This window comes from uncultured Aliiroseovarius sp. (genome assembly GCF_947492455.1).
Classification (GTDB): Bacteria; Pseudomonadota; Alphaproteobacteria; order Rhodobacterales; family Rhodobacteraceae; genus Aliiroseovarius.
In genome coordinates this window covers 230,687-285,217 of the sequence record NZ_CANLNB010000002.1, presented here as the reverse complement: position 1 = coordinate 285,217, position 54,531 = coordinate 230,687, and the positions used below count along the sequence as shown (strand labels likewise).

Annotated in this window: 61 protein-coding genes and 1 tRNA gene (1 of these 62 running past the window's edge); 30 read left to right on the top strand and 32 right to left on the bottom strand. The window is 58.7% G+C overall.

What is annotated here, in order from left to right:
* Positions 1–77: 77 nt before the first annotated feature.
* Complete coding sequence (gene ctrA, locus Q0677_RS04840) at positions 78–791, top strand: response regulator transcription factor CtrA (RefSeq protein WP_282064920.1); 714 nt, start codon at positions 78–80, stop codon at positions 789–791.
* Between the two features lie 66 nt (positions 792–857).
* Here the strand turns inward: ctrA and Q0677_RS04835 are convergent, their stop codons facing one another.
* Together Q0677_RS04835 and Q0677_RS04830 are read right to left on the bottom strand one after the other, a co-directional pair.
* Entirely contained in the window at positions 858–1,769 is a 912-nt protein-coding gene (locus Q0677_RS04835) for a pseudouridine-5'-phosphate glycosidase (protein WP_298906509.1), read from the bottom strand.
* Positions 1,766–2,653: a PfkB family carbohydrate kinase gene (locus Q0677_RS04830; protein ID WP_298906506.1), complete on the bottom strand. Its 888-nt coding sequence runs from the start codon at positions 2,651–2,653 to the stop codon at positions 1,766–1,768. Before Q0677_RS04830 ends, Q0677_RS04835 begins: the two co-directional genes overlap by 4 nt.
* Positions 2,654–2,875: 222 nt before the next feature.
* Between Q0677_RS04830 and rpsB the strand changes: the two genes are divergently transcribed.
* The gene (gene rpsB, locus Q0677_RS04825) at positions 2,876–3,649 is read left to right on the top strand and encodes a 30S ribosomal protein S2 (protein WP_298906504.1); all 774 of its coding nucleotides are present in this window, start codon (positions 2,876–2,878) and stop codon (positions 3,647–3,649) included.
* A gap of 102 nt (positions 3,650–3,751) precedes the next feature.
* Entirely contained in the window at positions 3,752–4,627 is an 876-nt protein-coding gene (gene tsf / locus Q0677_RS04820; protein ID WP_298906503.1) for a translation elongation factor Ts, read from the top strand.
* A 444-nt stretch (positions 4,628–5,071) separates the two neighbouring features.
* Here tsf and Q0677_RS04815 read toward each other — a convergent pair whose 3' ends face one another.
* From Q0677_RS04815 to katG, 3 genes are all read right to left on the bottom strand, one after another.
* A complete protein-coding gene (locus Q0677_RS04815) occupies positions 5,072–5,818 on the bottom strand; it encodes a LuxR family transcriptional regulator (protein ID WP_298906500.1) in 747 nt (248 codons plus the stop codon).
* A complete protein-coding gene (gene aroQ, locus Q0677_RS04810; RefSeq protein ID WP_298906498.1) occupies positions 5,818–6,258 on the bottom strand; it encodes a type II 3-dehydroquinate dehydratase in 441 nt (146 codons plus the stop codon). Before aroQ ends, Q0677_RS04815 begins: the two co-directional genes overlap by 1 nt.
* Positions 6,259–6,651: 393 nt before the next feature.
* A complete protein-coding gene (gene katG, locus Q0677_RS04805; protein ID WP_298906495.1) occupies positions 6,652–8,832 on the bottom strand; it encodes a catalase/peroxidase HPI in 2,181 nt (726 codons plus the stop codon).
* Between the two features lie 122 nt (positions 8,833–8,954).
* On the opposite strand from katG, the gene Q0677_RS04800 reads away from it, so the two are divergent.
* On the top strand, positions 8,955–9,845 hold the full coding sequence (locus Q0677_RS04800) for a LysR substrate-binding domain-containing protein (protein WP_298906492.1): 891 nt from the start codon (positions 8,955–8,957) through the stop codon (positions 9,843–9,845).
* A gap of 3 nt (positions 9,846–9,848) precedes the next feature.
* Here Q0677_RS04800 and rseP read toward each other — a convergent pair whose 3' ends face one another.
* The 6 genes from rseP to pyrH all read right to left on the bottom strand — a co-directional run bounded on the left by rseP (position 9,849) and on the right by pyrH (position 15,549).
* Complete coding sequence (gene rseP, locus Q0677_RS04795; RefSeq protein WP_298906490.1) at positions 9,849–11,189, bottom strand: RIP metalloprotease RseP; 1,341 nt, start codon at positions 11,187–11,189, stop codon at positions 9,849–9,851.
* 42 nt (positions 11,190–11,231) lie between these two features.
* Positions 11,232–12,419 carry a 1-deoxy-D-xylulose-5-phosphate reductoisomerase gene (gene dxr, locus Q0677_RS04790; RefSeq protein ID WP_298906485.1) on the bottom strand — a complete coding sequence of 396 codons (1,188 nt, stop codon included), beginning with the start codon at positions 12,417–12,419 and terminating at the stop codon, positions 11,232–11,234.
* Between the two features lie 9 nt (positions 12,420–12,428).
* Positions 12,429–13,238, bottom strand: a complete 810-nt coding sequence (locus tag Q0677_RS04785; RefSeq protein WP_298906482.1) for a phosphatidate cytidylyltransferase — start codon at positions 13,236–13,238, stop codon at positions 12,429–12,431.
* A gap of 59 nt (positions 13,239–13,297) precedes the next feature.
* Positions 13,298–14,038 carry an isoprenyl transferase gene (locus Q0677_RS04780; protein WP_298907494.1) on the bottom strand — a complete coding sequence of 247 codons (741 nt, stop codon included), beginning with the start codon at positions 14,036–14,038 and terminating at the stop codon, positions 13,298–13,300.
* Between the two features lie 45 nt (positions 14,039–14,083).
* Positions 14,084–14,647: a ribosome recycling factor gene (frr, locus tag Q0677_RS04775; RefSeq protein WP_298906480.1), complete on the bottom strand. Its 564-nt coding sequence runs from the start codon at positions 14,645–14,647 to the stop codon at positions 14,084–14,086.
* A gap of 149 nt (positions 14,648–14,796) precedes the next feature.
* Positions 14,797–15,549: a UMP kinase gene (pyrH, locus tag Q0677_RS04770; RefSeq protein ID WP_247090989.1), complete on the bottom strand. Its 753-nt coding sequence runs from the start codon at positions 15,547–15,549 to the stop codon at positions 14,797–14,799.
* A gap of 114 nt (positions 15,550–15,663) precedes the next feature.
* Between pyrH and miaA the strand changes: the two genes are divergently transcribed.
* The 4 genes from miaA (at position 15,664) to Q0677_RS04750 (ending at position 18,574) form a co-directional block, all read left to right on the top strand.
* Positions 15,664–16,572 carry a tRNA (adenosine(37)-N6)-dimethylallyltransferase MiaA gene (gene miaA, locus Q0677_RS04765; RefSeq protein WP_298906477.1) on the top strand — a complete coding sequence of 303 codons (909 nt, stop codon included), beginning with the start codon at positions 15,664–15,666 and terminating at the stop codon, positions 16,570–16,572.
* A 149-nt stretch (positions 16,573–16,721) separates the two neighbouring features.
* Positions 16,722–17,528, top strand: coding sequence for an AraC family transcriptional regulator (locus Q0677_RS04760; protein ID WP_298906474.1), 807 nt, complete (start codon positions 16,722–16,724; stop codon positions 17,526–17,528).
* 94 nt (positions 17,529–17,622) lie between these two features.
* Complete coding sequence (locus tag Q0677_RS04755) at positions 17,623–18,168, top strand: VOC family protein (RefSeq protein ID WP_298906471.1); 546 nt, start codon at positions 17,623–17,625, stop codon at positions 18,166–18,168.
* Between the two features lie 52 nt (positions 18,169–18,220).
* The gene (locus tag Q0677_RS04750; RefSeq protein WP_298906468.1) at positions 18,221–18,574 is read left to right on the top strand and encodes an antibiotic biosynthesis monooxygenase; all 354 of its coding nucleotides are present in this window, start codon (positions 18,221–18,223) and stop codon (positions 18,572–18,574) included.
* On the opposite strand, the gene Q0677_RS04745 is transcribed toward Q0677_RS04750, so the two are convergent.
* Positions 18,571–19,101, bottom strand: coding sequence for a lytic transglycosylase domain-containing protein (locus Q0677_RS04745; RefSeq protein WP_298907491.1), 531 nt, complete (start codon positions 19,099–19,101; stop codon positions 18,571–18,573). The genes Q0677_RS04750 and Q0677_RS04745 overlap by 4 nt on opposite strands.
* Positions 19,102–19,359: 258 nt before the next feature.
* On the opposite strand from Q0677_RS04745, the gene ssb reads away from it, so the two are divergent.
* Positions 19,360–19,869 carry a single-stranded DNA-binding protein gene (gene ssb, locus Q0677_RS04740; protein WP_282064904.1) on the top strand — a complete coding sequence of 170 codons (510 nt, stop codon included), beginning with the start codon at positions 19,360–19,362 and terminating at the stop codon, positions 19,867–19,869.
* Between the two features lie 36 nt (positions 19,870–19,905).
* Complete coding sequence (locus Q0677_RS04735) at positions 19,906–20,976, top strand: site-2 protease family protein (RefSeq protein ID WP_298906467.1); 1,071 nt, start codon at positions 19,906–19,908, stop codon at positions 20,974–20,976.
* Between the two features lie 8 nt (positions 20,977–20,984).
* Here the strand turns inward: Q0677_RS04735 and aroB are convergent, their stop codons facing one another.
* Both aroB and Q0677_RS04725 read right to left on the bottom strand, forming a co-directional pair.
* The gene (gene aroB / locus Q0677_RS04730) at positions 20,985–22,094 is read right to left on the bottom strand and encodes a 3-dehydroquinate synthase (RefSeq protein ID WP_298906464.1); all 1,110 of its coding nucleotides are present in this window, start codon (positions 22,092–22,094) and stop codon (positions 20,985–20,987) included.
* Positions 22,091–22,642 (bottom strand): shikimate kinase, encoded by a 552-nt coding sequence (locus Q0677_RS04725; protein ID WP_298906463.1) that lies wholly within the window; start codon positions 22,640–22,642, stop codon positions 22,091–22,093. The genes aroB and Q0677_RS04725 overlap by 4 nt, the downstream gene beginning before the upstream one ends.
* Positions 22,643–22,758: 116 nt before the next feature.
* On the opposite strand from Q0677_RS04725, the gene Q0677_RS04720 reads away from it, so the two are divergent.
* Genes Q0677_RS04720 through Q0677_RS04705 form a run of 4 tightly spaced genes read left to right on the top strand, consistent with a single transcriptional unit; the run spans position 22,759 to position 25,773 of the window.
* Entirely contained in the window at positions 22,759–22,896 is a 138-nt protein-coding gene (locus tag Q0677_RS04720; protein ID WP_298906460.1) for a hypothetical protein, read from the top strand.
* The gene (locus Q0677_RS04715; RefSeq protein WP_298906456.1) at positions 22,886–24,472 is read left to right on the top strand and encodes a hypothetical protein; all 1,587 of its coding nucleotides are present in this window, start codon (positions 22,886–22,888) and stop codon (positions 24,470–24,472) included. Before Q0677_RS04720 ends, Q0677_RS04715 begins: the two co-directional genes overlap by 11 nt.
* Positions 24,469–25,407, top strand: coding sequence for a site-specific tyrosine recombinase XerD (locus tag Q0677_RS04710; RefSeq protein ID WP_298906453.1), 939 nt, complete (start codon positions 24,469–24,471; stop codon positions 25,405–25,407). Before Q0677_RS04715 ends, Q0677_RS04710 begins: the two co-directional genes overlap by 4 nt.
* Positions 25,408–25,410: 3 nt before the next feature.
* Positions 25,411–25,773 (top strand): DUF1304 domain-containing protein, encoded by a 363-nt coding sequence (locus Q0677_RS04705; protein WP_298906450.1) that lies wholly within the window; start codon positions 25,411–25,413, stop codon positions 25,771–25,773.
* On the opposite strand, the gene Q0677_RS04700 is transcribed toward Q0677_RS04705, so the two are convergent.
* Positions 25,774–26,223, bottom strand: coding sequence for a type II toxin-antitoxin system RatA family toxin (locus tag Q0677_RS04700; RefSeq protein WP_298906447.1), 450 nt, complete (start codon positions 26,221–26,223; stop codon positions 25,774–25,776). It abuts the gene before it with no gap.
* Between the two features lie 69 nt (positions 26,224–26,292).
* Between Q0677_RS04700 and hpt the strand changes: the two genes are divergently transcribed.
* Complete coding sequence (hpt, locus tag Q0677_RS04695; RefSeq protein WP_298906444.1) at positions 26,293–26,850, top strand: hypoxanthine phosphoribosyltransferase; 558 nt, start codon at positions 26,293–26,295, stop codon at positions 26,848–26,850.
* A gap of 184 nt (positions 26,851–27,034) precedes the next feature.
* Here hpt and lipA read toward each other — a convergent pair whose 3' ends face one another.
* Positions 27,035–27,985 (bottom strand): lipoyl synthase, encoded by a 951-nt coding sequence (lipA, locus tag Q0677_RS04690; RefSeq protein WP_298906441.1) that lies wholly within the window; start codon positions 27,983–27,985, stop codon positions 27,035–27,037.
* 231 nt (positions 27,986–28,216) lie between these two features.
* Between lipA and Q0677_RS04685 the strand changes: the two genes are divergently transcribed.
* Complete coding sequence (locus tag Q0677_RS04685) at positions 28,217–28,762, top strand: peroxiredoxin (RefSeq protein WP_133488424.1); 546 nt, start codon at positions 28,217–28,219, stop codon at positions 28,760–28,762.
* Positions 28,763–28,944: 182 nt separating this feature from the next.
* Here the strand turns inward: Q0677_RS04685 and Q0677_RS04680 are convergent, their stop codons facing one another.
* The 4 genes from Q0677_RS04680 to Q0677_RS04665 form a co-directional block, all read right to left on the bottom strand.
* On the bottom strand, positions 28,945–29,673 hold the full coding sequence (locus Q0677_RS04680) for a hypothetical protein (RefSeq protein WP_298906437.1): 729 nt from the start codon (positions 29,671–29,673) through the stop codon (positions 28,945–28,947).
* Positions 29,674–29,883: 210 nt separating this feature from the next.
* Positions 29,884–30,417, bottom strand: a complete 534-nt coding sequence (locus Q0677_RS04675; RefSeq protein WP_298906436.1) for a gamma carbonic anhydrase family protein — start codon at positions 30,415–30,417, stop codon at positions 29,884–29,886.
* Entirely contained in the window at positions 30,414–31,067 is a 654-nt protein-coding gene (gene gmk / locus Q0677_RS04670; protein WP_298906433.1) for a guanylate kinase, read from the bottom strand. Before gmk ends, Q0677_RS04675 begins: the two co-directional genes overlap by 4 nt.
* Positions 31,068–31,071: 4 nt before the next feature.
* Positions 31,072–31,965, bottom strand: a complete 894-nt coding sequence (locus Q0677_RS04665; RefSeq protein WP_298906431.1) for a YicC/YloC family endoribonuclease — start codon at positions 31,963–31,965, stop codon at positions 31,072–31,074.
* A 160-nt stretch (positions 31,966–32,125) separates the two neighbouring features.
* Between Q0677_RS04665 and Q0677_RS04660 the strand changes: the two genes are divergently transcribed.
* Complete coding sequence (locus tag Q0677_RS04660; protein WP_298906429.1) at positions 32,126–32,950, top strand: PAS domain-containing protein; 825 nt, start codon at positions 32,126–32,128, stop codon at positions 32,948–32,950.
* A gap of 105 nt (positions 32,951–33,055) precedes the next feature.
* Here the strand turns inward: Q0677_RS04660 and Q0677_RS04655 are convergent, their stop codons facing one another.
* Positions 33,056–34,429: a class II 3-deoxy-7-phosphoheptulonate synthase gene (locus Q0677_RS04655; protein WP_298906427.1), complete on the bottom strand. Its 1,374-nt coding sequence runs from the start codon at positions 34,427–34,429 to the stop codon at positions 33,056–33,058.
* Between the two features lie 237 nt (positions 34,430–34,666).
* On the opposite strand from Q0677_RS04655, the gene Q0677_RS04650 reads away from it, so the two are divergent.
* The 8 genes from Q0677_RS04650 (at position 34,667) to Q0677_RS04615 (ending at position 42,121) form a co-directional block, all read left to right on the top strand.
* Positions 34,667–35,653, top strand: coding sequence for a GlxA family transcriptional regulator (locus Q0677_RS04650; RefSeq protein WP_298906425.1), 987 nt, complete (start codon positions 34,667–34,669; stop codon positions 35,651–35,653).
* Positions 35,650–36,162, top strand: coding sequence for a GNAT family N-acetyltransferase (locus Q0677_RS04645; RefSeq protein ID WP_298906422.1), 513 nt, complete (start codon positions 35,650–35,652; stop codon positions 36,160–36,162). The genes Q0677_RS04650 and Q0677_RS04645 overlap by 4 nt, the downstream gene beginning before the upstream one ends.
* Before the next feature lie 101 nt (positions 36,163–36,263).
* Complete coding sequence (locus Q0677_RS04640; protein WP_298906419.1) at positions 36,264–37,454, top strand: ABC transporter substrate-binding protein; 1,191 nt, start codon at positions 36,264–36,266, stop codon at positions 37,452–37,454.
* A gap of 89 nt (positions 37,455–37,543) precedes the next feature.
* On the top strand, positions 37,544–38,326 hold the full coding sequence (locus Q0677_RS04635) for an ABC transporter ATP-binding protein (protein ID WP_298906416.1): 783 nt from the start codon (positions 37,544–37,546) through the stop codon (positions 38,324–38,326).
* Complete coding sequence (locus Q0677_RS04630) at positions 38,323–39,150, top strand: ABC transporter ATP-binding protein (protein ID WP_298906412.1); 828 nt, start codon at positions 38,323–38,325, stop codon at positions 39,148–39,150. The genes Q0677_RS04635 and Q0677_RS04630 overlap by 4 nt, the downstream gene beginning before the upstream one ends.
* 2 nt (positions 39,151–39,152) lie before the next feature.
* Positions 39,153–40,163, top strand: coding sequence for a branched-chain amino acid ABC transporter permease (locus Q0677_RS04625; protein WP_298906409.1), 1,011 nt, complete (start codon positions 39,153–39,155; stop codon positions 40,161–40,163).
* Entirely contained in the window at positions 40,160–41,515 is a 1,356-nt protein-coding gene (locus tag Q0677_RS04620) for a branched-chain amino acid ABC transporter permease (protein ID WP_298906406.1), read from the top strand. Before Q0677_RS04625 ends, Q0677_RS04620 begins: the two co-directional genes overlap by 4 nt.
* Before the next feature lie 3 nt (positions 41,516–41,518).
* Positions 41,519–42,121, top strand: coding sequence for a nucleotidyltransferase family protein (locus Q0677_RS04615; RefSeq protein WP_298906403.1), 603 nt, complete (start codon positions 41,519–41,521; stop codon positions 42,119–42,121).
* Here Q0677_RS04615 and Q0677_RS04610 read toward each other — a convergent pair.
* From Q0677_RS04610 to Q0677_RS04585, 6 genes are all read right to left on the bottom strand, one after another.
* A complete protein-coding gene (locus Q0677_RS04610) occupies positions 42,102–42,761 on the bottom strand; it encodes a Hint domain-containing protein (protein WP_298906400.1) in 660 nt (219 codons plus the stop codon). The two genes, Q0677_RS04615 and Q0677_RS04610, sit on opposite strands and share 20 nt — an antisense overlap.
* 440 nt (positions 42,762–43,201) lie before the next feature.
* Entirely contained in the window at positions 43,202–44,332 is a 1,131-nt protein-coding gene (locus tag Q0677_RS04605) for a cystathionine gamma-lyase (RefSeq protein ID WP_298906397.1), read from the bottom strand.
* Between the two features lie 53 nt (positions 44,333–44,385).
* Positions 44,386–44,471: transfer RNA gene (locus Q0677_RS04600), tRNA-Leu, on the bottom strand.
* 77 nt (positions 44,472–44,548) lie between these two features.
* Positions 44,549–45,901 (bottom strand): TRAP transporter large permease, encoded by a 1,353-nt coding sequence (locus Q0677_RS04595; RefSeq protein WP_298906395.1) that lies wholly within the window; start codon positions 45,899–45,901, stop codon positions 44,549–44,551.
* Complete coding sequence (locus Q0677_RS04590) at positions 45,898–46,482, bottom strand: TRAP transporter small permease (protein WP_298906392.1); 585 nt, start codon at positions 46,480–46,482, stop codon at positions 45,898–45,900. The genes Q0677_RS04595 and Q0677_RS04590 overlap by 4 nt, the downstream gene beginning before the upstream one ends.
* 104 nt (positions 46,483–46,586) lie before the next feature.
* Positions 46,587–47,624, bottom strand: coding sequence for a TRAP transporter substrate-binding protein (locus Q0677_RS04585; RefSeq protein ID WP_133488463.1), 1,038 nt, complete (start codon positions 47,622–47,624; stop codon positions 46,587–46,589).
* Between the two features lie 448 nt (positions 47,625–48,072).
* Between Q0677_RS04585 and Q0677_RS04580 the strand changes: the two genes are divergently transcribed.
* A complete protein-coding gene (locus Q0677_RS04580) occupies positions 48,073–48,651 on the top strand; it encodes a YqaA family protein (RefSeq protein ID WP_298906387.1) in 579 nt (192 codons plus the stop codon).
* On the top strand, positions 48,648–49,148 hold the full coding sequence (locus tag Q0677_RS04575; protein ID WP_298906384.1) for a disulfide bond formation protein B: 501 nt from the start codon (positions 48,648–48,650) through the stop codon (positions 49,146–49,148). Before Q0677_RS04580 ends, Q0677_RS04575 begins: the two co-directional genes overlap by 4 nt.
* Here the strand turns inward: Q0677_RS04575 and Q0677_RS04570 are convergent.
* Complete coding sequence (locus Q0677_RS04570; RefSeq protein WP_298906381.1) at positions 49,145–49,912, bottom strand: RNA methyltransferase; 768 nt, start codon at positions 49,910–49,912, stop codon at positions 49,145–49,147. The two genes, Q0677_RS04575 and Q0677_RS04570, sit on opposite strands and share 4 nt — an antisense overlap.
* A 55-nt stretch (positions 49,913–49,967) precedes the next feature.
* On the opposite strand from Q0677_RS04570, the gene Q0677_RS04565 reads away from it, so the two are divergent.
* Complete coding sequence (locus Q0677_RS04565; protein ID WP_298906379.1) at positions 49,968–50,297, top strand: TfoX/Sxy family protein; 330 nt, start codon at positions 49,968–49,970, stop codon at positions 50,295–50,297.
* A 69-nt stretch (positions 50,298–50,366) separates the two neighbouring features.
* Complete coding sequence (locus Q0677_RS04560; RefSeq protein ID WP_298906376.1) at positions 50,367–50,996, top strand: thiamine phosphate synthase; 630 nt, start codon at positions 50,367–50,369, stop codon at positions 50,994–50,996.
* On the opposite strand, the gene Q0677_RS04555 is transcribed toward Q0677_RS04560, so the two are convergent.
* The 3 genes from Q0677_RS04555 to Q0677_RS04545 all read right to left on the bottom strand — a co-directional run bounded on the left by Q0677_RS04555 (position 50,993) and on the right by Q0677_RS04545 (position 52,861).
* Positions 50,993–51,826 carry a 1-acyl-sn-glycerol-3-phosphate acyltransferase gene (locus Q0677_RS04555; protein ID WP_298906373.1) on the bottom strand — a complete coding sequence of 278 codons (834 nt, stop codon included), beginning with the start codon at positions 51,824–51,826 and terminating at the stop codon, positions 50,993–50,995. The two genes, Q0677_RS04560 and Q0677_RS04555, sit on opposite strands and share 4 nt — an antisense overlap.
* The gene (locus tag Q0677_RS04550) at positions 51,823–52,593 is read right to left on the bottom strand and encodes a GNAT family N-acyltransferase (protein WP_298906370.1); all 771 of its coding nucleotides are present in this window, start codon (positions 52,591–52,593) and stop codon (positions 51,823–51,825) included. Before Q0677_RS04550 ends, Q0677_RS04555 begins: the two co-directional genes overlap by 4 nt.
* Before the next feature lie 79 nt (positions 52,594–52,672).
* Positions 52,673–52,861 carry a DUF3553 domain-containing protein gene (locus tag Q0677_RS04545; protein WP_133488482.1) on the bottom strand — a complete coding sequence of 63 codons (189 nt, stop codon included), beginning with the start codon at positions 52,859–52,861 and terminating at the stop codon, positions 52,673–52,675.
* A gap of 27 nt (positions 52,862–52,888) precedes the next feature.
* Between Q0677_RS04545 and Q0677_RS04540 the strand changes: the two genes are divergently transcribed.
* Positions 52,889–53,488, top strand: coding sequence for a histidine phosphotransferase family protein (locus tag Q0677_RS04540; protein ID WP_298906365.1), 600 nt, complete (start codon positions 52,889–52,891; stop codon positions 53,486–53,488).
* 33 nt (positions 53,489–53,521) lie between these two features.
* Here Q0677_RS04540 and Q0677_RS04535 read toward each other — a convergent pair whose 3' ends face one another.
* On the bottom strand, positions 53,522–54,531 hold the 3' portion of the coding sequence (locus Q0677_RS04535) for a glutamate-5-semialdehyde dehydrogenase (protein ID WP_298906362.1). Its footprint extends 238 nt past the window's final position; 1,010 of the gene's 1,248 nt are visible here — the last part of the coding sequence; its start codon lies off the right edge, out of view; the stop codon is at positions 53,522–53,524.

Genomic DNA, 54,531 nt, shown 5'->3' with positions numbered 1-54,531 from the left:
TCTTATAGGGTAACCTGCGATTAACCAATTCGCGCAATGTTCAACCCAAGACAGAACCAGATGCGGAGAAACCCATTATGAGAATCCTTCTTGTTGAAGATGATCCGACGACATCGCGCAGCATCGAGTTGATGCTGACACATGCGAACTTGAACGTCTATGCAACTGACTTGGGCGAAGAGGGGATCGATCTGGCAAAGCTTTATGATTACGATCTTATTTTGCTTGATTTGAACCTGCCTGACATGAATGGCCATGAAGTCTTGCGTCAATTGCGGATGGCCCGGATCGATACGCCAATTTTGATCCTGTCGGGGGCTGATGACACCGAAAATAAGATCAAAGGGTTTGGTTTCGGGGCAGACGACTACATGACGAAACCCTTCCATCGGGAAGAGCTGATTGCGCGCATCCATGCAATTATCCGGCGTTCGAAAGGGCATTCACAGTCGGTGATCAAAACGGGTCAGGTCTCGATCAACCTCGACGCGAAAACTGTGGATGTGGATGGTCGCCCGGTTCATTTGACCGGCAAGGAATACCAGATGCTCGAGCTGTTGTCGCTGCGCAAGGGGACGACCCTGACGAAAGAGATGTTCTTGAACCACCTGTATGGTGGCATGGATGAACCAGAACTGAAGATCATCGATGTGTTTATCTGCAAACTGCGCAAAAAACTGTCGACGGCAACCGGTGGCGAAAACCATATCGAAACGGTCTGGGGGCGCGGTTATGTACTGCGCGACCCGGATCCGGTCGAGCTGGATTCACAGATTGCGATTGGTGCCTAAATGCCAGATCTGTAAAGAGTGCTGAACTCCGGCATGAGAAAGGGCGGCTTGGCCGCCCTTTGTTTGTTATCTACCTACAGTTGAGCGCGCGATTTCCGCGGCCAGACGTGCATTGTTCTTAACCAAAGCAATGTTGGCAGCCAGTGACGCGCCCTCGGTCGCATGAAAAATACGATCCAACAGATAAGGCGTGACCTTCTTGGCTGAAATGCCCTCGGCCTCGGCGGCTGCAAGCGCCTCTTCGATCACTGGCGTGATCACCTCGCGGGGGATTTCAGCGTCGACTGGGATTGGATTGGCCACCAGCTGTCCACCTACAAGCCCCATCAGAGCGCGGGTTTTGGCCGCTGCGGCAATCTGCTGGGCGTTGTCCATGCGCAAGGGTGCGGCCAAATCCGAGTTGCGCGACCAGAACGCCGGGAAACTGTCCTGCCCGTAGGCAATCACCGGAACGCCCAGCGTTTCCAAGACCTCCAGTGTTTTGGGCAGATCCAGAATGGCCTTTGCCCCAGCGGCGACCACGGTGACTGGTGTTTTCGAAAGCTCGCGCAGGTCGGCCGAGATATCAAAACTGGTTTCAGCCCCGCGATGCACGCCGCCGATCCCGCCGGTCGCAAAGACCGAAATCCCGGCCAGATGTGCAGCAATCATGGTGGCGGCGACGGTGGTGGCCCCGGTGCCCCCGGTGGCAATGCAAGCCGCTATGTCTGCGCGTGACAGTTTTGCGACCCCCTTGGCCTGACCCAACGCATCCAATTGCGCGTCATTCAGGCCGATATGCAGATTGCCGTCCAGCACCGCGATGGTCGCGGGGACGGCGCCGTTCTCGCGAATGACGGCCTCGACCGCGCGGGCGGTCTCGACATTCTGCGGAAAGGGCATGCCGTGGGTGATGATGGTGCTTTCCAACGCCACGATCGGCGCGCCAGCATCACGTGCGGCAGCGACCTCGTCCGAGAAATGCAAGGGCAGGGTCATAGGTCTTCTCCTGAAACATATTGGGCGGCGGTTTTTTGGGCCATTTTAAGCGAGACTGCAGGTGCATTCCCGGCAAGTTCAGCTGCGATATGGGCGGCCATAAAGGTGTCTCCGGCCCCAGTGATCCGACGCACGCGGACCGAGGGGCAGGGGGTCTGGATCACGCCACGTTCGTGATGACCATCGGCAGCGAAACTTCCTCCATCAGTGACCAGAACCCGTGTGGCGCCAGCGTCTAACAGCCCCTGAGCGGCAGTTCCCGCGCTGTCATATTGGACCTCGGTCAGATAGCCAGCTTCCTCGCGGTTCACATAAAGCGTCGCACCGGGGTGCTGCATTAAAGGCGCCAAGCGGCGCGCTTTGCCAGGGCTGGCAGGCGCCACCCGCAGATCCGCACGGGCGAAACTGGCATGGGTCGCGATTTCATCCAGCAGCGCGCGTGTCAGATTGCCATCGAGCGCAATCGTGCCCGAATAAGGGTCGTGCGCGCTTCCCAATCGACCGTCCTCCAACGGGGCGAGGATCGCATCCCCTGCCGCTTCCAGCGTATGCGCATCGGCCACCGCTGCAATCAGACCTTCGGGGCCTTCAATCGCCATGTAGCGATCCGTGGGTAACCCGTCGGGGCGATACACGAACTCTGTGTTCATCCCGCGCGCCGCGCAATCGTCCAGCAGTTCGTCACCCTCGCGATCCCGTCCGACAGCGGTCAGAAGCGCCGAGCGCAGCCCAAACCGTTGTAGGGTCATCGCAATGTTCATAGCCACGCCTCCGGGCAGGCGCGTAATGCGACCGGGTTCGTCCGAGCCAACGCGCATCGGGTGCGGTGTGCGCCCGATCACATCCCAAAGGACGGAGCCAATGCAAAGAATATCCTGTGTCATGCCAGTTTTGTGCCGTGATTTCCGGGTAAGGACAAGCCATGACCACGCGAGACCATGCTTCGTCGTTTTGGGCTTGCGCGGCTGGCCCGCGCCCTGTATACGCGCGCTCGTAAACCACAGGTGCTGTGCGGGCCTATGGGGGAGACATCCCCATCGCGTCCACCGGTTGAAGGGCAACCTTCGAAACGCAGCGCCGAGGATGAAACCGGAAAGGATATAGAAATGGCACTGCCTGATTTCTCGCTGCGCCAGCTGCTCGAAGCTGGTGTTCACTTTGGTCACCAGACCCAACGTTGGAACCCCCGTATGGCTCCGTTCATCTATGGTGAACGCAATGGGATCCACATTTTCGACCTGACCCAGACCCTGCCGATGCTGGACGCTGCTCTGAACGCCGTTCGCGAAACCGTTGCTAAAGGCGGCCGCGTTCTGTTCGTAGGCACCAAGCGTCAGGCTGCTGGCCCGATCGCTGATGCGGCTGAAAAGTCGGCTCAGTACTACATGAACCACCGCTGGCTGGGCGGCACGCTGACCAACTGGCAGACCGTTTCGCAGTCGATCAACCGCCTGAAAGAGGTGGACGAGAAGCTGGCATCGGGTGCTGAAGGCCTGACCAAGAAAGAGCGTCTGGGCATGGAGCGTGACCAGCAGAAACTGCAAGCCTCGCTGGGCGGGATCCGCGAAATGGGCGGCGTTCCTGATCTGCTGTTCGTCATCGACGTGAAGAAAGAAAGCCTGGCCATCGCAGAAGCCAACAAACTGGGCATCCCGGTTGTTGCTGTTGTCGACACCAACTGCCCGCCGGAAGGCGTGGACTACATCATCCCGGGCAACGATGACGCCGCACGCGCCATCGCTCTGTACTGTGACCTGGCTGCCCGCGCAGCTCTGGACGGCATGTCGGCCCAGATGGGCGCTGCTGGCATCGACCTGGGTGCGATGGAAGAAGCAATGGCGGAAGAAGCCGTTGCTGAAGAAGCTGCTCCGGCAGAATAAGACAGACCGCAAGCGCGGGGCAGGGGACTGGCCCGCGCAACTGTCACTGAATTGATACCCGGCGGGAGTATCCCCCCAGCCGGAACCCCAAGGAGTAGAGACATGGCAATCACTGCTGCACTCGTAAAAGAACTGCGCGAATCCACCGGCGTTGGCATGATGGACGCCAAAAAAGCACTGGTCGAAAACGACGGCGATATGGAAGCCGCTCAGGACTGGCTGCGCACCAAAGGTCTGGCGAAAGCCGCCAAGAAAGCTGGCCGCACCGCCGCTGAAGGTCTGGTCGCTGTGACCGTGGCTGGTGGCAAAGGCGTCGCTGTCGAGGTGAACTCGGAAACCGACTTTGTTGCGAAAAACGCTGAATTCCAAGAGATGGTATCGGGCATCGCTGCGGCTGCTCTGACCGTTTCGGACGTTGACGGCCTGAACGGCGCCGACATGGGCGGCAAAACCGTTGCTGACGTGATCACCGACAAGATCGCCACCATCGGCGAAAACATGTCGCTGCGTCGCATGGCATCGGTCGAAGGCGAAAACGTTGTGACCTATGTGCACAACGCTGTCACCGACGGCATGGGCAAAATCGGCGTTCTGGTTGCCATGAACGGTGGCGACGAAGCCTTTGGCCGTCAGGTTGCCATGCACATCGCAGCTGCCAACCCGCAGGCGCTGAACGAAGCCGCTCTGGACCCGGCAATTGTCGAGAAAGAGCGTCAGGTTCTGACCGATCAGGCCCGTGAAAGCGGCAAGCCCGAGAACATCATCGAGAACATGATCAAGGGTCGCATGAAGAAGTTCCTGGCAGAAGTAACTCTGCTGGGCCAAGACTTCGTCATCAACCCGGATCTGACTGTTGAAGCCGCTGCCAAAGAAGCCGGTGCCGAGATCGTCGGCTACGTGCGTATGGAAGTTGGCGAAGGCATCGAAAAAGAAGAAGTCGATTTCGCTGCTGAAGTCGCTGCTGCTGTTCAGGGCTAATACCCACAGGGCAGGGCGTATGCCCGCGACGTGATTAAGTGTTAAGGGCCGGTCGTTTCGACCGGCCTTTTTCGTGCTTCGTCGTTAGTTCGAAATTAATCTTAGCTTACGGCAAAACGGAAAAAGCGCAGACGATTGTCAGCGCTTTCTCTGCAAGCAGATAAACTTTATCCGAAGCGCTGGTGCCTTTGGGATCAATACTCCATCGACACCAGCTCCGTTTTCACGGAAGAATGAAACGCGATCTGAAATCACAGTCCGTTCACCCCAAAATGTCCCAAGGCCAAAGCCACCACTCACGGAACATGAAAATCATGCCCGATTCGTGCAACTTTTGGAAGTACGGGAATCCCTACCATTTCTTCCGTAACGTCAACAAAGCGCCAGTAACCTGAAAAACTGTTTCGGAATAACTGCCTAATCTAACTGATAAAACTTAATAGGTTAAGATTTTTCGGGGCTGAAGATTTGGTTCAAAAATGACATTTTCAGAACCGCCTGAGCAGAGGTATCGACCCCCAGTTTATCCCGCGCAATACGCAAATGCTTTTCAACTGTGGCTGGTGTGACACCCAAAATCGTCGCAATATCTTGGTTCGTTTTCCCATCTCCAACCCATTCCAGTACCTCGCGCTGGCGCTTGGACAGGTCCGAGCGCTCTGTGCTGAGAGGGAGCGAAATAATCTTTAAATGCGCCACGTTGTTCAGCGCTTCGATCTCGTCACCATGTTTTTTCCAAATGGAATCCACATCATCCTGCGTGAGCCCTCGGTGCGCGGTCAGAGCGATGACACCTTTGGATCTGCGCGAAGTTTCCTGAAACGAGAGCGTATACCCAGCTGTGACGCCCATCTTTTGGTTCAGTTCGATAACTTTACGGTTGTTGTCATTCATCCGGTCCATATTTTCACGCACCCAGGACCAACTGCACGCACCCGTGTTTTCGGCCGCCCAAAGCAGCATCGGGCTCGATCGATAGAGCTCGGGCACATAGTAGTGTTCCATATACTCGGGATCATGCGAGGACAGGGTCATTACATCTTCACGCGGGCCGATCGAATTCGCCGTCATGAAATGGGTGACGCCATAGATCAGGCGATCAAAGCCAAAGCTCTCCATCTTTCTGCAATGGATTTCCCAAACTTCGGCCATGGTATCGCATTGGCAGATGCTTTTGATGTATTCGAGCATCAGGCGGTCTCGAGAATGCCTGCCGCTGCATCAATCGCCAATTCATATCCCTTGGCGCCAAAACCGCAAATCTGGCCAACTGCGACGCGGGCGATATACGACCGATGGCGGAATTCTTCACGGGCATGAATGTTCGAGAGGTGAAGTTCGATGGTTGGAACCTCGGCGGCGATGATCGCATCCATCAAGGCGATGGAGGTGTGTGTATAGGCGCCGGCATTCAAAATGATCGCGTCATGAACGCCGCGCGCTTCCTGAATTTTCGTGACCAGCGTTCCTTCATGGTTGGATTGCGCGCAGACACATGCAAATCCCAGCTTCTCTGCATAGGCGATGCTTGAAGCTTCGATATCTTCGAGGCGCAGGTGGCCGTAGATTTCAGGCTGGCGGGTGCCGAGCATGTTTAGATTTGGGCCATTGAGAATTAGCAGTGAACGCATGTCGTCTTCCTTGTCCGGACACTGTTTTATCTGCATTATTCTTAGAGTTGTCGAGAGAATTGAATACTTAAGATCATCGCGTTCCGCGATAGTCGCAGGATTGCAATATTAACATAATATGGATTATGCGAATTATGGAGCGGGGCGAATGTACTTGTTGCCTCCCTCGAACATTCGAATGTTAAGCGTGGGATCTTCATACCAAATGAGTTCGTTCAGTCTGTCGCGTTAAAGCGATTACATCAGAAACCCAGTTCAATGCATGCAACTTGGTTAAAGTAAGCGTCGGAAGGCTCAGTTATCACTCATGAAATAAGAGCTGAACGATGTGTACGATCGAAAAAAGGGGCAGTTCCCTGCCCCTTTTAGGTTCCTAGAGTGGTGAGGTTGTTTTTAAGCCAAATCGAACCGATCCGCGTCCATGACCTTGGTCCATGCGGCCACGAAATCATCGACAAACTTCTGGCCCGCATCGTCTTGCGCGTAGACCTCTGACAGCGCGCGCAGTTGCGAGTTCGATCCAAAGACCAGATCGACACGTGTCGCGGTCCACTTTGCGTCCCCCGTGGCGCGACCCGTGCCCGCATAGCTGCCGTCGCCCTGATCGGTCCATTTGGTGCCGATATCCAGAACATTGACGAAGAAGTCGGTGCTCAGCTTGCCGGTGTTTTGCGTCAGGACGCCATGCGCGCTGCCACCATGATTGGCGCCCAGAACACGCAGGCCGCCAACCAGCACGGTCATTTCAGGCGCGCTGAGGCCCAAAAGCTGTGCTTTGTCGATCAGAAGTTCTTCAGGCGAGATGGTGAACTCGGTCCGCTGCCAGTTGCGGAAGCCGTCAGCTGCGGGTTCCAGATAGCCGACGCTTTCCACATCGGTCATCTCTTGCGTGGCGTCACCGCGCCCCAAGGTGCATGGGACCAGAACGCAGTGACCCGCATCAGCCGCGGCTTGTTCGACCGCAGCGGCACCGGCAATCACGATCAGGTCAGCCATCGAGACCGGCTTGCCGAAACTCCCGCGCAGCTCTTCCAAGCGGGTCAGGACACGGTCCAGTGCCTCGGGTTCGTTGACTTCCCAGTTTTTCATCGGCTCAAGACGGATACGCGCCCCATTGGCCCCACCCCGCATGTCCGATCCCCGGAAGGTCGAGGCCGAGGCCCAGGCGGTCTTCACAAGGTCCGAGATGCTCAGCCCAGTCTCAAGCACAGCCGCCTTCAACGCGTTTACATCCTCGTCGCTCAGATCCGTTTCCGACGCCGGGATGGGATCTTGCCAGATCAGCTCTTCGCTTGGAACATCTGCGCCCAGATAACGCGCACGCGGGCCCATATCGCGGTGGGTCAGCTTGAACCACGCGCGGGCAAAGGCGTCTGCGAACTCGTCCGGGTTCTCGTGGAAGCGTTTCGAAATCGGACCATAGATCGGGTCCATCCGCATCGCCATGTCCGCCGTGGTCATCATGGTCGGCACCTTCTTCGACGCATCATGGGCCTGCGGGGCCATGTCGTCTGCCGACACACCGACGGGTTCCCAGATATAGGCGCCCGCGGGCGATTTGGTCAGGTTCCAGTCATAGCCAAACAGCAGATCGAAATAGCCGTTGTCCCACTGGATCGGATTCGCAGTCCACGCGCCCTCGATCCCGCTGGTGGTGGTGTCATCGCCGTGGCCCGAGCCATGCGCGTTGATCCAGCCAAGGCCCATTTCCTCGATCGCGGCGGCTTCGGGTTCGGGGCCAACCAGACCCGGGTCCCCTGCCCCATGCGCCTTACCGAAGGTATGCCCGCCCGCGACCAACGCCACGGTTTCCTCATCATTCATCGCCATACGCGCAAAGGTCTCGCGGATGTCGCGGCCCGAGGCCAGAATGTCCGGCTCTCCGTTCGGGCCTTCTGGGTTCACATAGATCAGACCCATCTGCACCGCCGCCAGCGGGTTTTCCAGATCACGTTCGCCGGAATAGCGGCTGTTGGGATTGTCATCCGACGCCAGCCACTCGGTTTCAGCGCCCCAATAGGTATCCTCTTCTGGCTCCCACACATCGGCCCGGCCGCCCGCAAAGCCAAAAGTCGGACCGCCCATCGAGGTGATGGCCACATTGCCCGCCAAAATCATCAGATCCGCCCAGGAAATCTTGTTGCCGTACTTCTGCTTGATCGGCCACAGAAGACGACGGGCCTTGTCCAAGTTACCGTTGTCAGGCCACGAGTTCAGGGGGGCGAAGCGTTGCTGCCCGGTCCCTGCCCCGCCGCGTCCATCCGCGGTGCGATAGGTGCCAGCACTGTGCCATGCCATGCGAATGAACAGGCCGCCATAATGGCCGTAATCAGCCGGCCACCAGTCCTGGCTGTCGGTCATCAGCGCGGTCAGATCGGCCTTCAGGGCCTCAAGATCCAACGACTTGAACGCCTCGGCATAATCAAAATCGCCCCCCATCGGATCCGACTTTGCCGTGTTCTGATGCAGCATTCTGAGGTTCAGTTGATTGGGCCACCAGTCCTTGTTGGACCGCATCCCGACATTCGTTGCGCCATGCGCCACCGGGCATTTTCCCATGCTGTTTCCGTCCATCTTCGACTCCCATGTTTGGTATTTGGTACGCGACGGCAAATTCCGTCTGTATGGGTTTAGGTTAGCGCGGTTGAATGATAAGAGGAAATTACACCTTTTAATCTCAGCGATAGGTTTGGCTTATGAGTAATATCACCCTGCGCCAGCTTCGGTACTTTGATGCGCTTGCCGAACACGGCCATTTCGGACGCGCGGCTGACGCCTGTGCGGTGTCCCAGCCTGCGCTGTCTGTACAAATCAAAGAGCTTGAGGACGCGTTGGGCTGTATCCTGTGTGAACGTATGCCGCGTCAGGTGCGTCTGACCACCTTGGGGCGCGAGTTCCTACGCCGCACGCGGGACATCCTGCGCGCAGTGGACGAGCTTGAGGATGTGTCGCGTGCCGCCCGCGATCATTGGGTAGGTGAGCTTCGGATCGGGGTGATTCCCACCATTGCGCCCTATCTTTTGCCTAAAATCGTGCAGGAGCTGACCGAACAGTTCCCAGGCGCCGAGATCCATATGCGCGAGACCATGACCTCGAACCTGATCCGCGAGTTGATCGACGGGCGGATCGACACGGCGATTTTAGCCTTGCCCATCTCAGATCCCGCGCTGACCGAGGTGCCCCTGTTTGACGAGGAATTCGTGCTGGTGCGTCCGTTGGCGGACAAGGACAAACCTGTCCCCAATCGTGACGGGCTGCGGGAGATGCGGCTGCTGTTGCTCGAAGAAGGCCACTGCTTCCGCGATCAGGCACTGTCTTTCTGCGACATGCACAACACCAACCCGCGCGAAACGTTGGATGGCAGCGCCTTGTCCACTCTGGTTCAGATGGTGGGCGCGGGCATGGGGGTCACGTTGATCCCGGACATGGCAGTGGGGGTCGAGACACGCTCTGCCCCCGTCACCGTGTCCCGTTTTGACGCGCCCAAACCCAACCGCACCATCGGCATGGTCTGGCGCGCAAGCTCACCTTTGGCACAACAGTTTCACCGCATGGCTGACTGTGTAAAACGCGCGGCGAAAACCTGAGCTTTAGGGGCAGAACAGGTCGTTTGTCACCCCGAACACCATGAGCGAGATGACCAGCGCCAGACCGATGGCCAGCAGGAAATTCAGCGCCTTGTCGGATGGCGGTTTGCCCGTCACGGCCTCCCACGCGTAGAAGACCAGATGGCCGCCATCCAGAACCGGGATGGGGAACAGGTTCAGCATGCCGATGGCTGTGGACAGCATGGCGATGAAGGCCACAAAGCTGACCGCGCCCTGTGACGCCACTTGGCCCGAGACCTGCGCGATCCCGATCGGACCCGACAGGTTACAGCTGGAAATCGCGCCAGTGATCATGTGCCAGAGGCCCGACAGGCTGCTTTGAATGATGTAAATCACGCGGTCCACGCCTGACGACAGGCTCTCCCACAAGCCGGCCGGCCGCGTCTCGGGTTCAAATACCAGTCCCGAGGTGATGCCGATCAGCCAGCGGGTCTCAAATCCGCCATCGGCCGAGGGGATATCTTGGCGGCGCGGGGTTAGGATCACATCCATCGGCACGCCATCGCGCAAGATCCCTAGTGCCAACTCGTCCCCATCGCCATTTACCACGATCTCGCGCAGGGCGCCGAAGGTTGGGACCGTTTCGCCGTCTACGGTGCGGATGAAGTCCCCTTCGCGCAATCCCGCCGCCATCGCTGCGGACTGGGGCGTGACAGCGCCAACCAGCGGCGGATAGGGATGAGTGGCGGTTAGGGTCAACACCTGTCCGTCGCGCTCGACGCGGTAGTCCACCAGCGCGGTCTCGGGCAGCTTTTCGATGACCTCATAGAACTCGGCCAAGGGCGGGGTCTCAAAGCCCGCGATGGACAGGATCGTGTCGCCTTCACGCAGCCCTTGCTCCATCCCCGGCACATTCAGCACCGTTTTTACGGCCAGAGGATCGCGGGCGACGCCGGTGGACATCATGAGGCCTGCAAAGATCAGGGTGGACAGGATGAAGTTGAAAATCGGACCGGCAGCCACGGTGGCCGTCCGTGCCCACAAGGGCGCACCGTGCATCGTGTGACGGCGGTCTTCCTCGGAGAGTTCGGCCATGACGGCCTCGTCTGCCCCGCCCGAGGCCGCATTCGCGTCGCCCCGGAACTTCACATATCCGCCAATGGGAAAGGCCGCGATCTGCCACTGGGTGCCGTGCCGGTCCGTCCGCGCGAACAGAACAGGCCCCATCCCAATCGAGAACACATCTGCCTTGATGCCGCTCCACCGTCCGACGATGTAGTGGCCATATTCATGCACCGCGACAATCACCGTCAGCGCAGCAACAAAGGCAAGGACCGTGAAGGCAAGATTGCCGAAATCGGGCAGGAAGCTGATCAGATCCATGTCTTAGATATGTCCTTTGGGTTCAGCGCGTGGCGCGTCTGCTCAGTTCTTATTGGCGAGGATTTCGCGGGCGACCTCACGTCCCATCTGGTCAGCGGCCAGCACATTATCAAGGGTCATTGCCGCATGGATCAGGCTGACATTTCCGTCAAGACGGGTCAGCGTGTCTTCGACCAGCCCGGCCATGTCCATAAAGCCGATCTGGCCTGCAATGAAGCCGTCCAGGGCGATTTCCTTGGCTGCGTTGAAGACGGCACCAGACAGACCGCCCGCCGCCATCACCTCGCGGGCCAGTCGCAGGGCGGGATAGCGTGTCTCGTCCGGGGCGCGGAACTCCAGCGTGGCGACCTTGGACAGATCCAGCCGTTCGACGGGCAGATCACGGCGTTCAGGCCAATGCAGCGCATAGCCGATGGCATGCCGCATATCCGGCGCGCCCAGATGCGCCATGAGGGCGCCATCGTTGAAACCAACCAGCGCGTGGACCAGACTTTGCGGGTGGACCAAAACCTCTATCTGATCAGGGTCGATCTGAAAGAACTCTTTGGTCTCAATGACTTCCAACGCCTTGTTGAACATCGAGGCGCTGTCGATGGTGATCCGTTGCCCCATATCCCAGTTGGGGTGCGAGCTCGCTTCGGCCAGTGTTGCAGTCGCCAGCTTTTCCAGCGGCCAGTCGCGGAACGCACCACCCGAAGCGGTGATGATGATCCGCTCGACCGCGTCCATATCTTCGCCCACAAGCCCTTGGAACACGGCAGAATGCTCGCTGTCGACGGGCAAGATCCGAGAATGGTGCGCCTGCGCGGTGGCCATGATCAGTGGCCCGGCGGTCACAAGGCTTTCCTTGTTGGCAAGTGCCAGTGTCGCGCGGGCTTCCAAGGCGCGCAGTCCCGGCAAAAGCCCGGCCGCCCCGACAATCGAGGACATAACCCAGTCACAGGGGCGTGTGGCGGCTTCTTCGATGGCGGCGGGGCCAGCAGCGGCCTCGACACCGCTGCCAGCCAGCGCGTCTTTTAACGCGGGCAACTTGTCTTCATGTGCGGTGATGGCGATGTCCGCGCGCAGGTCGATGGCATCTTTGGCCAGCTGCGCAATGTTGTGCCCGCCAGTCAACGCAACCACGTCATAAGCGTCGGCATCGCGCTTGATCAGGTCAAGGGTAGATTGCCCAATAGACCCAGTGGCCCCGAAGATCGAGATGCGGCGCGTGCCCGTTTCCTGCGTCATGCCCTGCCCTTAGCCCGCAAAAATCAACGAGCCTACGCCCGTCAGAAGGACCAATGCCCCGGCCGCGCCAATCATGGCGTCAAAGCGGTCCAGCACCCCGCCGTGCCCCGGGATCAGGTTCGAGCTGTCTTTGACGCCGACCATCCGCTTGATGGCGCTTTGCGCGATGTCGCCCATCTGGCCCGCAAAGGCGATGAAAGGGAACAGCAGTGCTTCGATCACGTTGAAGTATCCAAGCGTCATACCGATCAGGCCAAGGATCAAAGCTCCGACCCAACCTGCAATCGTACCAGACCATGTTTTCTTGGGGCTGACACGCGGCCAGAACTTTTTGCCGCCAATGACCCGCCCGGCAAAATACCCAGCAACGTCCGAGACGATGATGATCAGAATAAACCAGACCAGGGCGGGCCCCGGACCCAAGGAGAGAAAGCCCAAGCCCGCCAGCATGATCAGAAGGCCATAGGCGCAGAACAAGACGCGATGTTGGTTGGCCAGCACGGCGCCCATTACAGGCGCGACGAACAAGGCTGAAATCTGCGGAGACAGGATCACGCCCGGCGCATCGATCGAGCCAAGGCTACTTAGAAAGATACCCCCTGCTGCTGCCAAACTCAGGACGATGGGCAACGCGGTGGGCGTGGGTTGTAGAAGGCGCGCGAACTCCCACATGCACAGGCCGATGACGACAACGATCAGCGCCCGATAGGTGGGGCCCCCAATCCAGATTGCAGCGATGGCAATGGCCGCGATTGCGATGGCGGACAGCAAGCGCGGGGCAAGATCGGCCCATTTCGAGGAAGACGACTGAGAACTCATTTGGGGGTTATCGCATTGCGCGGTGCAGGTCTCAAGTCAAAGTAAGCCCAAAAGGATAGCTATTCGGCCGCAGGCTTGACGGTCCCGAACCGGCGGTCCCGATCCGAAAAACGCGCGATGACATCCGCGAACACGTCAGACGTGAAATCCGGCCAGAGCGTTTCGATGAAATCATACTCGGCATAGGCAGATTGCCAGAGCAGAAAATTCGATACGCGCATTTCCCCCGAGGTGCGGATGACCAGATCGGGATCCGGTAAAATGCTTGTATCCAAATAGCTTGTGATAGTTTCTTCATCAACCGCTTCGGGGTTCAAGGCGCCGCTGGCAATGTCCTGCGCCATGCGTTTCGAGGCCCGCGCCAACTCGTCCCGGCCACCATAGTTCAGCGCAATGGTCAGATTCACGTGGTCGTTGAGAGCTGTCATCCCTTCCAGCTCTTCCATCAACTTAATCAGTTTTTTATCAAGCCGACTGCGGTCCCCAATGAACCGAACACGCACGCCTTCTTCGACCAGCGCGCGCGCTTCCTTGGTGATGTAGCGCCGAAACAGGTTCATCAGCCCGGTGACTTCGGTCTCTGAGCGTTTCCAGTTTTCGGTCGAGAAGGCAAAGATGGTTAGGTATTTGATGCCCAGATCAGGACAAGCGCGCACAATTTCGCGGACGCGCTTGGCCCCGGCATGGTGACCGAACAGACGTGGCTGGCCGCGACGCTGTGCCCAGCGACCGTTGCCGTCCATGATGATGGCAACGTGCCGAGGCGATGACGCCCCGACCTGTATGTCCATCTTGTTCATGTCTGTCACCAAATCTAATACCTATAAAAATCAGGAACTTGCAAGTTAAACCTGCATGATTTCTTCCTGTTTGGTTTCCAAGGCCTTATCTACGATGCCAACATATTTATCTGTCAGTTCCTGAACTTCGTCGGACCACATCTTGGCGTCGTCCTCGGACATGTTGTCCTTGCCCTTTTTGATCTGCTGCATGCCGTCCTGACGCACATTGCGCACAGCAACGCGGGCGTGTTCGGCATATTGCGCAGCGACGCGGGTCAGTTCGCGGCGACGTTCCTCGTTCAGCTCGGGGATCGGCAGCATGATGATCGTGCCGTTAAGCTGCGGGTTGATGCCCAGACCGCTTTCGCGAATGGCTTTTTCCACCGCCTGAACCATGCTTTTGTCCCAGACGTTTACGGTGACCATGCGCGGCTCGGGTACGTTCACGGTGCCGACCTGGTTCAGCGGTGTACGCTGGCCATAGGCTTCAACCGTGATCGGATCCAGCATCGAGGCCGATGCCCGCCCGGTGCGCAACGATGCAAATTCGGTTTTCAGCGCGCCAAGTGCGCCTTCCATGCGGCGTTCCAGATCATCGGTATCCAGTTCAAACTCTTCATCAGCCATCGCTCGGCGTTCCCTTCGTCTTTCAAGCTCTTATCGTTAACGAGCGTGTTTCGCCCGGTATAATGCCACCGCCCCCCAATTGTATAGATCAGGCTCTACCAGCGGTGGCAAAGATTTATCTCTGGGCAGAAATCCGCCCTCATGCGCGGTTAGCCGCCCACGCGGGTATAGGTGCCCTGCCCGTCCAGAATACCACGGAACCCGCCCGGTTCATCCAGCGAAAACACGATGATCGGCAGGTTGTTGTCACGGGCCAGTGCAATGGCGGACGCATCCATGACGCCCAGACGTTTCGCCAACACATCATCATAAGACACCGTGTCATAGCGTACGGCATCGTCGTTTTTGACCGGATCTTTATCGTATACGCCGTCTACTTTCGTGCCCTTGAAAATGGCCTCGCAGGCCATTTCGTTAGCGCGCAGCGTGGCGGCGGTATCGGTGGTGAAATACGGGTTGCCGGTGCCGGCCGCAAAAATGCAGACGCGTTTCTTTTCCAAGTGGCGCACGGCGCGGCGACGAATGTAGGGCTCACACACCTGATCCATTGGAATGGCCGAGATCACGCGGGTAAACACCCCCAGACCTTCCAGCGCGGATTGCATCGCCAGAGCGTTCATTACCGTGGCTAGCATCCCCATATAGTCCGCCGTGGTACGCTCCATCCCCTGCGCCGAGCCCTGAAGCCCGCGGAAGATGTTGCCGCCGCCGATCACCATGCAGATCTCGACGCCCATGTCGTGCACCGATTTTACTTCACGGGCGATGCGTTCAACTGTGGGCGGGTTCAGGCCGAACCCCTGGTCGCCCATCAGGGCCTCGCCCGAGATTTTCAGCATGACACGTTTATAGGTCGGCTGCGGGGTTTCACCCTCTGCCGTGGTCTGGGCCTGATCACTCATCTGTTGCCACTCTCTGATTGTCGTGATTGTGTTGCCCGGCAATTTGACCGATTAGGGCCGAATGTTCAATGAGCGATCCGCCCGTTGGACCGAAAAAAGTAAGGACTACAGCACGTGTCGACCGCGCAAGACAGCATCACGGAACTGGCCCGACAGGTGGGCCCTGATCGCCCGGTCCTGATCGCGGGCGCGACGGCATCGGGCAAGTCTGCACTTGCCTTGGCCATCGCCGAAGCGTCGGGCGGCGTGATCGTGAATGCCGATGCGCTGCAGGTGTTTGAAAACTGGCGCGTGGTGACAGCCCGCCCCTCAGCCGAGGACGAGGCCCGCGCGCCGCATCTGCTCTATGGGCATATTCCGGGGGATCAGGACTATTCCGTGGGCCATTGGCTGCGCGAGGTTGCGCCCATCCTGCAAGGCACAAAGCGCCCCATCATTGTCGGGGGTACGGGGCTAAACCTGACCGCGCTGACGGAAGGTCTGGCCGACATCCCTCTGACCCCGCCCGCCATTCGCAAGGATGGCGAAGCACGCTTTGCTGAGGGTGGATTGCCCGCCCTTCTGGCCGATCTGGATCCGGACACGTTGGCCCGCATCGACACACGCAACCCCGCCCGCGTCGCCCGCGCGTGGGAGGTTCAGCACACCACCGGGCGCGGTTTGGCCAGTTGGCAGGACGACACCCCGCCGCCGCTTCTGCCCCTCTCGTCTGCATGCGCTTTCCATCTGGACGCCGAGCGTGACTGGCTGCGTGACCGGATTGAGCGGCGCTTTGACATCATGCTGGACGAAGGCGCGCTCGAAGAAGCCCGCCGGAACCTTGCAACCTGGGATCCCAAGGCACCGTCCTCGAAAGCCATCGGTGCGCCGGAACTGATCGCCCATTTGCAAGGCCAGATGTCGCTGGACGAGGCACGCGCCGCCGCCATCATCGCAAGCCAGCAATACGCCAAACGCCAGCGCACATGGTTCCGAAAACGGATGCGGAATTGGCAGGTGATTCCCCTTGGGGCGGATCACTGAGTCGCAACTTATCCACAGGTGCATTTCTATTCTTGTGGAAGACCCTGTGGAAAAGTTGTAATCTGTCAAAAATAATGAGACAGGTCGAACAGGGTAAGCTAGCGATTGGGCAGTAAGGTAATTTTACTGGCTGCTGCGATTGCGTTCTTATGACTGATACCACCCATCCGAATTCCTCGTTCCGTGCACTCCCAATTGCTCGTCTGGGCGTGGGGGGGCGTTGGCGCACAGAAGCTATGCGCTCTTACGGGGCACCTGTTCTTTTGTGGTTTACCCGTGGACAGGGGCGTATCACCATCAATGGTGTGACGTCCGGTTATGGTCCACACAACTGCATCTATCTTCCTGCGGGCACCATGCATGGGTTCGAAATGAGCACACAGGTCGCCGGGACGATCATCGTGTTTCCGCAAGACAGTGAAGAGCAACTGGGCCTTCCTCAGGACTCCGTTCACTTGCGCCTGCGCGACGCGGATCGGCAGATCGAACTCAGCAATCTTGTCGACAATCTGCAGCGCGAGATGGAGAAAGGCACTGCGCGGGCCAGCCGCGCCATGATGTGTCATGCCGGGCTGATCTCGGTCTGGTTGGATCGCCAGCTAGAAGCGCTTGATGAAGGCGACAACAAACCCAAATCGGGGCAACGGTTGGTCAATGCCTTCACCGCGCTGGTCGAACAAGATTTCCACAGTGCGAAAACCGTTCGGGACTATGCGGCAGATCTGGGCATCACCCCCACGCACCTGTCGCGCGTGTGCAACAACGCCTGCGGACGCCCGGCATCGGCTATATTGCAAGACCGGGTCACCTATGAAGCACGGCGTTTGCTGACCGAGACACGCGTGCCGATCAAAGACATTGCAGCGTCGCTTGGATTTACCTCGGCGGCCTATTTTACCCGCGCGTTCCAGAAACAAACCGGGCAGACACCCTCGGCGTTCCGTAAGCGGGGATAGGAAGCGCCCTACCCTGCCCTCAGAAACTTCACACAACAATCGTTGCAAATGAAATGAATGTTGTGTATATCCTCGATCAAAAGGAGGAGCGCTCATGAAAATCGAACAAATTCACCACGTCGCGTATCGCTGTAAGGACGCGAAAGAGACCGTCGAATGGTACGGTAAAATGCTGAAGATGGACTTCATTCTGGCCATCGCGGAAAACCACGTCCCGTCGACCCACGAGCCTGATCCCTACATGCACGTGTTCCTGGATGCCGGGAACGAGAACGTGCTGGCGTTCTTTGAGCTGCCCACCAAGCCAAAAATGGGCCGTGACCCGAACACGCCGATCTGGGTTCAGCATATTGCCTTCAAGGTGAAGGACCGCTCTGAACTAATTGAATTCAAAGAGCATCTTGAAGCCAATGGCGTCGATGTACTGGGCGTGACGGATCACTCGATCTTCCATTCCATCTACTTCTTTGATCCGAACGGCCACCGCATCGAGTTGGCCTGCCCCGATCCCGAGGAAGAAGCCATGCTGAAGCGCATGGACGAAGTGAAATGGGACATGCTGAACGAATGGTCCGAGACCAAACGCGCACCCAAGCACGCAGAATGGCTTCATAAAAAAGAGCTGTCAGACGTCGAGTGACGCAGCGCTTAGATTGATTTATGCATGGGCGTATCTGTGAAAGGATGCGCCCATGTCTTTTGATGAAACCCGTTTCGCCCCCCTGCCCGAGCCGCCCTATTATGCGGTGATTTTCACCAATCAGCTGTCCTCGACCGTTCGCGGCTATGAACAGATGGCGGACAAGATGGTGGAACTGGCGCAGGCGCAAGACGGATACATCGGGGTTGAAAGCACACGCGATGCGTTTGGGGTTGGGATAACCGTGTCTTACTGGCGCAATGAGGCTGCGATTTCCGCATGGAAAGCGGATGTAGATCATCTGATGGCGCAAAAGCTGGGCCAAACCCGCTGGTACGCGCAGTACCATCTGCGCGTCGCGAAAGTCGAACGCGCTTATTCCGGTCCCGAAGGACGCGCGCTTTAGCTGCCGAGAATAGCTTTTACGTAGCCTTGGGTTTCCTTGTAGGGCGGAACACCGTTGTATTTGGCCACAGCCTCGGGCCCAGCGTTATAAGCGGCCAAGGCAAGGCGCCATGAGCGGAACCGGTCATATTGCTGACGCAGATACCGCGCGCCGCCTTCCAGGTTTTGCGAGGGATTCCAAGGGTCTACGCCAAGTTTCTTGGCTGTGAACGGCATCAGCTGCGCAAGCCCAATGGCCCCGGCATGGCTTTTCGCCTTGGGATTCCATCCGCTTTCCTGCTGCACAAGCCGCAAGAAAAGATCCTCGGGAATGCCGTGACGACGCGCCATGGCCTGCGCGATCGGCAGGTATTGGCCTTTGTAATTGCCGGTATAGCTGGGAATGCCATAACTGGTCGGCGTCGTCGGGGCGTTCGGCGTCAAACGCGAGGAGCCAGCGTATTGCTGTGCCGCGCGCGAATCCAAAACGCCGACCTGCGATTTGAACGCGCTGCGCCCACCCGAACTGCCAAACAGGCTTTCGGCCATCGCCATATTTCGCGGTGCTTCGATGGAAAGGGCCGTAACAAGGCTTAGCCCAGCGATCGTGAATACTCTTTGGCGCAAATGTCCGCCCCCAGCTTGAATACGGCGCTAATATAGGCGTTGCAGACCCGTCTGGGAAGTGCCGCCGGGCGAAACGCGCAAATCTAAGCGCATTTGGGAATGTCGCTCACAGAAATCACGTTTCTCTCGCCCACAGATGATGTAACCATATGGCCCAACTTAGAATCGAAAGGACGCAGGATGGCAGGTTCGCTTAACAAGGTCATGCTTATTGGTAATCTTGGTGCAGACCCCGAGGTACGGACCTTCCAGAATGGTGGCAAAGTGTGCAACCTGCGCATTGCGACCTCGGAAACCTGGAAAGACCGCAATACCGGCGAGCGTCGCGAGAAAACCGAATGGCACACCGTGTCCGTCTTCTCAGAAGGTCTGGTCCGCGTATGTGAGCAGTTCTTGCGCAAAGGCTCGAAAGTCTATGTCGAAGGTCAACTGCAGACCCGTAAGTGGCAAGACCAGTCCGGCAATGATCGCTACTCGACCGAGGTCGTGCTGCAAGGCTTTAACGGCACGCTGACCATGCTGGATGGCCGCAGCGGTGGCCAAGGCGGCGGTGGTCAAGGTGGCGGCTACGGTGGCGGCGGTGGCGGCTACGGCGGAGGCAACCAAGGCGGTGGCTTCGGTGGTGGCGGCCAAGGTGGCGGTGGTCCCGCTCCGGCTGGTGGTGGTTTCGACGACGAAATCCCGTTCTAAAGCACTCATAAAACACACAAAACAAGGAGGCGCGCGATGTCATGGTCATTTCCCATCGGGCGCCTTTTTGGCTCGCAGCTGCGCGTCCATGTGACGTTCTTTCTTCTGCTGGCCTTCATTGGCGCCTCGACCTGGTCTGAACAAGGCCCCGAAGCCGCGCTTTGGACCATCGTCTTTGTTCTTCTGCTGTTTGCCTGCGTTGTGGCGCATGAATTCGGCCACGCGCTGATGGCGCGCCGCTTTGGCATCCGCACGCCGGACGTGACGCTTCTGCCCATCGGCGGATTGGCGCGGTTGGAACGCATGCCCGAGAACCCGCGGCAGGAAATTCTGGTCGCTTTGGCGGGTCCTGCGGTGAACGTGGTGATCTGGGCGGTTCTGACGCTCTTGATCGGCGCCCCGACCGAGACCGAGCAGCTGACCGGCATGGCGATTACCCCCTCCACCCTGCCCTCGCAACTGGCGACGCTGAACCTGATCCTTGCGGTCTTTAACTTGGTCCCGGCCTTTCCGATGGATGGCGGACGGGTGCTTCGTGCGGTTTTATCGATGTTCACCGATCGTGTCAGGGCAACACGTATCGCCGCGGGCGCGGGGCAATTTGTGGCCTTCCTGATGGCGCTGACCGGTCTTATGTCCGGCAACCTGATGCTGGTGCTGATCGCGGGCTTTATCTTTATCGCAGCGGGCGGCGAAAGCGCGGATGTCGCCATGCGCGACGTGGCCCGCAAGCTGATGGCGCGCGATGCGATGATCACGGAATATGAAAGTCTGCGTCCGGAGAATCCTATCGCGCTTGCGGCGACCACCCTGATCCGGACCACGCAGCACGAGTTTCCGGTGCTGGATATCGAAGGCCATTTGGCAGGCTTCCTGACCCGCGAAGCGCTGTTTCATGCGATGGCCGAAGGCGCCGCGGACACCCGTGTGGGAGATGTAATGACATCTGTTCCGGCGGCCGCACTGACGGACGGGCTCGAGATGATCCTTGAACGGATGGGCACTGCGCCGACCGTCGCGGTTCTGGACGCCGAGGGGCATCTTCTAGGCTATATTACCCGTGAAAATGTGGGTGAGCTGATGGTGATTGCCAACGCGCGCAAATGATGTGAGGCTTAGGCGTCTGCCAGCGCCTCGGTCAGCACGTCTTTGACCACACCCATATCGACGTCGTCGGCCACGAAGGCATCGCCAATCGCGCGTGCCAGAATGAAGCGCAGCTTGCCCTGCACAACCTTCTTGTCCTGTGCCATCAGCGCGATCAAACCCTCCGCATCGGGCAGATCACCGGGGATGTCGCGGATGTCTTTCTTCATCCCCATGGCCGCCAGATGCTCGCGGAAGCGCGAGGGGCTTTCTTGGCTCATCAGCCCCAACCGGGCCGAGGTTTCAAACGCGAGTGCGCAGCCAATGGCGACGCCTTCGCCATGCAACAAACGGTCGGAATAGCCGGTCGCCGCTTCAAGCGCGTGGCCAAACGTGTGACCAAGGTTCAAAAGCGCGCGGTCGCCTTGCTCGGTCTCATCGCGCACAACGATGTCGGCTTTCATCTGCACCGACCAGCGCACGGCTTCTTCGCGCAACGCCAGATCACCTGCGGCCAGTGCGGGCCCGTTCACTTCGAGCCAGTCGAAGAAGGACGCGTCGCCCAGACCGCCATATTTCACGACCTCGCCATAGCCCGCCAGAAAATCACGTGGTTGCAGCGTGCCCAGCACGTCGATATCCGCCAGCACCAACGAGGGCTGGTGGAACGCGCCGATCAGGTTCTTGCCCTGCGGCGCGTTGATCCCGGTCTTGCCCCCGACCGAACTGTCCACCTGCGCCAGCAGAGACGTCGGCAGCTGTACGAAGCGCACGCCACGGCGCAGGATCGCAGCGGCAAAGCCCACAAGGTCTCCGATCACGCCGCCGCCAAAGGCCAGCACCACATCCTTGCGCTCGACCTTTTGCTCCAGCAGCCATTCGACGGTCTGCATCAGATAGGGCCAGCTTTTGGTGCTTTCCCCGGGCGGCAGGATCAGCGCCTCGGAGGCAATCCCCTCGGCCGACAGCCCGGCTTTCAACGCGTCCAAATGCAGCCCAGCAACCGTTTCTTCTGTCACGATCCAGACCTTCGCGCGCGGCAGCAAGGGCGCGATTTCGATCCCAGCGCGTGCAATCAGACCCGGTGCGATGCGGACGTCATAGGCGCGATCATCCAAGGGGACGTGAACGGTGGTCATGCGGGGATCTCCTCAAGCACATCCGGGCGGGTCTTCAGAACCTTGATCACCGCCTCGGTCATCTGCGCGATGGTATAATCAGGATGGGCATCCACAGCCACATCTGCCAGCTCGTAAACCGGCACGCGGGCGTTGTAAATTTCGGTCAGCGTGGCCTTTGGGTCTGGTGTGCGCAGCAGCGGGCGCGTGTCCTTATGCTTCACCCGGTTCCAAAGCAGCTCCAAATCCGCGCGTAGTAGAAGCGAGACGCCCCGGTCGCTGATCATGGTCCGATTGCGTTCGGCCATGAAAGCCCCGCCTCCGGTCGACAGAATTGCCCGCGGACCATCCAGAAGCCGCCCGATTACCTCGGTCTCGCGGTCGCGGAAAAACGCCTCTCCGTCGCGCTCGAAGATCTCGGCGATCGACATATTTGCCGCGCGCACGATCTCTTCATCGCTGTCCAGAAACGGAACTTCTAGACGGGCGGCCAGCGCCTGTCCGACGGCGGTTTTCCCCGCCCCCATCATGCCCACCATGACGATGGATTTCTTTAATTTGAATGCCAAAGCGGCGCCCACTTGCCCAAATTCAGATTTCTTTCCTGAATGGCGTGATCTTGCGGAAAATACCATATATAAAATCAGCAAAACGAAGACCGAGGCAGAAAAATAGGTGACTCTCAATGCGGATCCGCTTGATCAAGCTTGTGTTCTTTCTGGCAATTTTGGGCGTGATTGGGCTGTCGGGCTATGCCTATCTGGGTGATATGTCGCCTCCGAGCACGCCGCAAAGCACCACTGTGACGCTGAATGGCGATTAAAGAATTCTACAAAGCCGCGTTTTTAAGCGCGGCTATTGTCCAGTCTGCTGGATTGGCGCAGGCGCAGGTGACACATGGCGCGCCCATGTCGGCGATCGGCTGGCTGTCTGACAGTGTCGCCCTTCCGCCCCCGTCCATCGATAGCGCGGTGTTGCCTCCTGACCCGAACGAACCAGACGTGACGACAGGCGCATCGGTTGCCCAAGTCACGATGAGCCTTCTGGAAACCCCGGTGCTGGACGCCGTTGGATTGTTGTCCAGCGCGACCACAGGGTTTTCGCGCGATTTGTGGGGCAGTTCCCGCCCGGATGATCTGGCGCGGCGCATCACGGACATGCCTTTGTACCTGTATCCAGCGATGCAGGACCTGCTGAACACGCTTCTTCTGGCCGAGCTCAATCCACCCAAAGGCGCGCGCACCGGCGATGATCGCCTGTTCATGGCACGGGTCGATCGGCTGTTGTCCATCGGCGCCTTGGATCAGGCTGAGGCACTGTTAAACCGGGCCGGAACCAGTAATCCGCGCGTGTTCCGTCGCGGCTTTGACACTGCACTGCTTCTTGGCACCGAGGATCGGTTTTGCGAGATCCTGACGAACTCTCCTGACCTCAGCCCGACCTTCACCGCGCGTGTCTTCTGCTTGGCCCGGTCTGGCGAATGGGACGCAGCAGTCCTGACGCTCGAAACTGGACGCGCTCTGGGGTACATTTCGGATTTCGAGGACGCGCTGCTGGCGCGTTTTCTGGATCCTGAATTGTTTGAAGGCGAGCCTCCCTTGCGGCGCCCGCATGATCTGACCCCCCTGACCTTCCGCATGTTCGAAGCAATTGGCGAGCATATCCCGACCGGAAACCTGCCGCTGGCCTTCGCGCAGGCCGATTTGCGCGCCAATATCGGCTGGAAAGCGCGTGCTGAAGCAGCCGAGCGTCTGGCCCGTGTGGGGGCTGCCACGCCGAACCAACTGCTGGGGCTCTATACTGAACGCCGTCCTGCGGCCTCGGGCGGGATTTGGGACCGGATGCAGAGCGTGCGCCGGCTTGAACAGAGCCTGAGCAGCGGCAACGAAGCCGCGCTAAGCGCATCCTTGACCACCCTCTGGCCGCAGATCGAGGACGCCGCGTTGGAAGTCCCCTTCGCACAGTTGTTCGGTGGGCGTCTGATATCGCACATTCCGCAAGATCGTGACGCCCGTAAAGTTGCGCTGTCTCTGGGGCTGCTATCGTCAAAAAGCGAAGAGTTCGCAACCTCTTGGCCAACTCGCGACGACGGAGGAAAAGAAGCGCTGTTGACCGCAATCGCTCTGGGCAACACGCAAACTGCGACGGGTTATAACGCGACATCGCGGGCAGTTGTTGAGGGGCTGAACGCGCGTGATATCCCGGTGCGCTTGAAATCTCTGATGGACAGCAACCGGATGGGCGAAGCCATCCTGCGCGCCATTACGTTGTATGAAAGCGGCACCCACGGCAACCTGGATGAGATCGCCGATGCGCTGGCCTTCTTCCGCCAGATCGGTCTGGAACGTGTTGCGCGCCAAGCCGCGCTAGAGGTTCTGATCCTCGAGAGGCGCGGATGACCCCCGACCACACGCGCTGGATCTCGGCGTTTCTGGATGCGCAGGCGGCCGAACTAGGGGCTTCAGAAAACACGCGACTGGCCTATGGACGTGACTTGAAGGCCTTTACCGAGTTCATCGAGGACAAATCAAAACGGTTTGATGACCTGTCGCGCGCGGATATCGAAGCCTATCTGGTCGATTGCGACGTGCAGGGTTTAGCGGCCTCGACCCGTGCGCGCAGGCTGTCTTCGATCAAGCAACTGTTTCGCTTCGCTTATGAAGAGGGCTGGCGTACGGACAATCCAGCCTTGAAAATTCGCGGGCCGGGGCAGATGAAATCGCTGCCGAAAACCCTTTCGGAAGAGCAGGTAGAGGCGCTTTTGGGCGCCACCCGCGCCATGGGACGCACGGATGCAGACCGGCTGCGCAATATCTGTTTGATGGAGCTGCTCTATGCGACAGGGATGCGCGTCAGTGAACTTGTGTCCCTTCCCGTTTCCGCTGCGCGCGGCGATCCCCAGCTTCTTCTGATCCGAGGGAAAGGCGACAAGGACCGGTTGGTGCCTCTGTCGTCCGAGGCCCGCGCCGCGCTGTCTGACTGGCTGGAGTTTCGCGACACTGCCGAAGACACCGCGCGGATCGAGAAAGGCGCAAAGCCCTCGCCCTTCCTATTCCCCTCCACGGGCGCCTCTGGCCATCTGACCCGTCACCGGTTCTACGCGATCATCAAGGACATCGCCGTGGCTGCAGGCGTGTCACCCGGCGACGTCACGCCCCACCGGCTGCGCCACGCTTTTGCAACACATCTGCTGGCTCATGGCGCTGACCTCAGGTCAATACAGGCGCTGCTGGGCCATGCGGATCTTGCCACCACCGAAATCTACACGCATGTTCTGGAAGAACGCCTGCGCGAGCTGGTCTTCACCCACCATCCGCTTGCCGAGAAGGACTAGGTCATGAGTGTTTTGGTAACCGTGCTGATCCTGCTGATCGTAGCACTTCACCTCTATATCCTGTGGTTCGAGATGTTCGCGTGGGAAAGCCGAGGCCCGAAGGTCTTTCGCAGCTTCCCGCGCGACCTGTTTGCCCCGACAAAGGCGATGGCCGCCAATCAGGGGCTTTATAACGGGTTCCTCGCCGCAGGCCTGATCTGGTCGCGCCTGATTTCTGATCCCGTTTGGGCGCAGAATGTTGCGCTGTTCTTTCTGGCCTGTGTTGCTGTCGCGGGCATTTTCGGCGCGGCGACCGCGTCGAAGAAGATCTTTCAGGTGCAAGCCCTGCCCGCCCTGATCACCATCGCGGCGCTGTTGATCAGCTGATCAGCTGCCGTAGAGCGCCTTGGCGCGTTTTTCAAACGCCGCCACGATCCGGTGCATCGCCTCGTTGAAGACAAGGCCGATCACCTTTTGCAGCATCGGGCTTTTGAACTCGAAATCCACAAAAAATTCGACCTCGCAGCCCTGCGGATGATCTTTGAAGATCCAGAAGGATTTCAGATATTTGAACGGCCCATCCAGATATTCCGTATCAATCCGCTGCCCCGCCTGATCCAAGGTCACTCGGCTGGTAAAGCGTTCGCGGAAGACTTTGAAGCTGATGACAAGATCCGCTTCCATCAACTGCCGTCCGTCATCCAGCGGCACCACCCGGCGCACCCTTGCGGCCGAATTCCACGGCAAAAACTCGGGATAGCGACCAACATCTGCCACCAGATCGTACATCTGTTCGGCCGTATAGGGCATCACGCGTTTTTCGCCATGTGTGGGCATGTTGGGCTTTTTCCTTCTCTGTCAGACGCACATGTCTTAGGAATGCAGGCGAGAATCAAGGGGGAAGCAATGGTTCAGCGACCATATGTCATTGATACGCTCATCTCGGCCAAGCAAATCGCGGCACGGGTGGAAGAACTGGCACAAGAGATCCACGATGAGTTCGATGGTACCGACAAACTGGTTGTTGTCGGGTTACTGAGGGGTTCGTTCGTGTTCATCGCAGATGTGGTGCGCGAACTGGACCTGCCGGTCGAGGTCGATTTCCTGGAAGCGTCCTCTTACGGAAACTCGACCGAAAGCAGCCGGGAAGTCCGTATTCTCAAGGACTTGCGCGGCGAAATTGCCGGGCGCGATGTGCTGGTGGTCGAGGATATCGTGGATACCGGTTTCACCCTGCAACACGTGATTAAGCTGTTGAAGACCAAAGGCCCAGCCAAGCTGCGCACCATCGCCCTTCTGGACAAACCGTCCCGGCGCGAGGTTGATGTGAAGGCGGACTGGACCGGGTTCGAAATCCCCGATGAATTCGTTGTGGGCTACGGCATCGACTTTGCCCAACGCAATCGCAACCTGCCCCATATCGGCAAGGTACGCTTTCTGGACACCCAAGACGGCGAGAGCTGAGCATGTACCCCCGTTCACTTCTTCGGATGGCAAAGTGGGCGCGCAATCCACCCTCGGCCAAACGGGTGGCGCTCGTTTTGACCGTGATCGCAATCTGCTTGGCCATATTCGCCGTTGAACATTTCTTCGGCGCGCCCGACTGGATGAAAGTCGAGCGCGTAAAAAGACCTTAAGTTATTTAATTTCAGGCCTTTGCGAGGCTTTCTTCGCGTGCCTTACGCAGGCGTTCGAAGTCATCGCCCGCATGATAAGACGAGCGTGTCAGCGGGGTCGCGGACACCATCAGGAAGCCCTTGCCGTAAGCCGCCGTTTCGTAATCCTTGAACTCGTCTGGATGCACAAAGCGTTCGACCGCGTGATGCTTCGGCGTGGGCTGCAAATACTGCCCGATGGTCAGGAAATCGATGTCCGCGGCGCGCATATCATCCATGATCTGCATGACGGATTGGCGATCCTCGCCCAGCCCGACCATGATGCCTGACTTCGTAAACATCGAGGGATCCAGCTCTTTCACGCGCTGCAACAGACGCAGCGAGTGGAAATAGCGCGCACCGGGGCGCACTTCGGGGTACAGTCCCGGAACGGTTTCGAGGTTGTGGTTGAACACGTCTGGACGCGCTTCAACCACGGTTTCCAGCACGCTGTCCTCGCATTTCAGGAAGTCCGGTGTCAGGATCTCGATCGTCGTATCGGGCGATTGGTGACGCACGGCGCGGATCGTCTGGGCGAAGTGCTCTGCCCCGCCATCCTTCAGGTCGTCACGATCCACCGAGGTGATAACAACGTGGTTCAGGCCCAGTTTCTTCACCGCATGCGCCACACGGCCCGGCTCGAACGCGTCCAGATCATCCGGCTTGCCGGTGGCCACGTTGCAGAAGGTGCAGCCACGGGTACAGATCTCGCCCATGATCATCATGGTGGCGTGGCCCTGGCTCCAGCATTCGCCCGCATTGGGGCAGCCAGCTTCTTCACACACGGTGACCAGATTGTTCTCGCGCATGATCTTATGCGTCTCGGCATAGCCCTTGCCGCCGGGTGCCTTCACCCGGATCCAGCTGGGTTTCTTGGGCTGAGCGTTATCCTTGCGATGCGCCTTTTCAGGGTGGCGGCTTTCAGGGATTTTCAGATCACGCATGGCTTTCCTCCGGGCCAGTAGTTCTGACCTATATAAGCGCCCCGTGCCCCCAAGTCACCTTCAAAGCTTGTTTTCCAGATATGCAGTGGGCGCATAGCCAAACGCCGGAACGACCCAAAATGACGCGGTGCAGAAAAACCCCGTTGAGCGTCATTTGGAATCGTTCTAATCCTTCCATCAACGCGCGAAGCGATTCCCAGCCACGCGCTTAGACAGTAAAGGATTTTCCCAATGAAAGCAGGCGTTACCGTCCCCAACATCACCTTCCGCACCCGCGTTCGTGATGAAAGCATCGAAGGGCCGAACCCGTTCCGCTGGCAGGACATGACCTCGGACGATTACTTCAAAGGCAAGCGCGTTGTTCTGTTCTCGCTGCCCGGCGCGTTCACCCCGACCTGCTCGACCTATCAGCTGCCCGGTTACGAAAACGGCTTTGCCGATTTCGCCGCTGAAGGCATCGACGAGATCTACTGCATGTCGGTCAACGACAGCTTCGTCATGAACGCCTGGGCCCGCAACCAAGAGCTGGAAAACGTCAAAGTGATCCCCGATGGCTCGGGCGAGTTCACCCGCCTGATGGGCATGCTGGTTCAGAAAGACAACCTGGGCTTCGGCGCCCGCTCGTGGCGCTATGCTGCCGTCATCAACGACGGTGTTGTTGAAGCATGGTTCGAAGAGCCGGGCCGCTGCGACAACCACGGCGAAGACCCCTATGGCGAAAGCGCACCAGAAACCGTACTGGCATGGCTGAAAGAGGCCAAAGAAGCTGTCGCATAAGCGATTGGCTTACTGAATGACGAAGGGCCGCCCGATTGGGTGGCCCTTTTTCAGTTTGGACAACGTGGCTTGGATCAGGGTCTGCTTTGCGGGACGACGCTGCCGTCTGTATTTGGCATCCCAATGACTAGATTACGTAGAATTGCCGCTTCGATTTTTCGCCTGTTACCACTAGCTCCAACTTAACTGCGGCGCGATTTTTGCTGATCTTTATAGGCTTCGGTCACATTCCTGATTGCCGCTTTCAAACTTTCTACCTCAATTCCGATTTGAGTAATCTCCGAATCCAACTTTTTCACCTCAGTGCGAAAATATCGCTCGTTCAGACCATCTTGCCGCAAGCGCCTAAAGTGTTCTTGGTCATCAAAGACTGCCTTTAAACCTTCCTTGGCTGGCTTGATCCGACTCTCATAGATGTCTGACATCTCGTCCTTCAGGTTGCGGATTTCCGAAGAAATGGCTTCACGGCGATTCTCAAACTGCTCCTTTTGAGCTATTGTCTGTTCAAGGCCGAACCACCCAAGGATACTGTCATCTTTGATCTTCCGCCTCTTGTTTCCAAAGAAACTCTTTGAACGCCGATGCCAGCTGTCTAGATTTGAACGCACATCGTCCATTTCATTGTGAAGCTCAGACTTCCTGTCCCGCAGTGGGTTAAGTTCGTCGTAGGCTTCGCTCTTGACCCTCTGATGTTTCCTGACCTCCGCTTGAAAATCTCTCGAGAAGAGTTCGGCGTTGTCAAAAGCCTGCATTCGGGCATTCTCCTTGACGGAGCGTCGCGCTTGAGCTGACGCTAGGTCCTTTTCAAGTGGAGCAATATTCTCTTCATGGTACTGCCGCCAAGGCTTGCCTAGTTTTCTGATGCCCCATATGAGACCACTAAGCCCCACAAAAACCAACAATGTTTGCATGGTGCTTCTCCAAAATCGTCCCGACAAACATACAACTTAGGCTTACATGACATTTCTTTAAAGCTGCGTTGTTCGAGGTGACTTGCTCGTCTGCGTTATCAGTCAGCTTGTATCACAACCAAACTGACCAAATGGCCGTGCATGACTGCGCTAAAAGCGGTCGCTAGCTAAACCACAGTATTTCAGTAAGGAGGGCTCAAAACTGCTGTTCTAGCAGCAACCGCTACCAACCGGCTTCAACCCCTTCAAAAAGCGCGCCGCGTTCGCCTGATACCCCAGCGCCGAGGCCTCGAGCCCCTTGATCGCTGCTGCATCCAACTCGCGCACGATTTTACCCGGTGCGCCCAGAACCATGGACCCATCCGGGATCACCTTGCCCTCGGTCACCAAGGCTCCTGCCCCGATCAGGCAGTTTTTGCCGATCACCGCGCCGTTCATCACGGTGGCGTTCATGCCGATCAAGGTGTTGTCGCCGATGGTGCAGCCGTGCAGCAGCACCTTATGGCCTACGGTGACGTTCTGGCCGATGGTCAGTGGAAAGCCCATGTCGGTGTGAAAGACGCAGTTCTCCTGCACGTTGGTGCCCGCACCCACATGGATCAGCTCGTTATCGCCCCGCAGGGTCGAACCGAACCAAACCGAGGCTTTCGAATCGATCTGCACCTTGCCGATCAGGTTGGCATCGGGTGCGATGAACGCGTCTTCGGCGATGTCCGGGGCGATCCCGTCCAGTTCGTAAATCATGCGTCTCCCTCCTCAAACTCGGCTTGCAGCTTGCGCACGTGGTCCAGCAGGCTGGGCTGCTGGTTGCGGCGCTGGCGGGTGGCTTCAACGATGGTGATCAGCTTCTGTGCCGTCGCCTCAAGATCGTCATTCACCAGCACGTAATCATAGCTGCCCCAGTGGCTGATTTCGTCCCAGCTTTTCTGCATCCGTTTCTGGATCACTTCGTCACTGTCCTGACCACGACCCACCAGACGCGCGCGCAGTTCGGTGATCGAGGGCGGCAGGATGAAGATCGACAGGGAATGCGATGCCATGGACGAGTTGCGGATCTGCACCTCGCCCTGCCAGTCGACATCAAACAGCACGTCTTTCCCGCTTTCAATTGCCTCACGGACGGGTGCGGCGGGCGAGCCATAGAAGTTCCCGAAAACGTGGGCGTGTTCCAGCATCTCGCCCTTGATCACCATATCCTTGAACTTTGCTTCTTCAACGAAGTGGTAATCCTTGCCGTCGACCTCGCCGTCACGCGGCGCGCGGGTGGTGGCCGAGACCGAGAAGCTGAGCGTCGGGTCCCATTCCATCAGCCGCTTGGCCAGCGTCGATTTCCCCGCGCCGGATGGCGAGGACAGGATGATAAGAAGGCCGCGACGATTTTCTGGGGTACTCATGGGGTCACTCCACGTTCTGAACTTGCTCGCGCATCTGATCAATCACATGCTTCAGGTCAAGCCCTACACGGGTCAGTTCGTTAAATTGTGCCTTGGAACACAAGGTGTTGGCCTCGCGGTTGAATTCCTGCATCAGGAAGTCGAGCTTGCGGCCTGCGGGGTCCCCTGCAGTCAGGTGCGAACGGGCAACGGTGATATGGGCGCGCAGCCGGTCCAGTTCCTCGCGCACATCGGTTTTCACGGCAATCAGCGCCAGCTCCTGCGCCACACGGTCCTCATCCGCGCCTTCAACTGCGTCCATGACACGGGCCAGTGCCGTGCGCAGCGCGTCGGCTTGTGCTTGAGAGCGTTCGTCCAGCAACGCTTCCGCCTGCCCGACCAGTACATCCACCTGATCGACCTGCCCCGACAGGATTTCGGACAGCGCCTGCCCTTCGTCTTGACGCGCGGCCACGAAGGCGTCGACCAAACTGGGGATCTGCGCTTTCAAGGCGTCGATCAGCGGCGAGCGGCTGTCAGCATCTGCGGCCCGCACCTCTATCACCCCGCGCAGCTGCGCGATATCGGCCGGGGACACCGGCGTCACCGCCAGCCCACGCATTTCAGCCTCGGTCGAGATCGCAAGAAGGTGCGAGATCGCCTGCCCCAGTCGTTCCGGATTCACCGCGTACTGCCCGTCGTCCTCTGGATGCGAGACGCGCAACGTGACCGAGACGTTCCCACGCGCGATCTTTTGTTTCAACGCCTTGCGCAGCGTATCCTCGACCCCGTCCAACCCGTCAGGCAGCCGAAGGCGGATATCCAGCCCGCGCGCATTTACCGATCTAAGGTCCCAAACCCAGGTAAATCCGTTGAGTTCACCAGTTGCGCTGGCATATCCGGTCATCGAGTAAATCATGGGTGGTTAACCATTTGATAAGATTTTCCGCCAAATTCGATCAGAATGTGACATATTAAGACATCGGTAAGCATTACCTACGTATTCGTTAACAAACGGTCACCAATTGAACAAGGATCAGGCGGATCCAAAACGGGACCACACTGTCGGGAACAAAGAGATGAAGATCGAGTATTTGCGTAACGGGAATGTTGTCTCGCTGCTGTCGGCCCGGCAGACCAAAACCTATCCGGCGATTGCACAGGTCGAAGCCTATTGGCATGCGCTGCGCAACGGGCGCCTGTGCCCCACCCGGCAAGAGGTTGATCCGCGCGGTATGGCGGGTGCTCTGCACGAAGCCTTCATTCTTGAAAAGATCGCTCCGGGGCTGGCCCGTATTCGGCTGGCCGGGCAGCATCTGAATGACATTATGGACATGGAGGTCCGCGGCATGCCGATCTCGGTCTTCTTTCAGGCCGACGCGCGTAAAGAATTGCACCGCGCAGTTGAGGCGTTATTTGACATGCCCGCGCAGATTACCCTGTCCTTGACCACAGCACCGGGTGCGTTCCGCAAGCCTATTGAGGCGCAGATGGTGATGTTGCCTCTGCGTGATGAGAACGGCGAAATTACACGGGTTCTTGGCGCGTTGCAGGTCGATGGGGACCTGAAGCGCGGGCCGCATCGGTTCTCGATCCGCTCTGTGGACACCAGTGCCATCATCGTGAAGGCCGAGGCAACCGCGTCGATGACGGCCTCGCGGAACGCCTATGACGCGGGCAAAAGCGCGGCGACGCGTGCGCAAGAAACGCTTGATCTGCGCTTGGGCACCAGCCCGGGCCTTCACAAGGGGCATGTCTATCGCGAACCTATTCCTGGTGGTGACGAGACATTTCGCAGCTTTGCCGAGGCAAAGCGACATTTTGACATACGCACAGAAATGGACCAATCTGGTTCGGGGAAATCAGAACAACGGGCACATCTGAAACTGGTGACGTCCAACTAATTTTGCCTGTATGTGGGAGCAAGGGGCGTTCTGCACTGCTTCGGGCAAATAGAAACGCCCCGGCGATATTGCCGGGGCGTTTACTTTTTCGATCTATGGTGACGCTTAGCTGGCTTTGGCGGCCAAGGCATCACCATTGCGGCGGGCCGACAGCTCTTCTGCGACCAAGAAGGCCAGTTCCAGCGACTGGCTGGCGTTCAGGCGCGGGTCGCATGCGGTGTGATAACGATCCGACAAATCTTCGTCGGTCACAGCACGAACGCCGCCCGTGCATTCGGTTACGTCCGAGCCGGTCATCTCGAAATGCACACCGCCGGGGACCGAGCCTTCGGCCTTGTGGACGGCGAAGAACTCTTGCACTTCCTTAAGCACGCTGTCGAACGGACGGGTTTTATAGCCCGAGGCCGATTTGATCGTGTTGCCATGCATCGGATCACAGGACCAAACGACATTGGCTCCCTCTTCCTGCACGGTCTTGATCAGGCGCGGCAGGTGTTCGCCAACTTTACCCGCACCAAAGCGAGCGATCAGGGTCAGACGGCCTGCTTCGTTTTCCGGGTTCAGCTTCTCAAGCAGGATCTTCAGATCTTCCGCGGTGGTGGTCGGACCACATTTCAGGCCGATCGGGTTGATCACGCCGCGCAGGAATTCCACATGTGCGCCGTCGGGCTGGCGAGTACGGTCGCCGATCCACAGCATGTGGCCAGAACCCGCTACGGTCTTGCCGGTGGTGGCATCCAGACGGGTCAGCGCCTCTTCATACTCCAGAAGCAGGCTTTCATGCGAGGTGTAGAAATCTACGGTCTGCAGCGTGTGCATACGGTCGGCGGTCACACCAGCCGATTGCATGAAATCCAGGCTGTCCTGAATACGCTCGGCCATCGCGCGGTACTTTTCGGCCTCGCCCGAGGCGGTGAAGTCCAGCGTCCATTTGTGCACCTGATGCACATCCGCCAGACCACCGGTCGAGAACGCGCGCAGCAGGTTCAGCGTCGCCGCCGATTGCGTATAGGCCTGCAGCATCTTCTGCGGATCCGGGATGCGGGCATCCGAGGTGAAGTCTAGCTCGTTGATGATGTCACCGCGGTAGCTGGGCAGCTCGACGCCATCCACGGTCTCGGTCGGAGCCGAGCGCGGTTTGGCGAACTGACCGGCCATACGGCCTACTTTGACCACCGGCACCTTGGCGCCGAAGGTCAGGACCATCGCCATCTGCAGCATCACTTTGAACGTGTCGCGAATGCCATCGGCCGAGAAATCCGCAAAGCTTTCAGCGCAGTCCCCGCCTTGCAGCAGGAACGCTTCACCACGCGACGCGCGGCCCAATTCTTCGCGCAGGCGCATGGCCTCGCCGGCAAAAACCAAGGGCGGATACTTTGCAAGTTGCGCCTCGACCTCGGCCAGTGCGGCCGGATCGGTATAGTCTGGCATCTGTACCCTTGGCTTGTTGCGCCAGGTCGACTTGTCCCACTCCGTCATGATTTTCTCCGTAAACTGTCTGTCTTCGCCCGCGATATGGGGCGACGCCCCTTCTATCCTGTCCGGCGTTTACGTGCAAACAGAGTTGTGAAACAGGAATGTGACGGAAAATTCCCATCGTTTGTCGTATTAGCATTGCTAAGTTATGATCGGCAAAAAAGCGACTTGCTGCGGGCCTCTAAACCTGCTGAATTCGTCGCTACCTTTATAGAACCCATGAAGAAAAGGGTGAGTCGGATGGCCAAACTGTCAGAGATGAATGCACAAGCCACGCATCGGTTTGTGTTCGTTCTTGTTGACGGATTCACCCTTCTAAGTTTCGCGGGCGCTGTTGATGCGCTCAGGATCGCAAACCGTGCCAGCGGGACGAAACTTTATGACTGGGTGATACTGTCCGAAGACGGCGGAGAAGTTACCTCCTCTGCTGGTCCCAGCTTTCTGGCCGATGGCCCGCTTGAGGAACTCCGCCGTGATGACACGCTGGTTTTGGTGTCTGGCGTCGACGTGCAAAGCAAATGCAGCACCAAACTGTTGAACTGGTTGCGGCGCGAAGCGCGTCGCGGGGTGCGTATCGCAGGTCTGTGTACCGCCGCGCATATTCTGGCAAAGGCCGGACTTCTGAATGACAAGCGCGCAACGATCCACTGGGAAAACCACGACAGCTTCACCGAAGAGTTCGATGAGGTCGAGCTGACCAAACGTGTCTTCGTGGTTGATGGCAAGATCATGACGGCGGCAGGTGGTACTGCAGCGATTGACTTGATCCTAAAGGTCATCGCCGAGGATCAGGGCGAAGACGTGGCCAACGTGGTGGCCGATCAACAGATCTATACGACGATCCGCACTGAAAGCGACAGCCAGCGCCTTTCCGTGCCCACCCGCATCGGAGTCCGACACCCCAAGCTTTCCGATGTGATCCGTAAAATGGAAGCCAATATCGAAGAGCCGATCTCGCCCTCGGTTCTGGCCAGTGAGGTAGGCATGTCCACACGTCAGCTGGAACGACTGTTCCGTCGTTATCTAAACCGTTCGCCCAAGCGCTATTACATGGAATTGCGCCTGCAAAAAGCGCGCAACCTGCTGATGCAGACTGATATGAGCGTGATCAACGTGGCCCTGTCCTGTGGCTTCTCCAGCCCTTCGCATTTCTCGAAATGCTACCGGTCGCATTATGACACCACGCCCTATCGTGAACGCGGCAGCCGTGGGGCTAAACCTGCGTGATCCTGCGAACCAGCCGACTTTTACTCCGACCGCCAAAGCCCGAAGACTTGACGGCTCTTAATCAGGTATTTTCGAACCCAGATGCGATGAGGTATTGGAGCCATTCGGCACACGACCATCTTTCCAAAACGGAAAAGACCCTGAATGGTATGATCGCCTCGTCTGCTGAAACCGGTTTGGAATTCGTCTTAGAACGGAACGGTGAAGTGATTGGAAAAGCCGGGCTGTGGCGCATCGCGGAAGTTGGTTACATCCTGCATCCTGAATACTGGGGGCAAGGCCTAGCGCGCGAAGCGCTCGAGGCGATTATCTCAGCGACTTGGGAGCGCTTCCCCGATCTAAATGAAATCACTGCTGAAATTGACCCCAGAAATTCGGCATCAGCACGGTTGCTGACGCATTTCGGATTCAAGCTGACGCATTCCGCGCGCGCCACAATCCAGATCAATGGAGAATGGTGCGACAGCGACTATTACACCTTGCTGCGACCGGATCCTGACGGCCCGTAAATACTGGCGTTTTTTTAAGCAAATCGCCTGCTTCGGCCTTTTCTTTTCCGATGTCCGCGCCTAGGGTCGAGACCGGAATTTTCCAATTGGGAGTACACAAAATGAAAAAACTTCTGCTCGCAACCGCAGCCTCTGCTTTGACCTGCGGCGCTGCGTTTGCTGACGATCATGCCGTCAAGATCGGCGTTCTTCTGGCCTTCACCGGCCCTCTGGAATCTCTGGCCCCGCCGATTGCTGGTGGTGCTGAAGCTGCGATCAAAGAAATCAGCGACAGCGGCAAGTTCATGGGCGGCAAGGCTGTCATGCCGGTGCGTGCGGACTCGACCTGTGTCGATTCGGCAGCTGCAACCGCTGCAGCTGAACGTCTGGTGACCGGTGAAGGCGTTGCCGGCATCGTTGGCGCCATGTGCTCGGGCGCAACCGGCGCCGTTCTGACCGGCGTGTCGATGCCGAACGGTATCGCCCAGGTGTCGCCCTCGGCCACCTCGCCGGCCCTGTCGACGCTGGAAGACAACGGCCTGTTCTTCCGTCTGGCCCCCTCGGACGCCCGTCAGGGTGAACTGATGGCGGACATCATCATGGGCAAAGGCATCAACTCGGTTGCCGTGACCTATACCAACAACGACTACGGCAAAGGCCTGGCTGACAGCTTTGCTGCAGCTTTCGAAGCTGCTGGTGGCGCGGTCACCATCAACGCCGCCCACGAAGACGGCAAAGCCGACTACTCGGCTGAAGTTGGCGCGCTGGCCTCGGCTGGTGGTGATGCACTGGTTGTTGCGGGCTATGCAGACCAAGGTGGTGCAGGCGTGATCCAAGGCGCACTGGACAGCGGCGCGTTTGACACGTTTGTCCTGCCCGACGGCATGGTCACCGACGCTCTGACCGCCAAGTTCGGCACGGATCTGGACGGCAGCTTCGGCCAGCACCCTGCATCGCAGAACGACGGCGCCGTGAAGTTGGAAGAGATGCTGGCAGCAGCCGGTATTGACGGTGGCTCGGTCTACGCCAAAGAAGGCTACGACTCGGCTGCTGTTCTGCTGCTAGGCATGCACAAAGCAGGCGCCACGGACGGTGCCTCGGTTTCGAAAGCCATTCTGGAAGTTGCCAACGCTCCGGGTGAGCCGATCGGACCGGGTGAACTGGCCAAAGCGCTGGAAATCCTGTCGAACGGTGGCGACATCGACTATGTTGGTGGTTCGGACGTCGAGCTGATCGGTGCCGGTGAAAGCGGCGGTAGCTACCGTGAAGTCGTCATCGAAGGTGGCGAATTCAAAGAAGTCGGCTTCCACTAAACCGACCCACATAATCACGAAGCAGCCCGGAGTTTTCCGGGCTGTTTCCGTAAGTTACGCCATAAACTTAAAGTGGCAGGAGAATACAAATGATCGTCATCGAGGATGTCCACAAGCATTTTGGCGGCTTTCGCGCCGTCGATGGGGCAACCCTGACCATCCAGGATAAGTCCATCACCGGACTGATCGGCCCCAACGGCGCGGGAAAAACGACGCTGTTTAACGTCATCGCGGGCGTGTTGAAGCCGACCTCGGGTCGGATCACCATGGCGGGTGAAGACATCACCGGCCTGCCCCCGCACGAGCTGTTCCACAAGGGCCTTCTGCGCACTTTCCAGATCGCGCATGAATTCGGCTCGATGACCTGCCGCGAGAACCTGATGATGGTCCCCGGCGGTCAGTCGGGCGAACAGCTTTGGAACACGTGGTTTGGCCGTAAACGTATCGCGGACGAAGAACGTGCCTTGCGAGCAAAGGCCGATGAGGTTCTGGAGTTCCTGACGATCTCGCACATCGCCGACCTGCGCGCAGGCGAGATTTCGGGCGGGCAGAAGAAACTGCTGGAACTGGGACGCACCATGATGGTGGACGCGAAAATCGTCTTCCTGGACGAGGTTGGTGCCGGGGTGAACCGCACGCTGCTGTACACCATCGCGGATGCGATCAAACGTCTTAACGAAGAGCGCGGCTATACCTTCGTGGTCATCGAACACGACATGGATTTCATCGAGAAGATCTGTGACCCCGTGATCTGTATGGCCGAAGGCAAAGTGCTGGCGGAAGGCACTCTGGCCGAGATCAAGGCCAACGAACAGGTGATCGAGGCCTATCTGGGCACCGGCTTGAAAAATAAGGACAAAGTGGGCGCATGAGCGGGAATCCATATCAGGATGATCGTGGCAACAAAGATGCCTCTATCGTCAATCCAAAGGGATCAGGGACGCTGGTGTCCGCCACGGGAACCGGCCACGAAATGCATACGCAAGAGGCATTCCTGATCGGCGACAGCATGACCGGCGGCTATGGCAAATCAGGCCCCGACATCCTGCACGACTGTACCATTGCTGTCGACAAGGGCGAGATTGCCGTGATTGTCGGCCCTAACGGCGCAGGTAAATCCACTGGCATGAAAGCGGTGTTCGGGATGCTGAACCTGCGTCAGGGCTCGGTCCGTCTGGGGGGTGAGGACATCACTGATCTGTCCCCGCAGGCGCGGGTGCGCAAGGGCATGGGTTTTGTGCCGCAGACCCACAACATCTTTACCTCGATGACGGTGGAAGAGAACCTCGAGATGGGTGGGTTCATCCGCGAGGATGACATTCAGGACACCATCGAGCAGGTCTATGAGCTGTTCCCGATCCTGCGCGACAAACGCAACCAGCCCGCGGGCGAACTGTCAGGCGGTCAGCGTCAGCAGGTGGCCGTGGGTCGCGCGCTGATGACCAAACCGACGGTTCTGATGCTGGACGAGCCCACCGCGGGCGTCAGCCCCATCGTCATGGACGAGCTGTTCGACCGCATCATCGAGGTCGCCCGCACCGGTATCTCGATCCTGATGGTCGAACAAAACGCCCGTCAAGCACTTGAAATCGCTGACAAAGGCTATGTCCTTGTACAGGGACGCAACGCGCATACTGGATCGGGCAAAGACCTTCTGGCCGACCCCGAAGTCCGCCAATCGTTCTTGGGAGGCTAAGAATGGACTTTCTGAACGCGCTTGTCGCGCTTTCCAACTTTGTACTGATCCCCGCGATCGCCTATGGTAGCCAGCTGGCGCTTGGCGCGCTTGGGGTCACGCTGATCTATGGCATCCTGCGCTTTTCGAACTTCGCCCATGGCGACACGATGGCTTTCGGAGCGATGGTGACGATCCTGTTTACCTGGTGGTTCCAGTCGATGGGTATCTCGATCCATCCGCTGCCGACCGCGCTTTTGGCCCTGCCCTTCGGGATCTTATTCACCGCGCTCTTGCTGATCGCAACCGATCGCGTCGTGTACCGCTTTTACCGCCGCGTGAAGGCCAAGCCGATCGTGTTCGTCATGGCCTCGATGGGTGTGATGTTCATTATGAACGGCGTTGTGCGCTTCATCATCGGGCCGGGTGATCAACGTTTTGCCGATGGCGAGCGCTTCATCATCCGCGCACGTGACTTCAAGAACGCCACGGGGCTGAACGAAGGTCTGGCCTTCAAAACCTCGCAGGGCATCACCATCGTGACCGCGATTATCGTGGTTGTTGCGCTGTTCTGGTTCCTGAACCGCACCCGCACCGGCAAGTCGATGCGGGCGTTTTCCGACAACGAGGATCTGGCGCTTTTGTCAGGCATCAACCCCGAGCGCGTGGTGATGATCACATGGATCATCGTTGCCGCCCTGATTACCATCGCGGGCACGCTCTATGGGCTTGATAAGACCTTCAAACCTTTCACCTATTTCCAGCTTCTGCTGCCCATCTTTGCCTCGGCGATCGTTGGCGGTCTGGGCAACCCACTAGGCGCCATCGCGGGTGGGTTCGTGATTGCGTTCTCTGAGGTGACGATCACTTATGCGTGGAAGAAAGTCGCGGTCTATCTGCTGCCTGAAAGCCTGGAACCGTCGGGCCTCGTTCAGCTGATGTCCACCGACTATAAATTCGCGGTCAGCTTCGTGATCCTGATCGTCGTTTTGCTGTTCAAACCCACCGGTCTATTCAAGGGGCAATCGGTATGAGCCAATCTCTTCGTACGCCGCTTCTGTTTGGCGCGGTCGCGCTTTTGTTCATCCTTCAGGGATCGACCGATTGGTGGATCTTTGCAGGCAGCTGGAACGCATCCCTGACCATCCTGAACATGGCGCTGATTTCCGCGATCATGGCTTTGGGCGTGAACCTTCAATGGGGTTACGCGGGCCTGTTCAACGTCGGTATCATGGGCTTCGTCGCACTTGGTGGCTTGGCCACCGTGCTTGTGTCCATGCCCACCACGCCCGGCGCGTGGAGCCAAGGCGGCGTGGGTATCGTTTTCGGCCTTTTGGTTGGCGCCGCCACGGTTGTTGCGGCGGTGCTTCTGCGCACACGCATGGCGGCGGGCCGCAACCGCACCTTGGCGACACTGGCCACGCTGATCGTGGGGTTCTTCGTCTACCGCTATATCTTTGATGCGGGTGTCGCCGGTGTCGAAGCGATCAATCCCGCGCAAACCGGGTATCTTGGCGGCCTGAACCCCGGCGGTCCGGAGAATTACAAAGCGCATGGCTATATGACCGTTCTGGCATGGCCCATAGGGGGCTTGCTGGCCGCCGGTGCAGCGTGGGTCGTCGGCAAAACCGCGCTGGGGCTGCGCTCTGACTATCTGGCGATTGCGACGCTTGGGATCTCGGAAATTGTCATTGCCGTCATCAAGAACGAAGACTGGCTGGCCCGCGGCGTGAAGAACGTGATCGGCCTGCCCCGCCCGGTTCCTTACGAGGTTGACCTGCAGCAGAGCGCTGATTTCGTGGCCCGCGCGGATAGCCTTGGTTTGGATGTCACCACGGCGTCGACCCTTGCGGTGAAGCTGTCCTATTCAGCGCTGTTCACGGTCGTTCTGGTGGCGTTGATCATTCTTGCGCAACTCTCGCTGAACTCGCCCTGGGGCCGCATGATGCGCGCCATTCGGGATAACGAGGTCGCGGCGCAGGCTATGGGCAAGGACGTCACCAAACGCCACCTGCAGATCTTTGTTCTTGGCTCGGCCCTCTGCGGTCTGGCAGGTGCGATGATGACCACGCTGGACGGCCAGCTGGTGCCGGGCACGTATCAGCCCCTGCGCTTCACCTTCCTGATCTGGGTGATGGTGATCGTCGGCGGATCGGGCAACAACCTAGGCTCGGTTCTGGGCGCATTCCTGATCTGGTTCCTGTGGATCCAGGTTGAGCCCATCGGCAACTGGCTGATGTCGGTCGTGACGATGGGGCTAGACGATGGTTCGGCGTTGAAAGCCCACCTGATCGACTCCGCGGCGCATATGCGCCTGTTCTCGATGGGGATCGTGCTGCTTCTGGTTCTGCGGTTCAGCCCGCGTGGCCTGATCCCCGAGAAGTAAACCATGACGGCGGCCAATATAGCGATTGTGCTGTTGGCCGCCGGTCAGTCCCGCCGCATGGGACAGGACAAACTTCTGAGGCGCCTTCCAAGCGGGGAGCGCCTTTTAGAAAACCGCATCCACACAATTCGTGCTGCTGGGACTGTGCCATTTGTGGCCATCTCCGAGGACCCTCAGAAGTCCGAGCTTGTCGCGAAAGCCTCTGGCACCCCCGTGCAGGTCTCCGGTACGGCACAGGGCATGGGTGACAGCATTTCAACCGCCATACGCGTGCTGCCCGATGATATCGCAGGCATTATGATCTTGCTGTCTGACTTGCCCGATGTGACCGCGAACGATCTGCGCGCCCTGATGGCCCGATTTGACGGAAAAACGATCCTTTGCGCTGCGACCGAGGCGGGGGCACCGGGCCATCCGGTGATCTTTCCGGCGCGCTACCGTTCCCAACTCGAGGCTTTGTCCGGAGATATTGGAGCGCGGGATCTGCTGAAGACCGAGCCCGTCGACCTGCATCCCCTGCCCGGCCAGAACGCCGTGCGGGATCTGGACACGCCCGAGGATTGGACAGTTTGGGAAGAAGGCGTGCTTACGCACCCGAGAAAATAACGCTCGCCTCGCGCCGATCAATCACCAGATGGTCCCGCAGATAAGAGGCAATTCCTTGGCGGCTGCGCAATCTGGGACACGCGTCCAGAATTTCATCGGCCACGTCTGGTGCGTCACGGCGGATCAGCTCAATCTCGGGGATCAGGCTTTCTACCCAATAGTCGCCACAGCGGATCATCTCGGTCTTGTCGAGAAGAATGTGGACCATCATGGGCGACACCGTCGTATCCGCCTTTGCCTGCCCGAACTCGGAAAGCATGTCGGCGGTGCAGACCACCTGTGCTTCGCCTGTCAGCATTTCACAGAACGGGTGGTCGACCAGAACCAATGTTCCAGGAGTCAGCAACGCGCCGGTCTGGCCACCCGAAAGCTCGGGGAAACGGATCGGCGCGGTGTTTCGGGACTTGGACATGGCCGAGTGGCCCAACCAGCGAATGGGAGCAAACCGCCCTTTCAGCGTGCGCAGTTGATCTCCGGCCTGAAGCGCCCGTGCGGGCACTGCTCCGCGTGCCGTTTCAACCATCGTATTGGCAGAAATGCCAGACAGCACCCCGCTCAGGGTCGCACGACGCGATTCATTTTGCGTCGAAACGGACGTGTCATTCCCGACAGCCGGCACCCCCGGCCACGATATGCTCAAGTCGTCCTCAATTCTGAAATCACGAAATACCAAAGTGTTCGCCGTAACTCGTCTTGATGGTTGGGTAGCTGTTTTTCCAGCTCTCATTAGGGGGAATTTACAGGAAGAACGTGCCTAAAGTGTGAAACAGCGGCAAAGAAACCGGTTTTTTGGTTTTCATGTGCGCTCGTTAAGATTCAGGAAGGACCATTGGGTCCAAGCGTTCTAGCGCAAGCCACTGTTTATGCGTTAAATATTAGAGCTTCAAGGTGCGGCCAATCCTGCGTAGCCGTAATACGCAACTGCCGATCGTTTCTGAAACGCGCGAAGTTCCACACAAACGTGTTCACCTTTCACGATCTTGCCACGCGCATGTATTGATCTACTCATAACGTCGCTGATCTCCGGTAGAGTGAAGCGTCCAATTTAAAAGAAATGCGGCGCAAAAAAGGCAGGGCCGTCTAGCCGTCAAGCTGATCAAGGGAATCGGTCAGATCCTTCAACAGCACCTCCGGTGGCTCGCACCCAACAGACAGGCGCACATAGCCATCAGGCACGTCATCCCCCCAGCGCGCACGCCGCTCGGCTGAGCTGTGGACGCCCCCAAACGAGGTCGCGGGGCGCAGATAGTGGCTTTGCGTAATAAAGCGTTCAGCACGCTCTTCAGAGCCCAGATCAATGCCGATCAGGAAGCCAAAACGGGCCATTTGTGTTGTTGCCAGATTGTGCGATGGATCGGTGGGAAGGCCCGGAAAGCGCGTCGCCTGAATGGCAGGATGAGCAGCCAGAACAGGGGCAATCACCTCGGCGGTGTCGCACATACGGGTAAAGCGCAGTTCCAGCGTCTCAAGCCCACGATAGAGCGCCCACGCGGCGTGCGGAGATGGGATTGCGCCGGACATTTTTCGCCAATCTTTTACCCGCGCCAGCAATGCCTCATCATGGGTCGCCACATGGCCCATCAGAAGGTCCGAATGCCCACCCGGCGCCTTGGTATCCGAGGCTACGACCACGTCTGCGCCAAGATCCAGTGGGCGCTGTCCAAACGGGGTCAATGTTGTGTTGTCGACGATGCTGATCCCGCCTGCCGCGCGCACCTCGGCACAGATCGCTTGCAGATCACACAGGTCGAGACCGGGGTTCGAGGGCGTCTCGATAAACACTACGTCAAACCCGGCAAATCCGCCCTCGGCAAACTGTGCGGTGGGGCGTTCGGTGACCTCTACGCCAAACGTGGCCAGAAATTCGGACGACAGCACCCGGGTGACGTAATACCCGTCCGAGGGCACCAACAGGCGCTTGCCCGCCCCCAGCGTGGCAAACAACGCCGCCGAGATAGCCGCCATCCCCGACGGAAGCGCGACGCAGGGCGCGTCTTCCAAGATTGCCAGCGCGTCTTCCAGCGCCTCCCACGTGGGATTGTCCACACGGCCATAGCCGGGTGTGCCAGCGGGATCTCCGGGCAGATGAAACATCGAACTCGTGGTGATCGGCAGCGCAATAGGATCGCCCTTGGACAGGCCTTGGCCGCGGTGGTGCAACAGCTCGGCCGCACGGGCCAACGGATTGAGATCTTTAGGTGTTTTGCGCATAGCATGCTCCGGTCAGCCACCGGCAGTCATGTATCACGAATTCGGCGGGAAAGTGGTGCCCAAGGTGGGACTCGAACCCACACGCCCGTGAAGGCGGGGGATTTTGAATCCCCTGCGTCTACCATTCCGCCACTTGGGCACTGTTCGGTTTGGATATCCAAGCCACGGGGCAAGGTCAACGGCATTTCCGCCCCTGCCCCGTGCTATTTTTTGTCGTCAGAACAAGACCCCGACCAGCCACAGCGTGATCCCGGGGAATGCTACCAGAACCACCACGCGGATCAGGTCGGACAAAACGAAGGGGGCAACGCCGCGATAGGTCGCGCTCATCGGGATGTCGCGGGCCATCGAGTTGATGATGAACAGGTTCATCCCAACCGGCGGGGTGATCAATCCGACCTCAACCACGATCAGGGCAAGGATACCGAACCAGATACCGGCCTCTTCCGGGGTCAGGCCGAAGTCCAGAACCTCGATGATCGGATAGAAGATCGGGATGGTCAGGAGGATCATCGACAGGCTGTCCATGACGCAGCCGAAGACCAGATAGGCAATCAGCATCATGGTCAGGACCAGAAGCGGTGCGTAACCTTGGGCCGACACCCAGTCTGCCAGCATTTGCGGCGCTTGGGTGAAGGCGAGGAACGAGTTGAAGATCTGCGCGCCAAGCACGATGAAGAAGATCATCGCAGTGGATTGCGCGGTGGCCAGAACGCTGTCCAAGAAGCCTTTCCAGGTCAGACCGCCGGTCATCACACCATACAGGCCAGTGGCAACGGCACCTACGGCAGCACCCTCGGTCGGGGTAAACAGCGCTTGCACGCCCACTTTCGACCAGTTCCAGTCGCCCGCGATCCCGCCCATCACGAGGCCAAAGATCACCACAACCGGCCAGATCGACAGAAGCGTCTTGAAACGCTCGGCATAGGGGACGCGTTCCGCCGTGGTCGCGCTGTCCGGGTTGATGCGCACCATAACGGCCACGGTCAACATATAGCCAAGCGCCGCCAGAATACCCGGCACCAGCGCCGCGATGAACATCTTCACGATGTTCTGCTCGGTCAGGATCGCATAGATCACCAGAATAACCGAGGGCGGGATCAAGATGCCTAGCGTGCCGCCTGCGGCCAGAACGCCAGTCGACAGCGCATCCGAGTAGCCACGCTTGCGCATCTCAGGCAAGGCCACCTGCCCCATGGTTGAGGCGGTTGCCAGCGACGACCCGCAGACCGCGCCGAACCCAGCACAGGCGCCAACAGCCGCCATTGCCACGCCGCCCTTGCGGTGCCCCAGCCAGTCCGAGGCCGCATTGAACAGCGCGCCTGACATGCCGGACTTGGTGGCGAACTGCCCCATCAAGAGGAACAGCGGCACGATCGACAGCGAATAGCTTGAGAACGTGTCATACGAGAGTGTTTTCAACTGGCTCAGCGTGACCGAGGGACGGCCCATCATGTACCAGATTCCGAAGAAACCGGTCAGACCCATCGCAAGCCCAATCGGCAGGCGCAGGAAGATCGCCAGAAGCATCAGCGCAAAGGCGACGATTGCGAGTTCGATACCGGTCATACGTGCTGCTCCTTGCCGTCAAGCACCCAATTGAAGGATCGCCATGTGGTATAAATGGCGACCACGAGGAAAAACGCCGCGCCGATCAGGCACAGGCCGAAGGGGATCCACAGGGGGACTTCCAACTCGTAGGTACTTTCGGCAAAGAAGGGTTTCGACCCCATGCCCAATACGCTGCGGAAGGCGTCAGAGCCAAAGGGGAACTTTTCGCCAAAGCCCAACCACAGGCGCCATAGGATGATAAAGGCTGCCCCGGTCAGGAATACGTCGCCGATGAAGCCCAAAAGCGCTTGGATGCGCTCAGGCAGGCGGGTGATGAAAATGTCTACGGTCACGTGGCCGCGTTTAAACTGGCACCACGGCATGAAGGCAAAGACGGCGACGGCACAGCCCATCTCGACGATTTCAAAGTCACCTTTGACCGGCGACAGGCCATAGCCCGACAATGCCCGTCCGATGATCGACACCACGGTGGTCATCGCGATGCCAACCAGAACGGCACCCCCCGAGTACGCCATCCAGCGGCTTAGAAATTCCATGATACGCCCCACCCGGAGCTCGGCAGATTTCGCGATTGCCACGACTTTCCCCCTTCTAACCGTTCAGCACAGGCCAAGATGCCTATGCTAGAAAGAAAAACTCCGGGCAGCCCATCAGGCCGCCCGGAGCTGTGTGTGTCACCAGATCACTGGTCCGAGTACTTCGCGACCAGCTCTTTTGCCAGTGCTACCATACCTGCGCCGTCCAGACCCTTCGAGGTCATGTCAGCGGCCCAAGCTTCAACTTGCTTGTCGCCCATGGCGCGGATTTCAGCCACCAGAGCCGGGTCCAGTTCGTGGATCTTGTTGTCGGTGCCAGCGACGATTTCGCGGCCGATCACGTCACCTTTGTCGAACGAAGCACCTGCCCAAGCCGAGGCTTCCAGACCCGAGTTCGCGTCGATGACAGCTTTCAGGTCATCCGGCAGACCGGCATAGGTGTCTTTGTTCATCGCCCAGATGAAGAAGGTGTTGTACAGCGAACGGTCACCCGGGATCTCGGTGTGGCTGTCAGCCAGTTCGTGCACTTTCAGCGGCGGTACGATTTCCCACGGAATTACACCACCTTCAACAACGCCTTTCGACAGGCTTTCCGGGAAGGTCGGGAGCGGCATGCCAACCGGCGTTGCGCCCAGCGTTTCAAACAGGGTGTTTGCCTGACGCGACGGACCGCGCAGTTTCAGACCATCGAAGTCGGCCAGAGCCATGACCGGCTCGCCTTTTTTGTGGATAACGCCCGGGCCGTGTACGTGCACAGCCAGCAGTTTGACGTCGCCCATACGCTCCATCAGGTACTTTTCCGAGAACTCCCACGCCGCTTTCGACGAGGCCGCCGCGTTGCGCGAGGTCATAAAGGGCAGTTCGAAGGCTTCAGCTTCCGGGAAACGGCCCGGAGTATAGGCGGGCAGAGCCCAGCCACAGTCAATAACGCCATCGCGGATCTGGTCATACAGAGCCTGCGGTTTACCGCCCAGCTGCATTGCCGGATAGAGTTCAACCTTGATGCGACCACCCGAGTCTTTCTCGATCTTCTCGGCCCAGGGCGCCATGAAGTACAGCGGGGTCGAGCCCTTCGGCGGCAGGAAGTGCTGGCAGCGCAGCGTGACGTCCTGTGCGAAGCTGGCGGTTGCACTCAGTCCAAGTGCAAAGGCACCGGCCAAGGTGGCTTTCATGGTAAGTTTCATTTCGCTTCCTCCCAACGCGAGTATATTACAGTTGCCAAGGCTCCTTCCTCGGCAATTGACGACAATACAAACAGGGTCGGCTGACTCGTGCAAGCTTATTCGACCATCCGGTCGGCTTTGTTGATCCTGTCGCTGAAATTTATGTACTCATTTTTCGTTGCGTTCGCAACATTATATCTGAAAGCAGGGTATTTCTACGGTTTTTGTGGCGGGCTCGCTGGGGCTCGCCTGAAACGAAAAGGTACAGTGGATCATGTACAAAATTGCAAAAGAATCACGAAATGGCTGATGTGAATGTGTCGATGCAGTGAAATACAACACGTTTCGCCACCACCCCGAATGCCCAGTCCCGCTCAGTTCGCCGCTCGAAACATGCTCAGATTGAACAGCTTGCTTGACCTCGGGCCACTCGCATGTTTCGACAGGAACAACTAAAAAGGGCACGAGCATGATCAAACGGCTTTACGACTGGACAATGGGACTGGCCAACACGCCGCACGCGCTTTGGGCGCTGGCGGTGGTGGCGTTTCTGGAAAGCTCGGTCTTTCCAATCCCGCCAGATGTTCTGATGATTCCCATGATCATCGCCCGCCCCTCGCGCGCCTTTGTGATTGCTGGCGTCGCGCTGGTCGCATCCGTACTGGGCGGCATGTTCGGCTATTATATCGGCTGGGGCATGTTCGAGACCGTCGGACGCCCCGTGTTGGAATTCTACGGCAAGGATGCTTATTTCGACGAGTTCGCGACGCGCTATAACGAATGGGGCGCTTGGGCTGTCCTGATCGCGGGTGTGACCCCCTTCCCCTATAAGGTTATCACGATCCTGTCGGGTGCAACGGGTCTGAACTTCGCCGTCTTCATGGTGGCCAGCATTATTGCACGCGGACTACGCTTCTTCATCGTAGCTACGCTTTTGTGGAAGTTCGGCGCCCCAATCCGCCACTTCATTGAACGCAGGCTGGGCCTGCTGTTCACCATCTTCTGCATCCTGCTTGTCGGCAGTTTCTATCTGGTGAAGTTCCTATGACCCTGCTTGATCGTCTTTCGACCAAATCCTTGATCGTCACCGCTGCCTTGGCGTCGGCCAGCATCTTGGTGGGCGCGTTTATCTTCCAGTCCTTGGGGTATGCGCCCTGCAAAATGTGCTTGTGGCAGCGCTGGCCCCATGCGATTGCGATCGCACTGGGCGGAGCCGCACTGGCCACCAAGATGCGCCTTTTGCGCTGGGTGGGTGCCTTGAACATGGCCGTATCCGCCGGACTTGGCATCTACCATTCGGGCGTTGAACGGAAACTTTGGGAGGGCCCGTCGTCCTGCACCGGCGGCGGCGTGGGCAACCTGTCGGTCGACGACCTGCTGGCGCAGATCCAAGCAGCCCCCTTGGTCCGCTGTGACGAAATCCCGTGGCGCCTGTCCGACATGATCCCAATCGAGGCATTGGACATCACCATGGCCAACTTCAACGCCGTTGGCTCGTTGGTCTTTATGGCGCTGTGGATCGCGGCAGCCCGCCGCGCGGACTAGTCCTTGTTGCGCAACAGCTGACGCAGGATGCCGTGGAACATCTGCACGTCCAGGCGGCTCAGGTTCAGGCGGCTCCACATGTTGCGTTGGGTAATCTTCATCACCTCGGCCTTGGTCTCGGGATAGAAATACCCGGCCTCGTCCAACCGCTTTTCATAGTGCTCGGCCAGCTTCTCGACCTCAATCGCGCTGGCCGGTTCGCTACTGGCCCATTCCATCACGTGATGCGCGGTCTCATGGGTCTGGCGGCGATATTCATAGGCGGTCAGCAACACGCATTGCGCAAGGTTGAGCGAGGCAAATTCCGGGTTCACGGGAACCGAGATCAGGGCATTCGCCCGCGCAACCTCGTCATTTTCCAGCCCGGTGCGCTCTGGCCCGAACAATACCGCGACCTTCTTGCCCCGTAGACGCATCTGGCGGGCTTCTTCCATGGCACGTTCCGGGCTGAGTACTGGTTTCGCCAGATCACGCGACCGCGCCGTCGTGGCATAGACATAATCGCAATCGCCGATCCCGTCCGCCAGCGTGTCATAAACACTCGCCGCATCCAGAACCCGCCCCGCACCCGACGCCATTGCCACAGCGGCTTGGTTCGGCCACCCGTCACGCGGGTTGATGATCCGCATGCGTTCCAACCCGAAATTCAGCATCGCACGCGCGGCGGCACCAATGTTTTCCCCCATCTGAGGGCGGACCAGAACGATTTCAGGCTGAGGTCCCAGTTGGGTCTCGGGGGTATCCATTGCGGCAGTCTCTTTCATTTGCTCGGGCGCGTGATACGCTGAGCAGGATCATTCGGCAAGCAGGAGCTTTCCCATGGCTTATGACAGCGGTCTTTATGCAATCCTGAAAGACGATCTAGGCGAACGGCCCGATCTGATGGAAAAGAAAATGTTCGGCGGTATTGCCTTCATGCTGAACGGCAACATGCTGTGTGGCGTGCATAAAGACGGCGCCATGTACCGGGTTGGAAAAGAGCACGAAGCTGCCGCGCTTGCCCTGCCCGGCGCACGCAAGATGGATTTCACCGGGCGTCCGATGGGTGGCTTCATTGATGCCGGTGAAGAGGCGATGGCAGATGACGACACCCGCGCGGAATTACTGCGGCTGGCCGTGGATTTCGTGTCCTCTCTGCCCGCAAAGTAACGCCTACGCTTGCAATAGCGGCAAACCCGGCTATGAAGCCTGTCAGAAAGAAGAAGAAGGATCGCGCAGATGGCCGACACTGAACAGGACCGCCCCCAGCTGTATCTGGTGACCCCGCCCGAGATCGAGCTGTCGCGTTTCCCGACCGCACTGGCCAAAGTGCTGGATACCTATGACACCGCTTGCCTGCGCCTGTCGTTGGCCACCACGGATGAAGACCGCATCATGCGCGCCGCCGACGCCTGTCGCGAAGTCGCCCATGCCCGCGACGTGCCGATCGTAATCGCCGAACATGCGCTGCTGGTTGAACGACTGGGTCTGGACGGTGTGCATCTGGGCGATGGCGCGCGCCGCGTGCGCAAGACCCGCGACGATCTGGGGGCTGACGCCATTGTGGGCGCTTACTGCGCCGCCTCGCGCCATGACGGCATGAATGCAGGCGAAACCGGCGCGGATTACGTCAGCTTTGGCCCCGCCGGATCGACGCCCCTTGGCGATGGCACCCGCGCGGAACATGACCTGTTTGCCTGGTGGAGCCAGATGATCGAAGTGCCCGTGGTTGCTGAAGGCGCGCTGGACGAAGACACGATCCGCGCCCTCGCCCCCGTCACCGACTTTTTCGCCATCGGCGAGGAAATCTGGCGCACCGAGGATCCCTCGGCCACGCTGGGCCGCTTGCTGGCCGCAATGGACGGTTAACGTTCGACGTTCAAATCCCCTAGACCTTCACGAATGGCCGCCTCGCAATGGGCGGCCAATTCTTTTCGGCCCTTGAAGTCCGAGACCTTGACCGGAGCGTGATAAACCAGCTCGACTCGCCCTTGGCGCCTGACAGCCAAGGTCTGGAGCAAATGCGGGCCGAACTCCATGTCCCCCCACCAGCCATAGAACCGCGGATCATGGCCTTCCGGTGCGAAATAGCGGATCGTGACGGGCTGCACCCACATGAAATCCCGCAAGTTCGGCGTGAAGAACGCGGCGAAGAGCGTAGATTTAAACGGCAATACCCGCTGACTGTCCGAAGACGTTCCTTCCGGGAAAAAGAGCAGCTTGTGCCCGGCCATCAGACGGGTGCGAAAGACCTCGATCTGACTTTGTGCCTCTTTCCGGTCGCGGTTGATGAACACCGTCCCCGTCGCCCGCGCCAGCCAGCCAATGCCCGGCCAACCCGCGACTTCGGATTTCGACACGAAATACACCCGTTTGCGGGCATTGAGCGAGAAGATGTCCAGCCACCCCGCGTGATTGGCCACCACCGCGCCTTTCTGCTGCATCGGCTCTCCGGTCGTCGCGAAGCGAATCCCAAGGATCCGAAAGGCGTTGCGGCAGACAAACTGTGTGATGTGCGGCGTGATGGGCCTCTGCGTGCCAAAGATCGGGCGTTCAAACAGACGCACCAGAAGCAGCAAGATCAACCCGCCGAAAACCAGAATACCAAGCGGTAATCCACGCCGAACAATGCGCAGATACTCTAATTTCGTGGGGTGAAACGCGTGCGGCTCGTGCCCGCCCTGCCACGTTGCATTCATGTTTTGCCCCCCGCATAGATGGCGCGCGACCGGTCATTGACCAGCGACATGTCGATGATCAGACAGACATCGGTGGTGTTGAAGACATGGTCAATGAACGCGCCTTCACCCACGAACCCACCCAGACGCAGGTAGCCCTTGATCAGTGCCGGAACCGCGCGCATGGCGGCGGGGCGGTCGATCTCGCTTTCCGGCATCAGATCCATCGATTGATACACATCTGGCTGGGCGCGCACCCGAATGGCTTCGGGCGCGAGATGCCGGTGATGCAGCAGGGACAAAGGCGCCTTCAGTGCGCCAATATCCGTCCCATGAAACGAGGCCACGCCGAACAGGATCTCGATCCCGTGCTCTTCCACATAGCGGGCCAATCCGCCCCACAGATGCATCATCGCCGGCCCGCCGCGATAGTCCGGATGTAGGCAAGACCGCCCTAATTCCAAGAGCTTTCGGCCCGAGGCTTTCAGAACGCTCAAATCATACTCGGCCTCGGAGTAAAAACGCTCTGGGCCGTCGGGCGTGTTCAGCTTCTCGCCCCGCAGCAGCCGATAGACCCCGACCGCAGGGGATCCTTCGCGCGCGTGGTCAAACAGGATCAAATGGTCATAGAACGGATCAAACGCATCACGTTCCAACCCGTTCTCGTGGTCCACCAAAGGCCCGTCTCCGCCCAGCTCGCGCACGAAGACATCGTAACGCAGCCGTTGTGCTGCGATCAGATCTGCGTCACTCTGGGCCAGTCTCAGTTCAAATTCGGGCGCAGTCATGGACAATTAACCATTTGATAACCTTGTTCAGCTCATATGGCTCAGACATCGGACGCACAATGGGCATCCGCGCGGCACCTTAGCGTTCAGGAGGCGTAAATACAGGCATCAAGTCAACATGTTCAATCATGATCACCTTCTTCCCGGCGTGTTCGAAGTTTACCGTGACGCGCCCTCCAATATTGGATTGCACCTGCCCCAGCCCCCAATCGGGTTTTTCGGGGTGGCGCACCAGCATTCCCGGCTCAAGAAGTGATCCCAATCCCATGACATTCTTCCCTATCAGGCTTCAAACATGACCAAACAAGACCGCGACCTGACCGCGTTGATCGGATCCCGTATCTGCCACGACCTTATCTCCCCATTAGGCGCAATCGGCAATGGGGTAGAGCTGTTGCAGCTCTCTGGCATGGGCGACAGTCCGGAAATGGCGCTGATTGCAGAGAGCGTGACCAATGCCAACCTTCGGATCCGTTTTTTCCGTGTGGCATTTGGCGCCGCGAATGAGGGCCAGTCTCTGTCCGAAAAAGAAATCCGCGCGGTGCTGGCGCCCGGTGTAGATGGGCGCAAGACCAAGATCGACTGGCAGCCCACGGGCGATCTGCCCCGAACCGAAGTGAAACTGGCCTTCCTTGCGTTGCAATGCTTTGAAAGCGCGATGCCGTGGGGTGGTGAACTGGCTGTCACGCGCACTGATGGGCGCTGGCAGATGTTGGCGCACGGCGAGCGTTTGAACATCAACCCCGATCTTTGGGGCCTGCTGTCCGAAGCCAAACCCGATCTCGAGGTGCCGCCTGCCCATGTCCATTTCGCGCTGATCCGGCCAGAGCTGCAACGACAGGGCCGAACGGCTTTAGTCCAGATCGCTGACCAGAGTATCAGCCTGACCTTCTGAACGAAAAAGCCGCCCCTGAGGGCGGCTTTTAATTTAGGCGCGTGTGGTGCCGTCGCCGACGACCAAATACTTGAACGATGTCAGCTGCTTAGAGCCCACCGGCCCCCGCGCGTGCATCTTACCAGTGGCAATCCCGATCTCGGCCCCCATGCCAAACTCGCCGCCATCGGCAAATTGGGTCGATGCATTGCGCATCAGGATCGCACTGTCCAGACGGGTGAAGAAGTGATCCGCAGTCGCATCATCTTCCGTCATGATCGCATCCGTGTGGGACGAGGAATAGCGGTTGATGTGATCAATCGCGCCGTCCACATCATCGACGAGCTTGGCGGCAATAATGCTGTCCAGATACTCGTGGCCCCAGTCGTCTTCGGTTGCAGGAACGCTACCCGTCAGGCCTTCGCCCACGCGCACCTCAACCCCGGCGGCCATCAGATCGTCGATCACCGCCTGCCCCAGATCCTGTGCATCGCGGTGGATCAGCAGACACTCGGCCGAGCCACAAATCCCTGTCCGGCGGGTTTTGGCGTTCATTACGACCTTACGGGTCTTCTCGGCATCCGCATCCTTGTCGATATAGATGTGCACGATCCCTTCCAGATGCGCGAACACCGGCACGCGGGCCTCGCGCTGGACCAGCCCCACAAGGCCTTTGCCGCCCCGCGGGACGATCACGTCCACATAGTCGGTCATCGTCAGCATCTCGCTGACCGCGGCGCGATCACGGGTCGGGATCAGTTGAATGGCGTCCTCGGGCAGACCGGCAGCGCGCAGACCGTCCTGAAGGCATTCATGGATCAGCCCTGCGGAGTGGAAGCTTTCCGAACCGCCCCGCAGGATCACCGCGTTCCCGGCCTTCAGGCACAGCGCGCCCGCATCTGCGGTCACGTTAGGGCGGCTTTCGTAGATCACACCAATTACACCCAACGGGGTACGCACGCGGCGAATGTTCAGGCCCGTGGGACGGTCCCATTCCTCGATCACTTCTCCCACCGGATCATCCTGCGCGGCCACAGCACGCAGCCCGTCGCACATACCTTTGA

Bases quoted from the DNA above. Each gene is read 5' to 3' on its own strand.
- ctrA (WP_282064920.1), top strand. From the start codon at position 78: ATGAGAATCCTTCTTGTTGAAGATGATCCGACGACATCGCGCAGCATC.
- Q0677_RS04835 (WP_298906509.1), bottom strand. From the start codon at position 1,769: ATGACCCTGCCCTTGCATTTCTCGGACGAGGTCGCTGCCGCACGTGAT.
- Q0677_RS04830 (WP_298906506.1), bottom strand. From the start codon at position 2,653: ATGACACAGGATATTCTTTGCATTGGCTCCGTCCTTTGGGATGTGATC.
- rpsB (WP_298906504.1), top strand. From the start codon at position 2,876: ATGGCACTGCCTGATTTCTCGCTGCGCCAGCTGCTCGAAGCTGGTGTT.
- tsf (WP_298906503.1), top strand. From the start codon at position 3,752: ATGGCAATCACTGCTGCACTCGTAAAAGAACTGCGCGAATCCACCGGC.
- Q0677_RS04815 (WP_298906500.1), bottom strand. From the start codon at position 5,818: ATGCTCGAATACATCAAAAGCATCTGCCAATGCGATACCATGGCCGAA.
- aroQ (WP_298906498.1), bottom strand. From the start codon at position 6,258: ATGCGTTCACTGCTAATTCTCAATGGCCCAAATCTAAACATGCTCGGC.
- katG (WP_298906495.1), bottom strand. From the start codon at position 8,832: ATGGACGGAAACAGCATGGGAAAATGCCCGGTGGCGCATGGCGCAACG.
- Q0677_RS04800 (WP_298906492.1), top strand. From the start codon at position 8,955: ATGAGTAATATCACCCTGCGCCAGCTTCGGTACTTTGATGCGCTTGCC.
- rseP (WP_298906490.1), bottom strand. From the start codon at position 11,189: ATGGATCTGATCAGCTTCCTGCCCGATTTCGGCAATCTTGCCTTCACG.
- dxr (WP_298906485.1), bottom strand. From the start codon at position 12,419: ATGACGCAGGAAACGGGCACGCGCCGCATCTCGATCTTCGGGGCCACT.
- Q0677_RS04785 (WP_298906482.1), bottom strand. From the start codon at position 13,238: ATGAGTTCTCAGTCGTCTTCCTCGAAATGGGCCGATCTTGCCCCGCGC.
- Q0677_RS04780 (WP_298907494.1), bottom strand. From the start codon at position 14,038: ATGAACAAGATGGACATACAGGTCGGGGCGTCATCGCCTCGGCACGTT.
- frr (WP_298906480.1), bottom strand. From the start codon at position 14,647: ATGGCTGATGAAGAGTTTGAACTGGATACCGATGATCTGGAACGCCGC.
- pyrH (WP_247090989.1), bottom strand. From the start codon at position 15,549: ATGAGTGATCAGGCCCAGACCACGGCAGAGGGTGAAACCCCGCAGCCG.
- Q0677_RS04760 (WP_298906474.1), top strand. From the start codon at position 16,722: ATGACTGATACCACCCATCCGAATTCCTCGTTCCGTGCACTCCCAATT.
- Q0677_RS04755 (WP_298906471.1), top strand. From the start codon at position 17,623: ATGAAAATCGAACAAATTCACCACGTCGCGTATCGCTGTAAGGACGCG.
- Q0677_RS04750 (WP_298906468.1), top strand. From the start codon at position 18,221: ATGTCTTTTGATGAAACCCGTTTCGCCCCCCTGCCCGAGCCGCCCTAT.
- Q0677_RS04745 (WP_298907491.1), bottom strand. From the start codon at position 19,101: ATGGCCGAAAGCCTGTTTGGCAGTTCGGGTGGGCGCAGCGCGTTCAAA.
- ssb (WP_282064904.1), top strand. From the start codon at position 19,360: ATGGCAGGTTCGCTTAACAAGGTCATGCTTATTGGTAATCTTGGTGCA.
- Q0677_RS04735 (WP_298906467.1), top strand. From the start codon at position 19,906: ATGTCATGGTCATTTCCCATCGGGCGCCTTTTTGGCTCGCAGCTGCGC.
- aroB (WP_298906464.1), bottom strand. From the start codon at position 22,094: ATGACCACCGTTCACGTCCCCTTGGATGATCGCGCCTATGACGTCCGC.
- Q0677_RS04720 (WP_298906460.1), top strand. From the start codon at position 22,759: ATGCGGATCCGCTTGATCAAGCTTGTGTTCTTTCTGGCAATTTTGGGC.
- Q0677_RS04715 (WP_298906456.1), top strand. From the start codon at position 22,886: ATGGCGATTAAAGAATTCTACAAAGCCGCGTTTTTAAGCGCGGCTATT.
- Q0677_RS04710 (WP_298906453.1), top strand. From the start codon at position 24,469: ATGACCCCCGACCACACGCGCTGGATCTCGGCGTTTCTGGATGCGCAG.
- Q0677_RS04705 (WP_298906450.1), top strand. From the start codon at position 25,411: ATGAGTGTTTTGGTAACCGTGCTGATCCTGCTGATCGTAGCACTTCAC.
- Q0677_RS04700 (WP_298906447.1), bottom strand. From the start codon at position 26,223: ATGCCCACACATGGCGAAAAACGCGTGATGCCCTATACGGCCGAACAG.
- hpt (WP_298906444.1), top strand. From the start codon at position 26,293: ATGGTTCAGCGACCATATGTCATTGATACGCTCATCTCGGCCAAGCAA.
- lipA (WP_298906441.1), bottom strand. From the start codon at position 27,985: ATGCGTGATCTGAAAATCCCTGAAAGCCGCCACCCTGAAAAGGCGCAT.
- Q0677_RS04685 (WP_133488424.1), top strand. From the start codon at position 28,217: ATGAAAGCAGGCGTTACCGTCCCCAACATCACCTTCCGCACCCGCGTT.
- Q0677_RS04680 (WP_298906437.1), bottom strand. From the start codon at position 29,673: ATGCAAACATTGTTGGTTTTTGTGGGGCTTAGTGGTCTCATATGGGGC.
- Q0677_RS04675 (WP_298906436.1), bottom strand. From the start codon at position 30,417: ATGATTTACGAACTGGACGGGATCGCCCCGGACATCGCCGAAGACGCG.
- gmk (WP_298906433.1), bottom strand. From the start codon at position 31,067: ATGAGTACCCCAGAAAATCGTCGCGGCCTTCTTATCATCCTGTCCTCG.
- Q0677_RS04665 (WP_298906431.1), bottom strand. From the start codon at position 31,965: ATGATTTACTCGATGACCGGATATGCCAGCGCAACTGGTGAACTCAAC.
- Q0677_RS04660 (WP_298906429.1), top strand. From the start codon at position 32,126: ATGAAGATCGAGTATTTGCGTAACGGGAATGTTGTCTCGCTGCTGTCG.
- Q0677_RS04655 (WP_298906427.1), bottom strand. From the start codon at position 34,429: ATGACGGAGTGGGACAAGTCGACCTGGCGCAACAAGCCAAGGGTACAG.
- Q0677_RS04650 (WP_298906425.1), top strand. From the start codon at position 34,667: ATGGCCAAACTGTCAGAGATGAATGCACAAGCCACGCATCGGTTTGTG.
- Q0677_RS04640 (WP_298906419.1), top strand. From the start codon at position 36,264: ATGAAAAAACTTCTGCTCGCAACCGCAGCCTCTGCTTTGACCTGCGGC.
- Q0677_RS04635 (WP_298906416.1), top strand. From the start codon at position 37,544: ATGATCGTCATCGAGGATGTCCACAAGCATTTTGGCGGCTTTCGCGCC.
- Q0677_RS04630 (WP_298906412.1), top strand. From the start codon at position 38,323: ATGAGCGGGAATCCATATCAGGATGATCGTGGCAACAAAGATGCCTCT.
- Q0677_RS04625 (WP_298906409.1), top strand. From the start codon at position 39,153: ATGGACTTTCTGAACGCGCTTGTCGCGCTTTCCAACTTTGTACTGATC.
- Q0677_RS04620 (WP_298906406.1), top strand. From the start codon at position 40,160: ATGAGCCAATCTCTTCGTACGCCGCTTCTGTTTGGCGCGGTCGCGCTT.
- Q0677_RS04615 (WP_298906403.1), top strand. From the start codon at position 41,519: ATGACGGCGGCCAATATAGCGATTGTGCTGTTGGCCGCCGGTCAGTCC.
- Q0677_RS04605 (WP_298906397.1), bottom strand. From the start codon at position 44,332: ATGCGCAAAACACCTAAAGATCTCAATCCGTTGGCCCGTGCGGCCGAG.
- Q0677_RS04595 (WP_298906395.1), bottom strand. From the start codon at position 45,901: ATGACCGGTATCGAACTCGCAATCGTCGCCTTTGCGCTGATGCTTCTG.
- Q0677_RS04585 (WP_133488463.1), bottom strand. From the start codon at position 47,624: ATGAAACTTACCATGAAAGCCACCTTGGCCGGTGCCTTTGCACTTGGA.
- Q0677_RS04580 (WP_298906387.1), top strand. From the start codon at position 48,073: ATGATCAAACGGCTTTACGACTGGACAATGGGACTGGCCAACACGCCG.
- Q0677_RS04575 (WP_298906384.1), top strand. From the start codon at position 48,648: ATGACCCTGCTTGATCGTCTTTCGACCAAATCCTTGATCGTCACCGCT.
- Q0677_RS04570 (WP_298906381.1), bottom strand. From the start codon at position 49,912: ATGAAAGAGACTGCCGCAATGGATACCCCCGAGACCCAACTGGGACCT.
- Q0677_RS04565 (WP_298906379.1), top strand. From the start codon at position 49,968: ATGGCTTATGACAGCGGTCTTTATGCAATCCTGAAAGACGATCTAGGC.
- Q0677_RS04560 (WP_298906376.1), top strand. From the start codon at position 50,367: ATGGCCGACACTGAACAGGACCGCCCCCAGCTGTATCTGGTGACCCCG.
- Q0677_RS04555 (WP_298906373.1), bottom strand. From the start codon at position 51,826: ATGAATGCAACGTGGCAGGGCGGGCACGAGCCGCACGCGTTTCACCCC.
- Q0677_RS04550 (WP_298906370.1), bottom strand. From the start codon at position 52,593: ATGACTGCGCCCGAATTTGAACTGAGACTGGCCCAGAGTGACGCAGAT.
- Q0677_RS04545 (WP_133488482.1), bottom strand. From the start codon at position 52,861: ATGGGATTGGGATCACTTCTTGAGCCGGGAATGCTGGTGCGCCACCCC.
- Q0677_RS04540 (WP_298906365.1), top strand. From the start codon at position 52,889: ATGACCAAACAAGACCGCGACCTGACCGCGTTGATCGGATCCCGTATC.